General features: G+C 33.9%; 59 protein-coding genes (2 of these 59 only partly in view). 37 read left to right on the top strand and 22 right to left on the bottom strand.

Annotated features, from left to right (window positions below):
* From gpmI to NG806_RS03800, 5 genes are all read left to right on the top strand, one after another.
* Positions 1-636, top strand: the 3' end of a protein-coding gene (gpmI, locus tag NG806_RS03780) for a 2,3-bisphosphoglycerate-independent phosphoglycerate mutase (RefSeq protein WP_214825537.1). Its footprint begins 915 nt before the window's first position; only the last 636 of its 1,551 coding nucleotides appear in the window; the start codon falls outside the window, past its left edge; the stop codon is at positions 634-636.
* A gap of 152 nt (positions 637-788) precedes the next feature.
* Entirely contained in the window at positions 789-1,766 is a 978-nt protein-coding gene (locus NG806_RS03785) for an acyl-ACP desaturase (protein WP_214825536.1), read from the top strand.
* A 94-nt stretch (positions 1,767-1,860) separates the two neighbouring features.
* Positions 1,861-2,292 (top strand): BT0820 family HAD-type phosphatase, encoded by a 432-nt coding sequence (locus NG806_RS03790; RefSeq protein WP_214825534.1) that lies wholly within the window; start codon positions 1,861-1,863, stop codon positions 2,290-2,292.
* Between the two features lie 91 nt (positions 2,293-2,383).
* On the top strand, positions 2,384-3,193 hold the full coding sequence (map, locus tag NG806_RS03795; protein WP_214825533.1) for a type I methionyl aminopeptidase: 810 nt from the start codon (positions 2,384-2,386) through the stop codon (positions 3,191-3,193).
* Positions 3,193-3,960, top strand: coding sequence for a class I SAM-dependent methyltransferase (locus NG806_RS03800; RefSeq protein ID WP_261512024.1), 768 nt, complete (start codon positions 3,193-3,195; stop codon positions 3,958-3,960). Before map ends, NG806_RS03800 begins: the two co-directional genes overlap by 1 nt.
* Positions 3,961-4,013: 53 nt before the next feature.
* Here NG806_RS03800 and NG806_RS03805 read toward each other — a convergent pair whose 3' ends face one another.
* Both NG806_RS03805 and NG806_RS03810 read right to left on the bottom strand, forming a co-directional pair.
* Entirely contained in the window at positions 4,014-4,340 is a 327-nt protein-coding gene (locus NG806_RS03805; RefSeq protein ID WP_214825531.1) for a DMT family transporter, read from the bottom strand.
* Between the two features lie 138 nt (positions 4,341-4,478).
* Positions 4,479-5,042, bottom strand: a complete 564-nt coding sequence (locus NG806_RS03810) for a Crp/Fnr family transcriptional regulator (protein WP_214825530.1) — start codon at positions 5,040-5,042, stop codon at positions 4,479-4,481.
* 315 nt (positions 5,043-5,357) lie between these two features.
* On the opposite strand from NG806_RS03810, the gene NG806_RS03815 reads away from it, so the two are divergent.
* The 4 genes from NG806_RS03815 to NG806_RS03830 all read left to right on the top strand — a co-directional run bounded on the left by NG806_RS03815 (position 5,358) and on the right by NG806_RS03830 (position 8,747).
* Positions 5,358-6,374 carry a LacI family DNA-binding transcriptional regulator gene (locus tag NG806_RS03815; protein ID WP_261512025.1) on the top strand — a complete coding sequence of 339 codons (1,017 nt, stop codon included), beginning with the start codon at positions 5,358-5,360 and terminating at the stop codon, positions 6,372-6,374.
* Positions 6,375-6,405: 31 nt separating this feature from the next.
* Positions 6,406-7,302 (top strand): carbohydrate kinase family protein, encoded by an 897-nt coding sequence (locus tag NG806_RS03820; protein WP_261512026.1) that lies wholly within the window; start codon positions 6,406-6,408, stop codon positions 7,300-7,302.
* A gap of 74 nt (positions 7,303-7,376) precedes the next feature.
* Positions 7,377-8,252, top strand: a complete 876-nt coding sequence (era, locus tag NG806_RS03825) for a GTPase Era (protein WP_214825528.1) — start codon at positions 7,377-7,379, stop codon at positions 8,250-8,252.
* Between the two features lie 66 nt (positions 8,253-8,318).
* Positions 8,319-8,747: a DoxX family protein gene (locus NG806_RS03830; protein WP_214825526.1), complete on the top strand. Its 429-nt coding sequence runs from the start codon at positions 8,319-8,321 to the stop codon at positions 8,745-8,747.
* A 59-nt stretch (positions 8,748-8,806) separates the two neighbouring features.
* On the opposite strand, the gene NG806_RS03835 is transcribed toward NG806_RS03830, so the two are convergent.
* Both NG806_RS03835 and NG806_RS03840 read right to left on the bottom strand, forming a co-directional pair.
* Positions 8,807-8,968: a bacteriocin-like protein gene (locus NG806_RS03835; protein ID WP_214825524.1), complete on the bottom strand. Its 162-nt coding sequence runs from the start codon at positions 8,966-8,968 to the stop codon at positions 8,807-8,809.
* A gap of 151 nt (positions 8,969-9,119) precedes the next feature.
* Complete coding sequence (locus NG806_RS03840; protein ID WP_214825522.1) at positions 9,120-9,278, bottom strand: bacteriocin-like protein; 159 nt, start codon at positions 9,276-9,278, stop codon at positions 9,120-9,122.
* Positions 9,279-9,397: 119 nt separating this feature from the next.
* Between NG806_RS03840 and NG806_RS03845 the strand changes: the two genes are divergently transcribed.
* The 3 genes from NG806_RS03845 to NG806_RS03855 are packed head-to-tail and all read left to right on the top strand — an operon-like array spanning position 9,398 to position 12,779.
* Complete coding sequence (locus tag NG806_RS03845; RefSeq protein WP_261512028.1) at positions 9,398-11,800, top strand: alpha/beta hydrolase family protein; 2,403 nt, start codon at positions 9,398-9,400, stop codon at positions 11,798-11,800.
* Between the two features lie 59 nt (positions 11,801-11,859).
* Positions 11,860-12,234 carry a hypothetical protein gene (locus tag NG806_RS03850; RefSeq protein ID WP_261512029.1) on the top strand — a complete coding sequence of 125 codons (375 nt, stop codon included), beginning with the start codon at positions 11,860-11,862 and terminating at the stop codon, positions 12,232-12,234.
* The gene (locus NG806_RS03855) at positions 12,231-12,779 is read left to right on the top strand and encodes a hypothetical protein (RefSeq protein ID WP_261512030.1); all 549 of its coding nucleotides are present in this window, start codon (positions 12,231-12,233) and stop codon (positions 12,777-12,779) included. The genes NG806_RS03850 and NG806_RS03855 overlap by 4 nt, the downstream gene beginning before the upstream one ends.
* Before the next feature lie 102 nt (positions 12,780-12,881).
* Here NG806_RS03855 and NG806_RS03860 read toward each other — a convergent pair whose 3' ends face one another.
* Entirely contained in the window at positions 12,882-13,577 is a 696-nt protein-coding gene (locus NG806_RS03860; RefSeq protein WP_261512031.1) for an HAD family hydrolase, read from the bottom strand.
* Positions 13,578-13,653: 76 nt separating this feature from the next.
* On the opposite strand from NG806_RS03860, the gene NG806_RS03865 reads away from it, so the two are divergent.
* Complete coding sequence (locus tag NG806_RS03865) at positions 13,654-14,223, top strand: Crp/Fnr family transcriptional regulator (protein ID WP_261512032.1); 570 nt, start codon at positions 13,654-13,656, stop codon at positions 14,221-14,223.
* A gap of 28 nt (positions 14,224-14,251) precedes the next feature.
* Here NG806_RS03865 and NG806_RS03870 read toward each other — a convergent pair whose 3' ends face one another.
* The 9 genes from NG806_RS03870 to NG806_RS03910 all read right to left on the bottom strand — a co-directional run bounded on the left by NG806_RS03870 (position 14,252) and on the right by NG806_RS03910 (position 23,809).
* Positions 14,252-15,613: an MATE family efflux transporter gene (locus NG806_RS03870; protein ID WP_214825510.1), complete on the bottom strand. Its 1,362-nt coding sequence runs from the start codon at positions 15,611-15,613 to the stop codon at positions 14,252-14,254.
* A 71-nt stretch (positions 15,614-15,684) separates the two neighbouring features.
* The gene (locus NG806_RS03875) at positions 15,685-16,869 is read right to left on the bottom strand and encodes a sigma-54-dependent transcriptional regulator (protein ID WP_214825508.1); all 1,185 of its coding nucleotides are present in this window, start codon (positions 16,867-16,869) and stop codon (positions 15,685-15,687) included.
* Positions 16,870-16,925: 56 nt separating this feature from the next.
* Complete coding sequence (locus NG806_RS03880) at positions 16,926-17,585, bottom strand: YggS family pyridoxal phosphate-dependent enzyme (RefSeq protein ID WP_261512034.1); 660 nt, start codon at positions 17,583-17,585, stop codon at positions 16,926-16,928.
* Between the two features lie 126 nt (positions 17,586-17,711).
* A complete protein-coding gene (locus tag NG806_RS03885) occupies positions 17,712-18,578 on the bottom strand; it encodes a polysaccharide deacetylase family protein (protein WP_261512035.1) in 867 nt (288 codons plus the stop codon).
* Between the two features lie 127 nt (positions 18,579-18,705).
* Positions 18,706-19,434 (bottom strand): DUF72 domain-containing protein, encoded by a 729-nt coding sequence (locus NG806_RS03890; RefSeq protein WP_261512036.1) that lies wholly within the window; start codon positions 19,432-19,434, stop codon positions 18,706-18,708.
* 79 nt (positions 19,435-19,513) lie between these two features.
* A complete protein-coding gene (locus NG806_RS03895) occupies positions 19,514-22,366 on the bottom strand; it encodes a heavy metal translocating P-type ATPase (protein ID WP_261512037.1) in 2,853 nt (950 codons plus the stop codon).
* A 4-nt stretch (positions 22,367-22,370) separates the two neighbouring features.
* Positions 22,371-22,619 carry a heavy-metal-associated domain-containing protein gene (locus NG806_RS03900; RefSeq protein ID WP_214825502.1) on the bottom strand — a complete coding sequence of 83 codons (249 nt, stop codon included), beginning with the start codon at positions 22,617-22,619 and terminating at the stop codon, positions 22,371-22,373.
* 237 nt (positions 22,620-22,856) lie between these two features.
* Positions 22,857-23,417, bottom strand: coding sequence for a helix-turn-helix domain-containing protein (locus NG806_RS03905; protein ID WP_214825501.1), 561 nt, complete (start codon positions 23,415-23,417; stop codon positions 22,857-22,859).
* A complete protein-coding gene (locus NG806_RS03910; protein WP_214825500.1) occupies positions 23,414-23,809 on the bottom strand; it encodes an acyl-CoA thioesterase in 396 nt (131 codons plus the stop codon). The genes NG806_RS03905 and NG806_RS03910 overlap by 4 nt, the downstream gene beginning before the upstream one ends.
* Positions 23,810-24,395: 586 nt before the next feature.
* Here NG806_RS03910 and NG806_RS03915 point away from each other — a divergent pair.
* The gene (locus NG806_RS03915) at positions 24,396-24,767 is read left to right on the top strand and encodes an RNA recognition motif domain-containing protein (protein WP_214825498.1); all 372 of its coding nucleotides are present in this window, start codon (positions 24,396-24,398) and stop codon (positions 24,765-24,767) included.
* A gap of 113 nt (positions 24,768-24,880) precedes the next feature.
* Here the strand turns inward: NG806_RS03915 and NG806_RS03920 are convergent, their stop codons facing one another.
* The gene (locus tag NG806_RS03920; RefSeq protein WP_214825496.1) at positions 24,881-25,348 is read right to left on the bottom strand and encodes a BlaI/MecI/CopY family transcriptional regulator; all 468 of its coding nucleotides are present in this window, start codon (positions 25,346-25,348) and stop codon (positions 24,881-24,883) included.
* The gene (locus NG806_RS03925) at positions 25,345-25,959 is read right to left on the bottom strand and encodes a phosphatase PAP2 family protein (protein ID WP_261512039.1); all 615 of its coding nucleotides are present in this window, start codon (positions 25,957-25,959) and stop codon (positions 25,345-25,347) included. Before NG806_RS03925 ends, NG806_RS03920 begins: the two co-directional genes overlap by 4 nt.
* Positions 25,960-26,084: 125 nt before the next feature.
* On the opposite strand from NG806_RS03925, the gene pdhA reads away from it, so the two are divergent.
* The 7 genes from pdhA to NG806_RS03960 all read left to right on the top strand — a co-directional run bounded on the left by pdhA (position 26,085) and on the right by NG806_RS03960 (position 32,846).
* Positions 26,085-27,089: a pyruvate dehydrogenase (acetyl-transferring) E1 component subunit alpha gene (gene pdhA / locus NG806_RS03930; RefSeq protein WP_261512040.1), complete on the top strand. Its 1,005-nt coding sequence runs from the start codon at positions 26,085-26,087 to the stop codon at positions 27,087-27,089.
* 99 nt (positions 27,090-27,188) lie between these two features.
* A complete protein-coding gene (locus tag NG806_RS03935; RefSeq protein WP_261512041.1) occupies positions 27,189-28,808 on the top strand; it encodes a pyruvate dehydrogenase complex dihydrolipoamide acetyltransferase in 1,620 nt (539 codons plus the stop codon).
* Positions 28,809-28,951: 143 nt separating this feature from the next.
* Positions 28,952-29,620 (top strand): ABC transporter ATP-binding protein, encoded by a 669-nt coding sequence (locus NG806_RS03940; protein ID WP_214825488.1) that lies wholly within the window; start codon positions 28,952-28,954, stop codon positions 29,618-29,620.
* A 10-nt stretch (positions 29,621-29,630) separates the two neighbouring features.
* Positions 29,631-30,203, top strand: a complete 573-nt coding sequence (locus NG806_RS03945; protein ID WP_214825486.1) for a murein L,D-transpeptidase catalytic domain-containing protein — start codon at positions 29,631-29,633, stop codon at positions 30,201-30,203.
* A 37-nt stretch (positions 30,204-30,240) separates the two neighbouring features.
* Entirely contained in the window at positions 30,241-30,918 is a 678-nt protein-coding gene (gene radC / locus NG806_RS03950) for a RadC family protein (RefSeq protein ID WP_261512043.1), read from the top strand.
* Positions 30,915-31,835 (top strand): hypothetical protein, encoded by a 921-nt coding sequence (locus NG806_RS03955; RefSeq protein WP_261512044.1) that lies wholly within the window; start codon positions 30,915-30,917, stop codon positions 31,833-31,835. Before radC ends, NG806_RS03955 begins: the two co-directional genes overlap by 4 nt.
* 78 nt (positions 31,836-31,913) lie before the next feature.
* Complete coding sequence (locus tag NG806_RS03960; protein ID WP_261512045.1) at positions 31,914-32,846, top strand: phytanoyl-CoA dioxygenase family protein; 933 nt, start codon at positions 31,914-31,916, stop codon at positions 32,844-32,846.
* A 9-nt stretch (positions 32,847-32,855) separates the two neighbouring features.
* Here NG806_RS03960 and NG806_RS03965 read toward each other — a convergent pair whose 3' ends face one another.
* Entirely contained in the window at positions 32,856-33,644 is a 789-nt protein-coding gene (locus NG806_RS03965) for an FkbM family methyltransferase (protein ID WP_261512046.1), read from the bottom strand.
* 139 nt (positions 33,645-33,783) lie between these two features.
* On the opposite strand from NG806_RS03965, the gene NG806_RS03970 reads away from it, so the two are divergent.
* The 3 genes from NG806_RS03970 (at position 33,784) to NG806_RS03980 (ending at position 37,904) form a co-directional block, all read left to right on the top strand.
* Complete coding sequence (locus NG806_RS03970; RefSeq protein ID WP_261512047.1) at positions 33,784-34,296, top strand: DUF7935 family protein; 513 nt, start codon at positions 33,784-33,786, stop codon at positions 34,294-34,296.
* A 23-nt stretch (positions 34,297-34,319) separates the two neighbouring features.
* Positions 34,320-34,931 (top strand): inorganic pyrophosphatase, encoded by a 612-nt coding sequence (locus tag NG806_RS03975; protein ID WP_172283200.1) that lies wholly within the window; start codon positions 34,320-34,322, stop codon positions 34,929-34,931.
* Positions 34,932-35,162: 231 nt separating this feature from the next.
* The gene (locus NG806_RS03980; protein WP_214825476.1) at positions 35,163-37,904 is read left to right on the top strand and encodes a sodium-translocating pyrophosphatase; all 2,742 of its coding nucleotides are present in this window, start codon (positions 35,163-35,165) and stop codon (positions 37,902-37,904) included.
* A 58-nt stretch (positions 37,905-37,962) separates the two neighbouring features.
* Here the strand turns inward: NG806_RS03980 and NG806_RS03985 are convergent, their stop codons facing one another.
* Complete coding sequence (locus NG806_RS03985; protein ID WP_214825475.1) at positions 37,963-39,102, bottom strand: aminotransferase class I/II-fold pyridoxal phosphate-dependent enzyme; 1,140 nt, start codon at positions 39,100-39,102, stop codon at positions 37,963-37,965.
* 88 nt (positions 39,103-39,190) lie between these two features.
* Here NG806_RS03985 and NG806_RS03990 point away from each other — a divergent pair, with 88 nt between their 5' ends.
* The 4 genes from NG806_RS03990 (at position 39,191) to NG806_RS04005 (ending at position 41,662) form a co-directional block, all read left to right on the top strand.
* Positions 39,191-40,231, top strand: a complete 1,041-nt coding sequence (locus tag NG806_RS03990; RefSeq protein WP_261512049.1) for a M28 family metallopeptidase — start codon at positions 39,191-39,193, stop codon at positions 40,229-40,231.
* 112 nt (positions 40,232-40,343) lie between these two features.
* The gene (locus tag NG806_RS03995) at positions 40,344-40,787 is read left to right on the top strand and encodes a GNAT family N-acetyltransferase (protein WP_214825473.1); all 444 of its coding nucleotides are present in this window, start codon (positions 40,344-40,346) and stop codon (positions 40,785-40,787) included.
* Entirely contained in the window at positions 40,784-41,152 is a 369-nt protein-coding gene (locus tag NG806_RS04000) for a VOC family protein (RefSeq protein WP_214825472.1), read from the top strand. The genes NG806_RS03995 and NG806_RS04000 overlap by 4 nt, the downstream gene beginning before the upstream one ends.
* A 6-nt stretch (positions 41,153-41,158) precedes the next feature.
* Complete coding sequence (locus NG806_RS04005; RefSeq protein ID WP_261512050.1) at positions 41,159-41,662, top strand: endonuclease V; 504 nt, start codon at positions 41,159-41,161, stop codon at positions 41,660-41,662.
* A gap of 141 nt (positions 41,663-41,803) precedes the next feature.
* Here NG806_RS04005 and NG806_RS04010 read toward each other — a convergent pair whose 3' ends face one another.
* From NG806_RS04010 to NG806_RS04020, 3 genes are read right to left on the bottom strand one after another with little or no spacing between them, the layout of a single operon-like run.
* A complete protein-coding gene (locus tag NG806_RS04010; RefSeq protein WP_261512051.1) occupies positions 41,804-43,393 on the bottom strand; it encodes an MFS transporter in 1,590 nt (529 codons plus the stop codon).
* Positions 43,394-43,398: 5 nt separating this feature from the next.
* The gene (locus NG806_RS04015; protein ID WP_261512052.1) at positions 43,399-44,445 is read right to left on the bottom strand and encodes an HlyD family secretion protein; all 1,047 of its coding nucleotides are present in this window, start codon (positions 44,443-44,445) and stop codon (positions 43,399-43,401) included.
* Between the two features lie 9 nt (positions 44,446-44,454).
* Positions 44,455-45,774: a TolC family protein gene (locus NG806_RS04020; RefSeq protein WP_261512054.1), complete on the bottom strand. Its 1,320-nt coding sequence runs from the start codon at positions 45,772-45,774 to the stop codon at positions 44,455-44,457.
* Positions 45,775-45,942: 168 nt separating this feature from the next.
* On the opposite strand from NG806_RS04020, the gene NG806_RS04025 reads away from it, so the two are divergent.
* The 8 genes from NG806_RS04025 to NG806_RS04060 all read left to right on the top strand — a co-directional run bounded on the left by NG806_RS04025 (position 45,943) and on the right by NG806_RS04060 (position 55,618).
* Positions 45,943-46,731: a helix-turn-helix transcriptional regulator gene (locus tag NG806_RS04025; RefSeq protein WP_261512055.1), complete on the top strand. Its 789-nt coding sequence runs from the start codon at positions 45,943-45,945 to the stop codon at positions 46,729-46,731.
* A 711-nt stretch (positions 46,732-47,442) separates the two neighbouring features.
* Positions 47,443-48,342 carry a branched-chain-amino-acid transaminase gene (ilvE, locus tag NG806_RS04030; RefSeq protein ID WP_214825459.1) on the top strand — a complete coding sequence of 300 codons (900 nt, stop codon included), beginning with the start codon at positions 47,443-47,445 and terminating at the stop codon, positions 48,340-48,342.
* A complete protein-coding gene (gene ilvD, locus NG806_RS04035) occupies positions 48,335-50,017 on the top strand; it encodes a dihydroxy-acid dehydratase (protein ID WP_214825457.1) in 1,683 nt (560 codons plus the stop codon). The genes ilvE and ilvD overlap by 8 nt, the downstream gene beginning before the upstream one ends.
* 10 nt (positions 50,018-50,027) lie before the next feature.
* Positions 50,028-51,767: a biosynthetic-type acetolactate synthase large subunit gene (ilvB, locus tag NG806_RS04040; RefSeq protein ID WP_261512058.1), complete on the top strand. Its 1,740-nt coding sequence runs from the start codon at positions 50,028-50,030 to the stop codon at positions 51,765-51,767.
* 11 nt (positions 51,768-51,778) lie between these two features.
* Positions 51,779-52,315: an acetolactate synthase small subunit gene (gene ilvN, locus NG806_RS04045; protein ID WP_261512059.1), complete on the top strand. Its 537-nt coding sequence runs from the start codon at positions 51,779-51,781 to the stop codon at positions 52,313-52,315.
* Between the two features lie 86 nt (positions 52,316-52,401).
* A complete protein-coding gene (ilvC, locus tag NG806_RS04050; protein WP_214825454.1) occupies positions 52,402-53,463 on the top strand; it encodes a ketol-acid reductoisomerase in 1,062 nt (353 codons plus the stop codon).
* Positions 53,453-54,718 (top strand): threonine ammonia-lyase IlvA, encoded by a 1,266-nt coding sequence (gene ilvA / locus NG806_RS04055; protein ID WP_261512061.1) that lies wholly within the window; start codon positions 53,453-53,455, stop codon positions 54,716-54,718. The genes ilvC and ilvA overlap by 11 nt, the downstream gene beginning before the upstream one ends.
* A 480-nt stretch (positions 54,719-55,198) precedes the next feature.
* Complete coding sequence (locus NG806_RS04060; RefSeq protein WP_214825452.1) at positions 55,199-55,618, top strand: nuclear transport factor 2 family protein; 420 nt, start codon at positions 55,199-55,201, stop codon at positions 55,616-55,618.
* Between the two features lie 86 nt (positions 55,619-55,704).
* Here NG806_RS04060 and NG806_RS04065 read toward each other — a convergent pair whose 3' ends face one another.
* A complete protein-coding gene (locus NG806_RS04065) occupies positions 55,705-56,136 on the bottom strand; it encodes a VOC family protein (RefSeq protein WP_214825450.1) in 432 nt (143 codons plus the stop codon).
* Between the two features lie 175 nt (positions 56,137-56,311).
* Between NG806_RS04065 and pdxR the strand changes: the two genes are divergently transcribed.
* Positions 56,312-57,671, top strand: the 5' portion of a protein-coding gene (gene pdxR / locus NG806_RS04070) for a MocR-like pyridoxine biosynthesis transcription factor PdxR (RefSeq protein WP_261512062.1). It continues 104 nt past the right edge of the window; only the first 1,360 of its 1,464 coding nucleotides appear in the window; the start codon lies at positions 56,312-56,314; the stop codon falls past the right edge of the window.

Here is a 57,671-nt window from a genome sequence, read left to right on the forward strand (position 1 = left end):
CATGTAGTTTTTGATGAAGAAGTACTACAAGAAACAATGGGCGAAATCATTGAGAAAAATGGTAAAACTCAAATCAGGATTGCCGAAACAGAAAAATATCCACATGTGACATTTTTCTTCTCAGGAGGAAGAGAAAAAGAATTCGTCGGAGAAAGAAGATTACTTTGCCCAAGTCCGAAGGATGTTCCTACTTATGATTTGAAACCCGAAATGTCAGCATATGATATTACAAACGCAATCATTCCTGAATTGGAAAATGAAACAGCTGATTTTATCTGTCTCAATTTTGCCAATACCGATATGGTAGGTCATACCGGAGTATTTGAAGCGGCAGTAAAAGCGGCAGAAACTGTAGATAAATGTATTGAAAAAGTAGCGACAACAGCTTATGAACATGGTTATGCGGTATTTATTCTCGCGGATCATGGAAATTCTGATGTGATGGTTAATCCTGATGGAACTCCAAATACACAACATTCTACGAATTTGGTTCCTTTTATTATAATGGATAAAGACCATACATGGAATTTGAAACCAGGGAAGTCAGGGAAGTTAGGGGATGTGGCTCCAACTATTCTAAAAATAATGGGAATAGATATCCCAAAAATAATGACTGGAGATATTTTAGTGAACTAGACAAATAAAAAAATAAAAGTGTCGTTATACTGATAATGGCATTTTTTATGATATATGTCATGCATATTATGAGAGGCATATGTTATTATGCGCTAAATAATAAATAAATCATATCTTTGTATATTAAATTATAATAAATCTAAATAACGGAAATGTATCAAACGCTGGTAAGGAAAGAAGTAATGGGTATCTTGGAAAAGGAAGTAAGTTCTTTTCTGGAAAAATTTTTGACGCCAATTGAAAAAATATGGCAGCCCTCAGATTACCTTCCAGATCCATCAAGTGCAGATTTTAAATATGATTTAGAAGAAATTCAGACCTTTGCGCGCGAAATGCCTTATGATCTTTTTGTTACTCTTATTGGTGACTGTATCACAGAAGAGGCATTGCCATCTTACGAATCATGGTTAATGGGGGTAGACGGAATAAATCAGGAAGAAAAAGTAGGTTGGGCCAATTGGGTGAGATCTTGGACAGGAGAGGAAAACAGACATGGTGACTTATTGAACAAATATCTTTATTTGTGTGGTAGAGTAAACATGAGAGAAGTTGAAATCACTACCCAATATCTGATCAGTGATGGTTTTGACTTGGGGACAAGTATGGATCCTTACAGAAACTTTGTGTATACAAGCTTTCAGGAAACTGCTACTAATATTTCTCATAGAAGAGTAGGAACTTTAGCAAAGCAATCCGGAAACGGGAAATTGGCTAAAATGTGTGGTGTGATTGCCGCTGATGAAGCCAGACATGCTAAAGCATATAAACATTTTGTTGCTAAAATTCTAGAATTAGATCCTTCAGAAATGATCCTGGCATTTGAAGATATGATGCGTAAAAAAATTGTAATGCCTGCCCATTTAATGAGACAGTCAGGACAAAAAGCTGGTGAGCTTTGGGGACATTTCTCAGATGCAGCTCAAAGATGTATGGTATATACCGGTCAGGATTATATCAATATCATGAAAGAATTATTGGATGAATGGAAGATAGAACATATTAAAGGGCTTACTGAAAAAGCTGAAAAAGCTCAGGAATATCTTATGAAACTTCCTTCCAGACTGCAAAAAATTACAGATAGAGTATCCACTCCAGACTTACAATTTCAATTCAGTTGGGTGAAAAGTTAGGAAAAGAATACATAAAATTATAAAGTAAGAGTGCCGAGTGTTTTTTGGCACTCTTTTTATTTCTTATCTTTGCACTGCTAAAAACGCAAAAAAAATGTTAAACAATAAAAAAATTGCTGTAGATTTCGACGGAACAATTGTTGACGATGCCTATCCCGGAATTGGTAAGGCAAAGATCTTCGCTTTTGAAACATTAAGAAAACTTCAGTCTGAAGGCTACAGATTAATTCTTTGGACATACAGACACGGAAAAACATTAGATGAAGCGGTAGAATTCTGCAAAAAAAACGGAATAGAGTTTTATTCCGTTAATGGCAGCTTCGAAGGAGAGGTTTTTGACCCTGAAACACAATCTCGAAAAATAGATGCCGATTGGTTTATTGATGATAGAAATCTAGGCGGTTTTCCAGGTTGGGGAGAGATCTATAATATTATCAATGAAAGAATAGAATTCCGTGTTGAAGGCAAAGAAGTTTTAGCATATTCTAAACTTAAAAAAGATAAGAAAAAAGGATTATTCTGGTAAGAAAAATCTAACAATATAACAATGTAGCAGTTTACCAATTTTAATATTTGTATTGTTACATTGCTAAATTCATAAATTGTTACATTAGAACATGATTCAATTAAAAACAATAGACGAACTTCGTCTCATGAAACAGAGTGCTCAGTTGGTTTCAAAAACATTAGGAATGTTAGCGAAAGAAATCAAACCGGGAATTACTACTTTGTATTTAGATAAATTAGCGCATGATTTTATTAAAGACCATGGTGGTGAACCTGCATTCTTAGGATATGGAGGTTTTCCAAATTCATTATGTATTTCTCCAAATGAACAGGTAGTACATGGTTTTCCCAATAATGATATTATTAAAGAAGGCGACGTACTTTCTGTAGATTGTGGAGCTATTTTAAATGGCTTTGTAGGGGATCATGCCTATACATTTGAAATCGGAGAAGTAAAGCCTGAGATCAAAAAACTATTGCAGATTACCAAAGAATCTCTTTATAAAGGAATTGAACAATGTGTGAGAGGAAAGAGAATAGGAGACATTTCTCATGCAATTCAGGCTCATTGTGAAAAAGAAGGTTATGGAGTAGTAAGAGAGCTCGTAGGACATGGATTAGGAAGAAAAATGCATGAAGACCCTCAAGTACCTAACTATGGGAGACAGGGAAGTGGAAAAGTCATTAAAGATGGTTTAGCGCTTGCCATTGAACCTATGGTAAATCTGGGAACTGAAAAAGTGAAGTTCCATAATGATGGCTGGACGGTAACAACTTTAGATAATCAGCCTTCAGCACATTTTGAGCATGATGTAGCGGTAATTAATGGAAAACCTGTATTGCTTTCTACCTTCAAATATGTATATGAAGCTTTAGGTATTCAAAGTGATGAGGAAAAGCCTTTCCAAATGGATTTTTAATGAAAAAAGTAACCAAGCTTTTACTGAATACAATTCCGCGTCCGATGCTTATTACGATGAGTATCTGGGCGAGACCTCTTATCTATCAGTTTTTTAAGGGCGATGAATTTTTCGATCCTATTGATGGAAAATCATATCGTAAATTTCTTCCCTATGGCTATGGGAAGCAAAGAGAAAATGCTTTGTCCCCGGGAACCTTAAGCCTGGAAAGACACCGTCAGATGTGGCTGTATCTTCAAAATGAAACTGATTTTTTTATTAAAAATTATAAAGTTTTACATATCGCTCCAGAGCAAGAGTTTCTGAGGAAATTCAAGAGAATGAGAAATCTTGATTATATTTCTGCAGATCTTTTTTCCCCTATTGTAGATGTAAAAGCAGATATTCTTGATCTTCCTTTTGCTGACGAAAGTTTCGATATCGTTTTCTGTAACCATGTTTTGGAACATATTGAGGATGATGCCAAAGCCATAAGCGAGCTTTATAGGGTAATGCGACCTGGCGGATGGGGGATTTTTCAGGTTCCTATGAAAAATTCATTAGAGAAAACCTATGAAGATTTTTCTATTAAAGATCCTAAAGAACGTCAAAAACATTTCGGTCAGTATGATCATGTTCGTTGGTATGGAATGGATTATTTTGATAGGCTAAAAAAAGCTGGTTTTGAAATAGAACCTAATTTCTATTCGCAAAACTTCTCAGAAGAAGAAATAAGAAAATTCGGTTTAAGGCATAATGAGATCTTACCGGTTGTTTTTAAAAAATAAATAAAAAAATGTCTTCAGGTTCTGAAGACATTTTTTATGATAAGATGTATACTTTAGTGAGAAGCAGCTTTTAACCCTATGATAGAACCAATAAGGGTAGAGATGAAGAAAATTCTCCAAAAGGTTACAGGATCTTTAAAAAAGAGCATACCCATTAAAGCGGTACCTACAGCACCAATCCCCGTCCATACGGCATAAGCTGTTCCTATCGGTAATGTTTGTGTAGCTTTGATCAGTAATAACATACTGATGGTCATCGTAACCAAAAAGCCTGCAAACCAATAATACATTTCTGATCCTGTTGTTTCTTTTGCTTTTCCTAAACAAGATGCAAAAGCAACTTCAAACAATCCTGCGATAATTAAAATAATCCAGTTCATTTTTATTTTTTTTCTCCTGCAAAGTTCCGCATTTATGAGGAATAAAAATTTTACAAATGTTAAAAAATAAGTTTTTCTTCTTTTAGGCTATATTGATAATCAATAAAGATTTTTTCTAATTAGAAATCTTACAAATTATTATCTGATCTCAGCTCTGATTCTACTCAAGCTTACCTGTGTAATTCCTAAATAAGAAGCAATATGTCCCAACTGAACCCTCTTCAAAAGATTAGGTTTGTCACGCATTAAGTCTTTATAGCGCTCAGTAGATGTTTTAAATTGTCTGGAGATAATTAATTCTTCTGTTTTTACAAGCTCTCTTTCTGCAAATTTCCGTCCCCAATTGGCAATATAAATATCCTCATTGAATAGCTTTCTCAGATTTTCAGTAGCCAACTGGTAAAGTTCGCAATCCTCCAACAATTCAATGCTTTCATAGCCTGGTTTATTTTCTACGTAGCTTTTCATAGAAATTACCGTTTCACCTTCGCTACCAAACCAAAATGTAATATCATTATCTTCCGTAGAAGCGTAGGCGCGAACAATTCCTCTTTTTATAAAGTACACATAAGGAATAATCTTATTTGCTTCCATGAGGCAAAAGCACTTTGGATAAGAAACTTCTGTAATATACATTTTCAAATTTTCCTTTGAAGCTGCAGGAAGGGGAAGTATACTATCAATAATTTCGTCTATGGTCATGAGGGTAAATTGTGATGGGTCAAAATTATCTGTTTTTCATGATTAATTAAAAAATATGAGAACTAATTTTATTTTATAACTAGTAAAGAATCTGAAAAATTACCGAAAATAAGTCAAAATAGAAAGGAGATGAAATGGATTTTAGCAGAGTATTACTCAAATGAAATAGAAGTTATGTGTTTTTAATTGATTTATTTTCAGTTGTTTAAGTTGCTGATTGGTGTCCTTTTTAAGAAGTTGCGAAACTACAATAATTTTATAAAAAAATTATGCTATTTATTATACATTTTTTTATATTTTATGAAATACTTTTGTATGTCAATCAATAAAATGAAAAGAGCTTCCATAAAAGATATTGCAAGAATTGCCGGTGTTTCCGTAGCAACAGTTTCATATGTATTAAATAGAAAGGAAGGAAGCAGGATCAGTGAAGCTACAAAAATTAAGATTCTCGAAGTAGCAAAAGAAATTAATTATGCTCCAAATAAGATTGCCAGAAGTCTTAAAATGAGCAATAGTAAACTTATAGGCTTGATTGTTCCTGATATTTCAAACGATTTCTTTTCTAATATCGCAAGATGGATAGAAAATGAAGCCATGAAGTTAGGTTACACGATCCTTATTGGGAGTTCTGACGAAAATCCAGATAAATTCAGACAGCTTACAGAACTTTTTTCTGAACAGCAGGTTGATGGAATGATTGTAGTTCCAGTTGTTGGCTCAGATGATGCGATCAAAAAACTTTTGAATAATGAATACCCCGTTGTTAGTGTCGATTATTACCTTGAAAATGTTAATCTTCCTGCAGTAACACTGAATAATTTTGAAATCTCTGAAATTATAGTCGATTATCTTATTGATCATAATTTCGAGGAATTAATTTATGTAGGTTATAACACAAAATTGCCTCATTTACTTGACAGGCAACGTGGTTTTGAGCGAAAGGTTCGTGAAAGAGGTATTATAGCAAAAAAAGTTTTAGTGGATATGAAAGATGTTACACCTAAAGTTCATACCGAGCTTAAGAAGCAACTTAAAATTACTTCTAAAAAGACCGCCTTGTATTTTTTAAATAATAAAATTGGAATTGCCGGATTAAATTATCTGGTTAGAAATAAGATAAAGGTTCCTGAGGATGTTTCTGTAATTGCATTTGATGAAACAGATGCCTACACTTTATTTCCCACGGAAGTTACCTACATTAGACAGCCTTTGGAAGAAATGGCTGTTAATGCTTTAAAACTTCTTGATGATCAGATTAAAAACTTTTCCGAAAAGGGAACAAGAATAATCTGTTCTGGTGAATTGATCAAAATGAAATCTGTAAAGTAAAATTTTATAAATAATTTAAACGTTTAACCATATGATACAAGACAATCAATATGTGGTATGTTTCGGAGAAGTCCTCTGGGACCTATTTCCTCAGGGAGCAAGAGCAGGGGGAGCACCATTTAATGTTGCCTATAATGTTTATAAAATGGGAGTAAATGTTGAAGTACTCAGTAGAATAGGAAGTGATGAGCTTGGAGATAAGCTTATTGATCAGATTAAAAATTGGGGAATTACCACCGATTATATTCAGGTTGATGATCAAAAACCTACGAGTACCGTTATTGCTACTATTGATGAAGATAATGAAGCCAGCTACGAAATTATTAATGATGTAGCCTGGGATTATATAGAATTTCTACCCAAATTGGCTGAGTTAGTTTCTAATGCCGATGCATTTATTTTTGGAAGCTTAGCTGCAAGGAATGAAAAAACAAGGAAAACACTCCTTAAGCTTTTGGAGTATGCAAAACTTAAAATTTTTGATGTCAATTTCAGACCTCCATTTGTGGATGTTGACCTTATTACAGAACTTTTATATCATGCAGATATCGTGAAGATGAATAAAGCCGAGATGAGACAGATCCTCGATTTCCTTGATGTAGAATATGTGAATGAGGATCAAAGTGCGGCCTTTATTCAGGATCACTTTAAGATAAAGGAAATTGTTCTGACTAAAGGTAGTAAAGGAGCAAGGTATTTTGTAGAAAATGAAAGCTATGACTGCCCGGCAGTTCCTATCACAATTGCAGATACTGTAGGAAGTGGAGATTCTTTTCTTGCAGGTTTTATTTCTAAAAGAATTCAACTCGAAGCACCTTATAAAATAATGAAAGAGGCTATTGCTCTGGGAGCTTTTATAACTTCAAAACCGGGAGCTTGTCCTGATTATGAATATGAGGAATTTCAAAAATTCAGAGACCAGTACTAAAGATCTAAATCTTTAAAATTAATCCTAAAGACCGGTTTTCTTTTAGTAACTTTGCAATCCGTAATATAATTTTTATGCACAAATCAGGATTTGTAAATATAGTTGGAAAACCTAATGCTGGAAAATCGACCTTGCTGAACCAATTGATGGGCGAGAAGTTGGCGATCGTAACGCAGAAGGCACAAACAACACGTCACAGAATTTTTGGAATTTATAATGAAGAGGACTTACAGATCGTATTTTCTGATACACCGGGAGTATTAGACCCAAAATACGGGTTACAGGAAAAAATGATGGATTTTGTAAAGGACTCTTTACAGGATGCTGATGTCTTTTTATTCATTGTGGATGTTACAGATAAAGCTGAACCTTCAGAATTTTTAATTGAAAAGCTGAATAAAATTCCTGTTCCTGTTTTACTTTTATTAAATAAAGTAGATCAGACCAATCAGGAGGGACTTGAAAAATTGGTAGAAGAATGGCATAATAGGATTCCTAAAGCTGAAATTTTACCTATTTCTGCACTGAATGCATTTAATACAGATGTTATTCTGCCTAAGCTTAAATCGATGTTGCCGGAGAACCCACCTTATTACGATAAGGATCAATATACAGATAAGCCGGAAAGATTTTTTGTAAATGAGGCAATTCGTGAAAAAATTCTTCTGAACTATGATAAAGAAATTCCTTATTCAGTAGAAGTTGTTACCGAACAATTTAAAGAAAAGGAGGGAATCATTTTTATAGATTCTATTATTTATGTAGAAAGAGATACCCAAAAGGGAATTATTATTGGCCATAAAGGGGAAGCAATTAAAAAAGTAGGAACAGAGGCAAGGATAGATCTGGAGAAATTTTTCTCAAAAAAAATTCACCTTAATTTATTCGTAAAGGTGAAAAAAGACTGGCGTAAAAACGACCGGGATCTGAAGAATTTCGGATACAGATAAACTAAAATGTCAATAATCATCGTTGTATAGAAAGATTTTATTATCTTTAAACTAAATTTTTCATACATGAATTATAGTAACTCAAATTCTAATCCTATATTTAGAGATATTATACTGTTAATTGTGAGAGTTTTTATTGGATTTTCCATGCTTTCTCACGGATTTCCCAAGCTTCAGATGTTACTGGAAGGAGGGAAGATCGAGTTTTATGATTTCCTGGGGCTGGGTCCACAGATATCTTTAATTCTTACTATCGTAGCAGAGTTTGTATGTTCTATACTTCTGATTTTGGGATTGTTTACCAGAGTAGCTTTAGGCTTTCTCATATTTACAATGGCTATTGCTGCCTTTGTAGTTCATGGTGCAGATCCTTTTGAGAAACGAGAATTGGCTTTCATTTATTTATCTGCATATCTTCTGTTAATGTGCTTTGGAGCAGGAAGATTTTCGATAGATCATATGATTGAAAAAAGAAAAAGAGCTTCAGATTGGTAAAAAGATCTAAAAAAATATAATAAAAAAGAGCATTAATCTAATGCTCTTTTTTATTTCTGTTAAGGTCTGCAAGGAAGTGTTGATGGTATGCAATCCCAAATTGGAGAACCATTTTCATCTCTTCCCGTAACACAAGCTCTATAACCTGATTCACACAAAGGGGCATTTCCTCCATTAACAGTCTTAAGGTCTTTCTTTGATAATTTGCGTAAATTTTTCATACTTTTTTGATTTAATTTGAATCACTAATGTAATATTTATTTTATTATATCACAAGATTAGGATTAAATGCTATTTAATTGTTCTTAATTTTATAAGCTGAAAATAGATAAAGAAGGGCATTTCATTTTTGAAATGCCCTCTCTTGATTTATTAAGGCTTACATGGTAAAGATGCCCAGACACAGGTCCATTTTGGTGTGTCGTCTTCACCAATTATCATACAGGGCTTGAATCCTTGTGGACATTCCGGAGCACTGCCACCATTAATAGCTTTAAGATCTTTCATTGATAACTTTCGTAAATTTTTCATAGTACTTTGATTTAATTTGAAAAACTAAAATACTATTTAATTAAATAACCAGCACGAATAGCACGGATAATTTTTCCTTATATAACTTCAATTTACTAAATTCGTGAAAAATGTATAAAATGAAGATAAAGTTAACTATCTGCCTTTTGGCGTTTCTTAATTTCTACGAAGCTCAGGAAAATGTTACTTACCAAAAACCATCTGCAGAAATTCTTAAGCTTGCAGATTATGAAAGACCTCCAAGTGTTTTGATGAACAGTAAAAAAGATTGGGTGGTATTTACCTATCGACCGACTTATAAAACATTGGAAGATCTTGGGCAACAGGAAATGAAATTAGGTGGTTTAAGAATCAATCCTGTTACTAATATTTCAAGTTCAGTAACCTATTCAAATAATCTTAAGGTTAGAAAGATAAATGATAAAAATGAAGTTCAGGTAAAAGGGTTACCGACTAATCCTAAAATTACCAATACCTCTTTTTCTCCAGACGAAAAGAAACTGGCTTTCACGAATACGACAGGTAAAGGAGTAGAACTTTGGATTGTAGATCTTGAAACTGCAACTGCCAAAAAGATTACAGATGATAATCTTAATGCTAACCTTGGTAGTCCATATATCTGGTACAAAGATTCTCAGAATTTATTAATAAAAATACTTCCACAAAACAGACCTGCATTAATAGATTCGAGCAAAGATCTGCCAACGGGTCCTATTGTATCTACAGCTGATGGAAAAGTTTCTCAAAACAGAACCTATCAGGATCTTCTTAAAAACCCTCAGGATGAAAAGAACTTTGAAATTCTTACAGCTGCAGATATTTATAATGTAGACCTTAGCGGGAATCTCAAGAAAATAAAGGATCAGGATATGTATTCTGGTTTAAGCTTTTCACCCGACGGTAATTATTTAATGGCAACCACTATTAAAAAACCATTCTCATACATTGTCCCTTTAAATAGATTTCCAATGACGACAACTGTTTACGATGCTAAATGGAATGTAGTGAAAGTGGTAAATGAAGTTCCATTAAACGAAATCATGCCTAAAGGTTTTGCATCCGTAAGAACAGGAAAAAGAGATATGGGCTGGAGAAGCGATATGCCTGCAACCTTGGTTTATGCTGAAGCTTTGGATGGTGGGGATCAATCTAAATCAGCAGAATACAGAGACGAAGTTTTTACCTGGGAAGCACCATTTAATACCACTGCAAAATCTTTCTTTAAAACAAAACAAAGATATGAAGGTACAAGTTGGACGAACGATCATTATGCTATTGTTTCAGAAGATTGGTATGATACCAGAAATACAAAATCTTTCTTAGTTGATTTAAACAACGGTGAATCGAAAGTTATTGATGACAGAAATTATCAGGATGTTTATAGTGATCCAGGGAATTTTAATACGACAAAAAATCAATTTGGAAGAACAGTTCTCGATATGAAAGGAGGGAAAGCTTATCTTATCGGGGATGGCTTTACAAAAGATGGACAACATCCTTTTATTGATGAAATGGATATGAAAACTTTAAAAAAGAAAAGACTATATACTTCGAATTTAAAGAATGCCAAAGAGGATATAATAGATATTCTTAATCCTGCAAAAGGAGAGGTTCTTACTATTCAGCAGTCTGCAAGTCAGTATCCGAATTATTTTAAGAAAAATATTAAATCTAATAAATCAGAGCCCGTAACTAATTTTGCCAATCCTTTTGAAAGTATAAAAGATGTGTATAAAGAAGTAATTACATACAAAAGAAATGATGGGGTAACATTAACAGGAACTCTTTATTTACCGGCTAATTATGATAGAAAAGCAAAGAACGAAAAACTTCCATTGCTGATCTGGGCATATCCGACGGAATACAAAGACAAGAATACGGCAGGGCAAAATACGCAGAATCCTAATGATTTTACTTTCCCTTATTACGGGTCTTTTGTGTATTGGACAACAAAAGGATATGCAGTTCTTGATGATGCAGCTTTCCCAATCATCGGAGAGGGAAAAACTGAACCTAATGATACTTTTATTCCACAATTAGTTGCCAATGCTGAAGCAGCGATTAATGCTGTAGACCAGTTGGGTTATATTGACAGAAAGAAAGTGGCTGTTGGAGGACATTCTTATGGGGCTTTTATGACGGCAAATCTTTTAACACACTCTAAACTATTCGCTTGCGGAATTGCAAGAAGTGGTGCATATAACAGAACTTTAACGCCTTTTGGTTTCCAGAGTGAACAAAGAAATTATTGGGACGTTCCGGAAATTTACAACACGATGTCTCCATTCATGAATGCTGATAAAATGAAAACCCCATTACTTTTAATTCATGGTGATGCAGATAACAATCCAGGAACTTTTACTTTACAGACAGAAAGATATTTCCAGGCTTTAAAAAATCTTGGTGCACCTGTAAAAATGGTTCTTTTACCTAAAGAAGCTCACGGTTATGTAGCTAAAGAAAATATACTTCACCTTTTATGGGAACAAGATCAGTTCTTAGAAAAATGTTTGAAGAAATAAATTGAGAAACTCGTCCTTTTGGGCGAGTTTTTTGTTATTTTAGTTTTCAATTAATAATCATGCCTATAATTAGAAGTTCTGAACAAATAAGCAAATCTCTGGAAGATTTTTATAAAGACTTAGTACCGAAAGTAGAGGATACATTTGGTGACAATGGTACTCCTCCAATGCTTAATGTTTTGGAAGTAATAAATAAATTATTCAAAGAGACCTTAATTTATGGATTCACTTCGCACTCAACGTTGCTTTTAATGGAAGAAGACAACTCCATATCTGATTGGTTTGTCGCTATAAATGGGTATAGGAATGAATATCATGTTGAATATATAATCCCTAAAGAAAAAAGTCTGTGGGAGAATGTAAAAATAAAAGGAGAAACGACTTCACTAAAAAAATTATATGCTAAATTAGAAATAGAGACAACAGATATATGAAAAAGATACTGATAATTTTTCTTATAATGACTTCTATGGCAGGGTTATTTGGGCAAACTGAAAATATTGAAAATGGAAAATATCATACTTCAAAAGAACAATTTGAAAAAAAGTATGTAAGACAAGAATATGAAAAATATTTAAAATCTCAAATTAAAGTTGAAAAAAATAAAGTAGTAATTGATGTAGTAAAGAGTATCGAGTTTTCTGAAAATTTGGATAAAAGATTTAAATTAATTTTTGAAAATGGATTGATAGATCCGACAAAAGTAAATGGAAATTATGTTTTAAGAATTTCGAGTATTGATGAACTCATATTATTAAATCCTAATCCCCAGACAAAAAGATTTAGTTTTTGGATATTTCCCCAAAAAGGAATATCTGGGAGCGAAAATTCGGTTGAATATATGCTGAAAGGAAGGGCCAATCCTGACGAATATTATTTTGAACTTCAAAATGAGAATGCTGACGAAAATACAAGTTTTGAAAAGTTTATTGAAGGTGCTAAGTTAACTTATTTAGCATATGGAGGAGTTATTATATAAACTATTATTGTGATTCAGAATCTCATTACAAAAGATTTTTCACTTCATTATATTGCGTTCGAAATGACAATATTTTTAACTTTCATACAGAGTTTAAATGTTTTACTGAACCAAATACTTCAATACTTCATCAATACTTTCCAACTCAATAAATCTTTCATGTTTTAGCTGATGTTCATGCTGCTCATGTGCCCAGGTCGTATGAAATGGGATATGAGCTGCAAATCCACCAATTTCCAATACAGGTAAAATATCAGATTTTATTGAATTGCCTAACATCATAAAATTCTCAGGTTTACAGTCTAAATGCTTCAGAAGCTTTGTATAATCAGTATTTTGTTTATCACTCATGATCTCTATATGATGGAAATAATTCTCTAATCCTGATTTTTTAAGCTTACGCTCCTGATCCTGCAGATCACCTTTGGTTGCCATAACTAATCTGTATTTTCCTTTCAGATCTTCTAATGTTTCTGTGACTCCATCTAAAAGCTGAACAGGTTGTTGTAATAATTCGTGGCCAAGATCAATCGCTTTGTTTATTAATTGCATGGAAGCTGTTCCATTAGAGACCCTACAGATGGTTTCGATCATACAGAGCATAAAACCTTTTATCCCATAACCATAAAGATGCAGATTTTGCATTTCTGTTTTAAACAATTCCTGTGATACCGAATGCTGTGGAAGATAATCTTCAAGAATAACACAGAATTCCTTTTCAGCTTCCTGAAAATAGGGTTCATTCACCCAAAGGGTATCGTCTGCGTCAAATGCTATTGTTGTAATATGATTTTTCATTTTATTTTGTACATTTCTCTGTGCAAAAATCAGAATAAATTATATAAAAGCAAAGGACATTTGTCCTGAATGGAATATGTTAAGAACCAATGAAACTTTTTTGAGCTATTTAGAACAACTTTACAGTAAGCAGGAACGTAAAGAAGATATCGTGATCAGATCATTTTCAAAAGGCACAAGGATATTTGTACAAAATGAAAAATCCCCGAAAGTAATGCTTATTAATGATGGTGTTACCAAATGCTATTTTGAAGAAGAAAATGATAAAGAGTATATTATGGAGTTTCTTGGGAAAGGTGAAATTATTGGTGAAATAGAATTCATTAAAAATATTAATTGCCTGTGTACTATTGAAGCAGTGACGGAAGTATCTGTCTATGCGATTTCTGTTCCTTATTTCAGAACATTAGTTGAAAATGATATAGCATTAAATAATTTATTATTAAATGCCTTTGCTGAGCGTATCATTAATACTTCTGCCAGGGCATCTTATCAACAACTTCATACCACTGAACACAGCTTAGCGAAACTATTGGAATTACAATCCAAACAAGAAATTGAAATTTCAAAAGAAAACATGGCAGCTTATTTAGGAGTTACCATAAGAAGTTTAAATAGAGCTTTGAAAAGTTTAAATAAAAAATAAAAAAGCGGCCTGTAAAGACCGCTTTCTATTATATATTCTGTTTTATTTTCTTAGCCGACATATTTAAAAATCTTTTTACAAGGAAGACTGCAGAGATCGTTAATCCCAATCCTAAGGCGATCCACATTCCAAAAGCGCCCATTTCTAATGTGACACAAAAGAAATACCCGAGTGGGATTGTAATTACCCAATAGGCTATAAAAGTATAAATAGAAGGGATTTTAACGTCCTGTATACCTCTCAGCATTCCCAAAGCTGTTACCTGGATTCCATCTGATAACTGGAACAGAGCAGCGATGATCATTAGTTTTGAAGCTAATGTAATTACTTCGATCTCTTCTTTTTTAGTGAAGAATGTAGGAAGGATATTTCTACCCAAAATAAATACAACTCCACAAATACACATGAAGATAAAGGCAATTTTCAAGTTGTTTATTCCAACTTTTCTAAGTTCAACATAATTTTGCTCACCCATTTTTCTTCCGATCATTACAGTTGATGCAACACTAAATCCTACACAGAGGTTAAAGGTAAATGAAGCCATACTGAGAGCAATCTGGTGTGAGGCAATATCATGAGCAGAAATTAATCCACAGATAAAAGCAGCACCGGCAAAAGCAGTTACTTCAAAGAACATCTGTAAAGCGGTAGGTAATCCTAATCTTACCATTTTATCAAACATATTTTTAGAAAATACCTGGATCTTCAAGGAAAAATCTTTGATATAGCGTCTCGTTCTTTCTTCTTTTAGTAAAACGAAATATAAGAATACCACCATAAAAATTCTAGCAATTAAACTAGCCAATGCAGATCCTTTTACCCCCATTGGAGGGAATCCAAAAAGTCCCTTGATGAAAACGTAGTTCAAAACGATATTAATAACATTGGCAATAATGGTCGCTTTCGTAACTCCAATGGTGTAAGATAAGCCTTCAGAAACCTCTCTGAGGGTCTGAAATGCCATGAAAGGGATCATGCTTATCGCCATGATGCCTAAAAAGTCTACCGTATCAGGAACGATCTTAGCCGGTTGACCGGAATGATAGAGTAGAGGCAATCCTAATAATAAAATTCCCATTAAAATTATCCCCACGGTCATATTAATAACAAATCCGTGACTGAAAACAGAATTAATAGTTTTATGGTCATGTCTCGAGTGCGCCTCTGAAACCAAAGGTGGAATAGCAAAGGAAAATCCCAGTGCCAATACGAACATAGAGAAAAATACAGCATTCCCTAAAGACACTGAAGCTAAGGCATCTGCACCCAGTAATTTTCCAACAATAATATTATCAAATAAGTTTACAGAAACTTGTCCTACCTGCGTTAGCATTACGGGTAGTGCCAATGTAAGGCATTCTTTAGTATAGTTTTTATTTAAAAAGCTCATAGTTTTAACAAAAAAAAATTTGCAGTGTGAATACTGCAAATTTTTTATAATTTATTTAGGTTATAATTAAATTATTTTCTTACAAAATTTGCGACATCCTCTTTGGAAACAGTGCTTCCACCAAGGATAATTAATCTTTCAACAACATTTCTCAACTCTCTGATATTTCCAGTCCATGAAAGGGCTTTAAGCGCTTCAATAGCATCATCATCAAATTTTTTTACCGCTGTACCATGTTCATCGGAGATCAGTCCTGAAAAATGGTCCACTAATAATTTGATATCTTCTTTTCTATCATCCAATGGGGGAACATAAATTTCAATTACAGAAAGCCTGTGGTAAAGATCTTCTCTAAATTTTCCTTCCTCAATTTCTTTCTGCATATTTTTGTTGGTTGCTGCAAGTACCCTTACATCAACCTTAATTTCTTTATCGCTTCCTACAGGAGAAACTTTGCTTTCCTGAAGGGCTCTTAATACTTTAGCCTGGGCAATAAGACTCATATCTCCGATCTCATCAAGAAAAATAGTACCTCCCGTTGCTTGTTCAAATTTACCCTGCTTATCTTTAATAGCCCCTGTAAATGAACCTTTAACGTGTCCGAAAAGTTCTGATTCAATAAGTTCAGAAGGAATTGCAGCACAGTTTACTTCGATCATAGGTCCTCTTGCACGTTCGCTTTGATTATGGATAGCATGAGCAACCAATTCTTTTCCTGCCCCATTGGGTCCGGTAATTAAAACTCTTGCATCCGAAACAGCAACCTTTCCGATCATATCCTGAATTTTCTGTAAAGCCGGAGACTCACCAATCATTTGGTACTTTTTGTTTACCTTCCTCTTTAGTGTTTTATTTTCGGTCTGAAGATTTTTATTTTCTTTTTTTAAGGTCTCTTTAACCAAAGCATTTTTTACACTTGTAATCAACCTATTGATGTCGATTGGCTTAGAGATGAAGTCATATGCACCATCCTTTAAACAAGATACAGCAGAATCAATGTCTGCGTGTCCTGAGATCATAATAAAAGTGGTTTCAGGTTTAAGCAGTAGAGCTTGCTTTAATAGCTCAGTTCCTGAAAGTTTTGGCATTTTTATGTCTGAAATTACCAATGCGAAATCTTCTTTTTCTAAATGTTTATAGCCTTCCAAACCATCTTCGGCTACAACAAATTCGTAATTGGTAAGTTCATCTGAAAGAATACTGTGCAGTACTCCTGAGATTGCTTTTTCGTCTTCTACTATAAGGATTTTTTGCATAGTTGCAAATTTAGATTTTTTGATTGAATTATTAGCAAAAACTATACCTAAATACTTTATTTAGTATAATCTCTTCTTCCGAAAATAGCAGACCCTACTCTTACAGAATTAGCACCGCATTCAATGGCAATAGGGAAATCATCACTCATCCCCATTGATAATGTATCTAGTTTTTTCAATTGATTTAATTCGTTAAAAACTTTTTTTAATTTTAAAAATTCCTTTTTTACCTGCTCTTCATCTTCTGTGAAAGTTGCCATTCCCATTAATCCGGTTATTTCAATATTCGAAAAATCACCGTTTATGTATTTTTGAAAAATGTCTTGTGCTTCTGAAATTTCAAAGCCAAATTTACTTTCCTCAACCGCAATTTTTACTTGTAAGAGAACTTTAATTTTACGTTTATATTTAACTGCTTCTTTATTTATTTCTATTAAAAGTTTCTCAGAATCAACGCTTTGAATGGTGTCGATGAATTCTGCGATATACTTTACCTTATTGGTCTGAAGGTGCCCAATCAGATGCCATTGAATATCTTTTGGCAGGAGAGGGTATTTTTCCATCAGCTCCTGAACTTTGTTTTCTCCAAAAACTTTTTGCCCTAAGCTATAAACCTCCTGAATAGCTGATACAGGATGTGTTTTAGAAACTGCGACCAGCTGAACCTCATTAGGAAGTTGTTTTTTTATGTTATTGTAATTTTCTTTAATATCCATAATTGCAAATTTCTGAATTCTTAGAGCAAAATACTAATGATTTTGTAAAATTTTAAAAAGAGTTTTAAGAACGGTTTATCCGCGATTAAAAATTGACTATTTCTCAATTTATTAATGATAATACTCTTAATTTAAAACGTCATTGATCTTAGGATAGGAAGAGATCTTTCTAAATACAAATCGATTGCTCTTCTGTAATTTTTCAATAAACAGATCAAGTTCATTAATAGAGTCTGTATCCGCTAAATATTGATCGTGAGTTAAAAAGACCAAGTGTCTTGATGTTTTTTCGAGATCATTGAAAAATATACTGTCAACCTTTTTAAGCATTGCTTCGTGACTGCCTTTTAATACCATCTTATTAGTAGGTTTCCATTCAAGGTCCCAACCAATTACTTTATAACCTGCTTTCTTCAGGCTATTTGCAGCCAGAGTAGAGCTTTTTATATCGGTAACATTAATATTGTTCAGTCGCCATATATTTCTTCCCGGAGTTCTCGCTATTTTATCATAAAGTTTTAAACTGTCTTTTGCTCTATCAAAATCATGAACCACAGCATCAGGATTTTGATAAAAATTAGAATATTTATTATGTGCATGCGTAAAACTGTGATTAGCCAGTTCAATCAAAGGATCCTGTCTTAAAAGATCCAGATCATCCTTTTGTCTATTACTGTCATAAGAATGTTTTCCAACTAAAAAAGCTGTTGCACATACATTTCTTTTACGTAAAATTTTCAGTAGATTTTCGGTTCCTCGATTCGGACCGTCATCAAAAGTTAGATATATAACTCTTTTGTCGGTTAGATCTTCATTATCATCCAATAAGGGGACTGTTTTTGCGACGGGATGGTCTTTAGAAATCATCTTCTCAGAATCTTTCTCATCTTTTTTCTGATTACAGCTGTTAAATAAAATTGAAGTTGCACTCATCAATGCAAACATCCCAAGAAAAGTCGTATTTCGAGACTTTTCCGCAAAAAGTTTTTTCATGAAATAATTGGAGATTAATTGTTAAATATCGTTAAAATTTGTAAACTAATGTTAACAACATGTATGCCAATTTACTTTAAGTTTTGCTTTTTAATAATATTTTAATGTGCTAATTTTTAGACAGTTTTCAAAGTAAAATCTTTTTAAGATACATTGCATTTTTAATTGCCGAAACTCCCCATGTATTATTAAAAAATATAAATGTTTTATTTTGTGATATCTGTATTTTTTCTGCTAAATTATTGAGAAATTCTTCACTGTATTCAGATTTGTAAAGAACAGGTTTTCCATGTAATCTGTAATACATTACTTCATTATTGTTGATAATTACTTCTTCTGGTAAATTACCGGGAAAGCTAACACCGGAAAAAATAATATTTTTAGGTCTTAAAATATCAAAAATCTCATCACGCCACCAGGATTCATGTCTGAACTCTATGACATTTAAAAATGCTGAATCGATATTTTTTAGGATTAACTCTATATTTTCTGGAGTATTTTTAAAAGATGGTGGGAACTGATACAAAAATCCGGAAAGCTTTTCCTTCAAATTTTCATGGATATGCTGACAGAATTCTGAGATTTCTTCTTTGCAGTCCAGTAATCGTTTCTCGTGAGAAATAGTTTTTGGAATCTTAATGAAAAATCTAAACTCTTCAGGTGTTTCATCGAACCATTTAATTAGTGTTTTTGCTGTTGGCTTTCGATAGAAAGTAGAATTAATTTCAACAGCATTAAACTCTTTTGAATATAAAGTAAGAAAATCTTTAGTTGGTGTATTGTCCGGATAAAAAGAGCCTTTCCAATCATTATTGTAAAAGCCTGAACATCCAATATATAGATTTTTCTTTTTCATATTTTTTTATCTCTCGCAGATTAAGATTAGTAAATCGTTTTTTTTCGAAAACCCTGAATAATCTGCGAGAGAAAATATACTATTTAATGTCCAGATCAACAGAGTTTAATCGTAATGAATTTAAAATCACTGAAAGAGAACTGAAGCTCATCGCTGCTGCAGCAATCATGGGTGATAATAGAATTCCAAAAAATGGATACAATAATCCTGCCGCAATAGGTACTCCCAATACATTATAAATGAATGCGAAAAACAGATTTTCTTTGATGTTTTTTAATAATTTTTCACTTAGGAGTTTTGCTTTTGCAACTCCAATGATATCTCCTTTAAGTAATGTAATTTCAGCACTTTCAATAGCGACATCTGTTCCTGTTCCCATTGCAATTCCGATATCCGCTTGTGCCAAAGCAGGGGAGTCGTTGATGCCATCTCCTGTCATAGCCACAATTTTCCCCTCTTTCTGAAGTCTTTTAACCTCATTTAGTTTATCCTCAGGTAAACAGTTCGCTTTAAAATGTTTGATACCTAATTCATCTGCAACAGCTTTAGCCGTATGTTCATTATCACCTGTCATCATAATAATCTCCAAACCTTCCTTCATTAAAAGCTCAACAGCCTTCTTGGAGCTTTCTTTAATTTTATCAGTAAAGCTTATAAATCCTAGAGCGGTATTATCTTCTGCTACATAAGAAATGGTATATGCCTTTGACTGAACTTCAACCGCTTTTTGCTTTAAATGATCTGGAATAGAAATTTGATGGGAAGTCAATAGACTTTCATTTCCTACATATATAGTTTTCCCATTAATATTTCCTTTAACCCCTTTTCCGGATATATTTTCAAATTTTTCTACTTTCTCAGAGGTGAGATTCTGTTCTTTTGCTTTGTTGATAACAGCATTAGATAAAGGATGTTCTGAATTTTGATTTAAGGAGAATGCCAGTTTCAATATTTGATTTTGATCCCCATTATTTATACTTTCAATGTACTCTACAGAAGGTTTTCCTTCAGTTAAGGTTCCCGTTTTGTCTGTAATTAGAACATTTACTTTATTCATGTGTTCCAGAGCCTCTGCATTTTTGATCAATATTCCATTTTTTGCTCCCTTGCCGATACCTACCATTAAAGACATTGGAGTGGCCAGACCAAGGGCACAAGGACAGGCAACAATTAAAACAGCTACTGCATTAACGAAAGCAAATAGACTTCTTTTACCTTCAGGACCAAAGAATTGCCAGCCTACAAATGTAAGTGCAGCAATAAGAATCACTGTCGGAACAAAGATTTTAGAAACTTTATCAGTTAACTTTTGAATTGGTGCCTTACTTCGGCTTGCTTCATTCACCATTTTTATAATCTGCGAAAGCAGGGTTTCATCACCTACCTTTTCAGCTTTCATAATGAAAACCTGATTGCCATTGATGGTTCCCGAAGAAACTCTATCATCAATATTCTTCTCAACAGGAATCGGCTCTCCAGTGATCATACTTTCATCTACGATAGAATTACCTTCCGTAATCTTTCCATCTACAGGGATTTTTTCACCGGGTTTTACTTTTAGAAGATCTCCGATTTTAACCTGTGAAAGAAGTACTCTCTTTTCTTCACCATTAATCATAAGGTTGGCTTCATCAGGAGAAAGGTTCATTAATTCTCTGATGGCGTTTCCTGTTTTTTTATGGGCTGCTGCTTCCATTAATTGTCCTAAAATAACAAGCGTCAAAATCACACAGACTGCCTCGAAATAAAGTGGGATCTCATGGTTATGTCCGCGGATTTCATGAGGTATAATATCTGGAAATACCAAAGAAATAATACTGAATATAAATGCTGCGGAAACTCCCAGAGCAATTAAACTAAACATATTTAAATTCCAGGTTTTGAATGAAACCCAGCCTCTTTTCATTAAGAACCATCCCGAATAAAAAAGCACGGGAAGAGTAAGCAGCAGCTCAATAATCCCTTGAATTTGATGAGAGAAAGGGAAATTAATGAACATCCCACCCATTGAAAGAATAAATACAGGAATGGTGAACCCTAATGAAATAATAAATTTTCTTTTCAGTATGTTGTATGTTTCATCATCTTCTTCACCTTCGGTATCAGGCATCCTTACCAGATCCATTCCACAAATCGGGCAACTTCCAGGTTCATCACGGATGATTTCCGGATGCATAGGACAGCTGTACTTTGCGGTTTTCTTTTCAGGATATTTTACAAGATCCATTCCGCATACAGGACATCCCACATTACTGTCATAGGTTTTATCCCCTTCGCAATACATTGGGCAATAGTATTTTCCTGCCATATCATCCGTAACTCTTGGAGCTTCCTGGTGATGGTGAGTATGGGAATGGGATTGCTGATGTGAATGTTGTGAAACGGATTTTTTAACCAAATCTTCTGTAATCTCCTCCATATGCATATGACAAACAGGACAGTCTTCTTTTTCATCATACACTTTATCACCCTCACAAAACATCGGACAATAATATTTTCCAATACTATCTTTGAAATTTTCCGGTAGATTGGCCGAAGAGTAGGTGGGTTTATAGTTTGGATCTTTAGATTGTTTTTCCTCAATAGGAACTAAATACATCTTGCAGACGGGACATCTTTCTCCTTGTTTGAAATATACTTTATCACCCTCACATTCCATAGGACAATAATATACTGACGACGGGGAAATGCGATCTTGAGGTTTTATAAAAGTTTTCCCTTGTTGAGTAGGGTCTTCTAACTGGTAATGACCAATTTCTCCCAAAACTTTATTGAGATTACTAAGATCAATGTCTTTATCAGAAGTAATAGTTGCCAGACCTGTTTCCAGATTAATGTCAGCTTTTATTCCTTCAATAGCATTAAGCTTTTCTGAGATTTTTTTCTGACAACCTGAACAGGTCATTCCAAGTATTTTATATTGTTGTTCCATGATCTTAAATGATGTTATTGTCTTTATATTCGCTTTCCTTCAAAGCAATGATATCTTCTAATTGATAGTGACCAATCTCCTCTAACACTTTATTTAGGTTCATAAGATCAATTTCCTGATTAGAAATAATAGTAACCATTTTTGTCTCCAGGTTAATATCGGCTTCTATGCCCTCCAAAGTGTTTAGTCTTTCTGAAATTCTTCTCTTACAGCCCGAACAGCTCATTCCAAGTATTCTATATTGTCTTTCCATGATCTTAAATTATATGACAAAGTTCCAAAAAGCAAAAGGATACCTGTTATAAATTTAAGGATAATAGTTATAAAATTTGGAAAGCCGGTAAGTTGTAGTGCTCGAAAATGAGAAGTTGTAAAGAAGTGATGATACAAGATTGTATCTTTATTTTAATAAATAATTACTTAAGAAAATGGATTGTTATAATCTTATCTTATTATAAAACTAAAAGTCTCTCACCAGCATCTAAAATACCTAGACAAAATCCAAAGGTTTTCTGTTATGAACCTTTAGTTTTTTAAATTCGGTGGGAGTAAAACCCGTACTGTTTCTAAATTGTGAGGATAAATGCTGTACGCTTTTATAGCCTAACTTTCCTGCAATTTCGGTTAAGTTAAATTCATTATACAAAAGAAGCTCTTTTACCTTCTCAATTTTTTGAAGAATGAAGAACTGTTCTAATGTAATATTTTCGTTTTGTGAGAATGTTTTGGAAAGTGAACTGTAATCTTTATGAAGTTTTGAGGTGAGAAATTCTGATAATAAGAAGTTTTCATCAATATCAAGTTCACTGATCTTTATGATAATAAGGTTTTTGATCTTTTCAATTAACTGATGTGAAGAATCTTTTATTCTTTCAAAACCAGTCTTTTCTAACTGCTCTTCGATGGAAGTTAATTCTTGATCTGAAATATCAGATTCGGTTTCAACTTCACCAAGATGTATAGATTTTATATCAATCTTAAAATCATTAAAAATAGCTGACACGGCAGAAATGCACCTGCCACAAACCATATTTTTTATAAAGATTTTCATAATGGATTATTTAATCGGTCTTTTACAAATTCAACCTGCGTTTTTCCATGTGGAATAGGATTGCCATCCTCACCCAAATTAACCATCACAATTTTGTCCACCGTAATAATAGTTTGGTGAGTCATCTTATTTCTTACCTCACATTGAAGAGTGATAGATGTGGAGCCGAATGCTAAAACTTCAATACCAATTTCAACAATATCACCTTGTTTGGCTGAGCTAATGAAGTTAATTTCTGAAATAAATTTGGTAACAACTTTTGTGTTTTCTAACTGGATAATAGCATAAAGTGCTGCCTCTTCATCAATCCATTGTAATAATCTTCCTCCAAAAAGTGAATGATTAGGATTAAGATCTTCTGGTTTTACCCATTTTCTCGTATGGTAGTTCATCTTTTAATAATTTGAGATACAAATTTAACGTTAAAAAATGGCTTAATCAAAGGAAAGGGATTTAGTTATCTAAAGAGAAATATTTATTTTCTCAATCAGCTTGTTTTGTTATTTGTTTTAAAAAGTAAAACGTATAATTTTATTATTTAATCCATTGTACACATTCTTATAAAGAAAATCATAAACTTGAACAGGGTATTTTTAGAATGTAAGGTTAAATTAATTTTAAAAATGTTTAACGATAAAGCGGAATAACTGTGGTTTTAATTTGAAAATATGTATTTTTACTGTATTAATTGCTATATAAAGGTTAATTTGGTGTTAGATTTAATGTTAAAAAATATTTAATTTTTGTAAAGAAATACCCAAAATATTATTTTATAACAATTAAAAAATATTGTTTAACGATAATTTTAATGCGTACATCAAAAGTGAGTGATAAAATACTTATAAAAAGGTTTTGATTTGAAATATTAAATTGTATCTTGCGAACGTTTATATTTGGAATCAATATTTGTTCATTTAATATATGTTGCTTTTCTTTTATATACCAAATTTTTATTAATTATTATAATTTTATTTAACAATGAACATTTTTGTTTCAAACATCAATTACTCAACTAAAGAGTACGAATTACAAGATTTATTCGCAGAATTTGGAGAAGTATCTTCTGCAAAAATCATTACAGACAAAGAAACTGGTCGTTCCAGAGGTTTTGGTTTCATAGAAATGGGGGAAGAAGAAGGAAAGCAGGCTATTGAAGCTCTTAATGAGAAAGAATTCAACGGAAAAACACTTAACGTTTCTGAAGCTAAACCTAGAGAGGAGAAGCCAAGAAGAAGCTTCGATAACAACAGAAGCGGTGGTGGTTATGGAAATAACAGAGGTGGAAACGGTGGCGGTGGCTACGGCGGAGGTAACAACCGTGGTGGAAACGGCGGTGGAAATCGTTGGTAAAAAATATAAGCGGCTTTTAAGCCGCTTTTTTTATGTCTTTTATTCTCGAAGTATTCCGTTTATATATGATATAAGATGTACTTTTTAAATATAGAATACTTTCTTTTTAGAAATTAATCCTTTTTCTTCTTTTTCTTCTTATCTCTACTTTTCTTATCTTTTTTCGGATTAAGAATCTCATTGGCTATTTCCAATTTCGGCGCTTTAGCTTTTACAGGTTTCATTTCAATCTTAAGATCAAAATACTCTTGTAAGTCATCCTTAGATATTAGTTTTTCATTAAATAAAAACTGTAGAATTTCTTTTCCAGAATCATGAAAGAAATTATGTGAAAGCTCTTTTAATAAAAACTTTTTATAATTTTCATGTGGAATTGTTACTGTATACTTAAAGATCCTACCTTCTTTTTGAGTAGAAAGATAACCCTTTTCAACCAGGATCTTTAAATAAGTGGAGACCGTATTTTGATGTGGCTTTGGTTCCGGATGCTGCTCCATAACATCTTTCAAATAAAATGAATCGAGCTTCCAGAATAGCTTCATTAAGTTTTCTTCTGCAGTTGTAAGGTGATTTATTTTCATAAAATATTCTGATGTTGAAAGTGTATATTGCAATAAAGATAAAGAAAAGAAATTAGAAAAGCTATTCCTCCACCCATAAATACTTCTTTTACGGTGTGTCTTTTTAATATGACTCTTGTAATCCCTACAATAACAGCTATACCAAACCATACAATGCCCATCTTCCAATCTAACGAGTAGAATAAAGAAGCAACAAATACATTGAAAGCAGTGTGCATAGAACTTTTAATGAAGAAATTACTTACTTGTAAAGCAAAAAGAAGAATAAGTATGAACAACATTAAAAAATCAAGCGTTCCGTTTTTGATGTAATGGAAAAGGAGATAAAGGATAACGGTAATTGCAGTGAAAATATAGAAAGTTTTTCTCTGAACTCTGTTTGAAACATCCATGTTGGTGTACCTTCCTGTTTTTACATTCCAGATGAGCCAGATAATTACAGGTAATATGATGATAAGGAGTATAGGAAGAAAGTATAATATTGAGTCTTTAAGGGAGTAATCCCGTATACTTTTATAAACGAAAAATAAAAATAACGATACCAAAGGATTAAAAAATTCTGAGATAATTTTAGAGATTTTATGTATCGATGATGTTTGTTTTTCTTCCATGTTTAAATTAAAAACTCAAATATAACATTATAACCAAAAAAACAATTGGTATGTATACAATAAAAACGAAGTTTTTTTTATAATTTTGCTCAACTATTTCATAATAAATAAGCAAGAGCTAGCACATGAAAGAATTTTCTAAAGAGGTATACCTTAAGTGGTATGAAGATATGACAATGTGGAGAAGGTTTGAAGACAAATGCCGTTCTCTTTATCTAAAACAAAAGATCAGAGGTTTTTTACATTTGTACAATGGTCAGGAAGCCATTCCTGCAGGTTTTACACATGCAATGGATTTAACGAAAGATAGTATGATTACTGCTTACAGATGTCATATCCATCCAATGGCAATGGGAGTAGATCCTAAAAGAATCATGGCAGAACTTTGCGGAAAAGCAACAGGAACGTCTGGAGGTATGGGTGGTTCTATGCATATTTTCAGTAAAGAACACCGTTTCTACGGAGGTCATGGTATTGTAGGGGGACAGATTCCTTTGGGAGCTGGTATTGCTTTCGCAGATAAATATTTTGATAGAAAAGCTGTAAATGTTTGTTTCTTCGGAGATGGAGCAGCAAGACAGGGTTCATTACATGAAACATTTAACATGGCTATGAACTGGAAACTTCCTGTAGTATTTGTTGTTGAAAACAATCAATACGCAATGGGAACTTCTGTAAAAAGAACAGCAAACCACGAAGATATTTATAAATTAGGATTAGGGTATGAAATGCCTTGTCTTGCTGTAGATGCTATGGATCCTGAGAAAGTGGCTGAAGCAGCTTATGAAGCTGTAGAAAGAGCAAGAAGAGGAGATGGACCAACATTTATCGAGGCAAGAACTTACCGTTACAGAGGTCACTCTATGTCTGATGCTGAACCTTACAGATCTAAAGAAGAAGTATCAATTCATAAAAAGGATGATCCTATTGAATTGGTAAAAGAAAGAATTTTAGCAAATAATTGGGCAACTGAAGCTGAATTGGAAGCTATTGAAAATAAATCCAGAGATTTTGTTGACGAATGTGTTGAGTTTATGGAAAACTCTCCATACCCTACGCAAGAGAAGATCTATGAGTATGTTTATGCGCAGGAAAATTATCCATTCGTAAACAAACTGGAAAATAACTAATAAATAATATGAGATAATATGATAATGACAAAGAGTTAATTATCATGTTCCCTTTCATTATCAAATTATCAAATTAATTCATTATCATATTAAAAAATTATGGCAGAAGTAATTACAATGCCTCGTCTTTCCGATACGATGACGGAAGGAAAAGTGGCGAAATGGCATAAAAACGTTGGCGATAAAGTAAAAGAAGGAGATATTTTAGCTGAAATTGAAACAGATAAAGCTGTTCAGGATTTCGAATCTGAAATAGAAGGAACCCTTTTATACATTGGTGTAGAAGAAGGCGGTGCTGCAGCTGTAGATTCTGTTCTTGCAATCATTGGTAATGAAGGTGAAGATATATCTTCTTTAAAAGGGGGTAATGCTCCCGCAGCCGAAGGTTCGGAGGAGAAAAAATCTGAAGAAGAGGCTAAAACCGAAAATAAAGAAACCATTGTAGAACAAACTTCTGCTGAAGTTCCTGCTGGTGTAGAAGTTATTACAATGCCAAGACTTTCTGATACAATGACAGAAGGGAAAGTGGCTAAATGGCATAAAAACGTTGGTGATACAGTAAAAGAAGGTGACCTTCTCGCTGAGATCGAAACCGATAAAGCGGTTCAGGATTTTGAATCTGAATTTAACGGAGTTTTATTGAAGCAGGGTGTTGAGGAAAACGGAGCTGCTCCAGTAGATTCAGTACTAGCAATTATTGGTCCTGAAGGAACAGATGTTTCAGGAGTTGGAGCTGCAAAACCTGCAACTCAGACTTCAGAAAAACCTGCTGAACAAAAACCAGAAGCTAAGTCTGAAGAAAAACCTGAAACAGAAGCAGTAAGTTCTTCATCTACAGACAGAGTTGCAATTTCTCCTTTAGCTAAGAAAATAGCACAGGAAAAAGGTGTTGATATTCATGGTGTTCAGGGTTCCGGAGAAAACGGAAGAATTGTAAAAAAAGATATTGAAAATTATCAGCCTTCTCAGGCAAAACCAAATACTTCTGCTCCAGCGGCAAGTTCAGCGGCAGCTCAAGTAGCATTAAGTTTTGTTCAGGGAGAAGATACAGAAACTCCAAATTCTCAGGTAAGAAATATTATTGCAAAACGTCTTGCTGAAAGTAAATTCTCTGCTCCACACTATTATCTGATGGTGGAGATCAACATGGATAAAGCAATTGAGGCCAGAAAAGAAATCAATTCTTTACCAGATACTAAAATTTCTTTCAACGATATGATTATTAAAGCAACTGCTGTTGCATTAAGAAAACATCCACAGGTAAATTCAAGTTGGGCAGGAGATAAGATCATTCACAGAGGAAATATTAATGTTGGAGTAGCTGTTGCAATTCCTGACGGATTGGTTGTTCCTGTTCTTAAGAATACCGATCAGATGAATTACACTCAGATTTCGGCTGCTGTAAAAGATATGGCTTCAAGAGCTAAATCTAAAGGTTTAAAAGCAAACGAAATGGAAGGTTCTACATTCTCGATCTCTAATCTAGGAATGTTCGGAATTGAAACATTTACAAGTATCATTAACCAGCCAAACTCAGCAATTCTTTCTGTAGGTGCAATCATTGAAAAACCAATTGTGAAAAATGGTGAGATCGTTGTTGGAAATATCATGAAGCTTTCATTAGCATGTGATCACAGAGTAGTAGATGGTGCTACGGGTGCCCAATTCTTACAAACTTTAAAAACATATCTGGAAAGTCCTTTAACTTTATTACTGTAATCAGTCCAGTTTGTATTATATCAAAAACCTCTCATTTCGAGAGGTTTTTTGTTTTTAAAACTTTAACGCTGAGAGGATTTCTCCTGATTAAAAAATTGTATTAACATCATTAGAATTTTATTTATATTCACTATTTTTGAACCATGATTATAGCAAGAAATATCCATAAGTCTTATGGGAATTTAGAAGTATTAAAAGGTGTTGATATTCATATCAAAACGGGAGAAGTTGTTTCTATCGTAGGAGAGTCCGGAGCAGGGAAATCTACACTTCTACAAATTTTAGGAACTTTGGATTCGCCTACCAACTCAAAGAATTACGACACGGAAATTACTTTGGCTGGAGAATCATTTATCAATATGAATGATAAACAGCTTTCTAAGTTCAGAAACCAGAATATTGGTTTTGTATTTCAATTTCACCAGTTACTTCCTGAATTTACAGCTTTGGAAAATGTTTTGCTTCCCACCAAAATTGCAGGAGCCAATGAAAAAGAAGCTTTGGAAAAAGCTTACGCTTTATTTGAAGACCTAAGAATAGAGCAAAGGCTACATCATAAACCTAATCAGTTATCTGGTGGGGAGGCACAGAGGGTAGCGGTTGCCAGGGCGCTTATTAACTCACCTAAAACTATTTTTGCTGATGAGCCAACCGGTAACCTTGATTCAAAAAATGCAGATGACTTGCATCGTTTATTTTTTGATTTAAGAGATAAATATAATCAGACATTTGTGATTGTAACCCATAATCCGAATCTTGCTGAAATTACAGATAGAAAACTGGTCATGAAAGACGGAATGATTATCGAATAATGTAGTTTTAATGATGAGAAAAATTATTGTTCTTTTTGTGTTATTGTCTTTTACTTTTGGTTTTAAATCACAAAGCATATCAAATTTGCCAGAATCCAGAATTACAGAGATTAGAACATTTTTAAAAGGAAAGAACTATAATCAGGATCTTGCTGTATTTATCAATTTTAGAGTCTATTCGGGGAAGTACCGTTATTTTATTTACGATCTGAAAAATAATAAAATATTACAACAGGCTATTGTAGCTCATGGTTCAGGTTCAGTGATAAAGAATTCTGATGCACTCAATTTCAGCAATGTTGAAGGTTCCTATCAGTCATCATTAGGTAAATTTGAGATCAAAGAAAGTTATTCCGGAAGATTTGGAAAGTCTTATCGGTTAAATGGTCTGGACATTACCAATAATAATGCTATGGAAAGGGCTATCGTTCTTCATTCTTATAGTTGTATTCCTGATAATGAATCACAAAATCCAGCTTGTTTAAGTTTAGGCTGTCCTATGCTTTCATTTAATGCCTTGAAACAAACTGCCCGATATATTGATTCATCGAAACAGCCTGTTATTTTGTACGCTTTCTATTAAAAATTCGTACTTTGTACTTTTAATTTAAACTTCAGTTATGTCCATTAAGTTTCTTGCAGAGGATGATAGACCCAGAGAAAAATTTTTACAAAAAGGTAAAGATTCACTCTCTGATTCAGAACTCTTAGCAATTGTTATGGGAAGCGGAAGCAGAGATGAAACTGCTTTAGAACTTGCTAGAAAGATCTTATCTACAGTAAATAATAACTGGCATGACTTGAGTTTACTATCTATTAAAGATTTAATGAAATTTAAGGGTGTTGGTGAAGTAAAAGCGCTATCAATTGCCACCTCTCTTGAAATAGGACGTAGAAGGGGCAGACAGGAAATTTCTGAGAAACCAATAATTTCAAACAGTCATGATGCCTATGTTATTTTTAAAAATCATTTGTCTGATTTAAGAATCGAAGAATTTTGGGCTATTTTTCTCAATCAAAGCAATAAGGTGGTTCAGATTTCTCAATTAACGCAAGGGGGAATCAGCCAATCTATTGTTGATGTGAGGATTTTATTTAAAACAGCTTTGGATAATTTTTCTACAGGAATTGTTATTGCCCACAATCATCCTTCTGGAAGTTTAAAACCAAGTAGAGAAGACCTGGATGTTACTAAAAAAATAAAAGACGCAGGGAAATTCCTCAATATTCAGTTATTGGATCATTTAATTATTACGCAAAACGCATATTTTAGTTTCTCGGACGAAGGATTAGTATGATTAAGAGATTAAAATATAGTGAAATAGATTTTGTAAAGTATGCACAATGTTTGGAAAATTCTGAGCAAAGGAAATACTCGGCTTCGAAAGTTTTTTTAGATGTTTCTTCCAATAACCGTTGGGAATTACTGGTTTATAATGATTATGAAGCAGTAATGCCAATTCCATATGTGAAAAAATATGGACTAAAGATTGTCCATAACCCAATGTTATGTCAGCAGTTAGGTATCTTTTCAAAGAAAGAAGATATATCAATTAATGAAGCCTTTTATGGATACCTGAATAAAAATTATCTTGTTAGAGTTTATAAATTTAACGATTGTAATCAATTTCATTCCCAAATAGAATTAAGAAAAAACTTTCTAATTCTTCCGGATTCTTATGAAAATGTATACTCTAAATATTCACCTAAAAGAAAAAGGAAATTAAGGCTAGATAAAGATGTCTTAAATGTATCTAAAATAAAGATGGTAAGCTTTAATGAAGCTAAAGGCTTTATAGAGGCTAATATGTTGGGATTAGATAAAGAAGGGGATCTGAGTGGATTTTTAAGGATTTTCGAAATGTTTTATCACTTGGGACATCTTCAATTTTCTGCTTTTTATTATAATAATAGTATTATCAATGTTATAGCTATTTACGAAGATAAATATACTGTAGCTTTATTAGGAACATTTAATGATAAAAAATATGTGAAGATTTCTGGAGCTTCTGTGCTTATAGATAATGTTATTAAAGATTTTATAGAAACTAAAATATTCGATTTTGAAGGGGGGGAACTTCCTAATATAGAGGAGTTCTTCAGAGGTTTTCGTCCCGAATTTAGACCTTATGGTATTATCGAGAGTTCTGTAAAAAAACTTGTGAAAGATTTAATTGCACTCATTATTAAAGGAAAATTCTTTAACTTAAAATAGTAAACCTAATCATTGTTTAGATTGGTTCTAAATATTATTTATAACTTTACAAAGTTATTTTAACACCATATCTTATTTATGTTTAAACAGATTCGAAACTATAAATTACCATATGCAATCTATAATTTTTTCAATAAGAAAAAGTTGAAACACAATATTCCGTTGTATAAGAAATATGGTGTTAATAAAAGTTATTTTTCAAGTATTTCAAGTAAAGATTTTTCCCATCTTCCAGCAAGTGAAAGAGGGATAGATCATGAAAAATTGATAAATACCAATTTTTATAAAAAATTATCACAAGAAAATAAAGAAAGTACTATTCACTACAATAATAATGGATATCTTATCTTAAAAAATTATTTAAGCACAGAAATAGTTGATCAAATTAATGATGAAATAGAAAAATTAATGACCGAAGGAACCTTGAAGTTTCGTTATGGTGGAAAATTAATGTTTGCAATTCATCATTCTGATATTATCAGAATGATTGGTAATGATAAAGATTTTCTTGACTTTCTTTCAGTTTTACTTGATGGGGAAGCAAAGCTTTTTCAAAGTATTAATTTTATTAATGGGAGTCAGCAAAAAACACATTCTGACAGTATTCATATGACTACTTATCCTCTGGGAGGCCTTTTAGGAGTGTGGATTGCACTGGAAGATATCGATGAGAATAATGGGGCACTTCATTATATTCCAGGAAGCCATAAACTGCCATATTTTTTAAATTCAGATTATGATAATGAAGGAAATGCTTTTAAAATTGGCAAACAAAGTTATAAGGCTTATGAAGAGTTTTTAGAAAATAAAGTAAAAGAGCTTGGTCTGAAGAAAGAAATTTTCAGAGCAAAAAAAGGCGATCTTTTGATATGGCATGCTAATATTTTGCATGGGGGAGAACCACATTTGGACAAAGAGAGAACAAGGAAAAGTCTTGTTTATCATTACTTTGACGAAAATAGTGTATGCTATCATGAAGTAACTCAGAGACCAGCATTATTTGAGTTGTAATTCTAACTATTAGCTTAATGATTTATTGACAAATAATACATCTTTTCTCTGATTTTTTATAGAAAAGTTATAGGGTTCTATGTCGTTATTTAAACTCTTAGCATCATAAGGTGGGTGTATTTCGATTACAATATTTTCTACCTTCTGCAGCCATGAATTATTTTTACCAAGTAATTCGATCTCTGCTCCTTCAATATCAATTTTAAGCAAGTCAATCTTTTCAATATCATAGCTTTTCATGATACTTCCCATAGACAAAGCCTTTGTAAGAATACCTTGTTCAGATACTTTTTGATTGTATGAAAGTTCATCTCCTCCGAACTTTAATGTTCCATCTTCAAAATGAGCAGCAGCATTTAAGCACACAATATTTGTAAATGATTTTGTATTGGTTTTTAGGATTTCAAAATTCTCCTGAGATGCCTCAACAGAATATATTTTTGAATTAGGATATTTTAATGAAAGGTACATCGATGTCATCCCAATATGTGCTCCGAGATCAACAATGATTTTAGGGTCATTGACTAAAAATTGAAGGTGTTCTTTGTAAGTTTCTTTCCAGAATATCTCATAAAAAATATCAATATCTCCCTTGAAGGTTCTTAGATAAGTGTCAAATCTTTTGTTTCCATTTTTAAAATTGTAAGCAAAAATTTCATTATTACTGAAATCCAAACTACTTTTTTTGAATTTTGAACTATATCTTTTTGAATTAACAATAAATGCAAGAAACGTTTTCAGGTTTCCACTCATATTTTTATTAAAAAGTACCTTAGAAATATAGTTTTTTAAAGACATTGTAAGTAGTGTGATAGTTGATAACGCAAATTAAGAGTATTTATATTTATCTAACTATTTTTTAAATAAAAATTGAAAAATAAAAGGGCTAAACTTGCATACAGAACAGTAAATTATTAGTAATTTTGCACATCGAATTATGACAAGTTTTTCAGAATATCTACCGTATGCTTTTGCATTAATTATTGCAATTCCTTTTTTGGTTTTGCTAAGACAATTCGTACACACTTATATTACCCTTAAAAATCAGGAGATAAAGCTTCTTTCTGTAAAATCAAATTCCGAAAATAAGACTCATTCATATGAAAGGATGACACTTTTTCTGGAAAGGATAAAGCCTTCTAATATTATTCAGAAGTTTGATAAGAATTTAGCGGTTCATGAGTTTGTATTTCTTACTGAAAAAACAATCAACGAAGAATTCGAGTATAATTCTTCTCAACAGCTTTATTTGACAAAAAATTCGTGGAAAAATATAGTCGATTGTAAGAGTGCAATTATTGATCTTCTTCATAAGACGTATGAAGATTTAAATAATAATCCCGATCTGAACGAATTTAAGACCGTTTTTATTATGAATTATATGAATGATGAAGACTATATTGCAGCTACAATAGAAGACTTAAGGAGAGAAATTTTAATATTAGCATAACTTAAAAAAATAAAATATATATAATGATTCCAAATTTTAAAGCACATCCGTGGCATGGGATTTCTGCAGGGGAAGATGCGCCAAATGTTGTAAATGTATTTGTGGAAATCGTTCCTTCAGATACTATTAAGTATGAAGTTGACAAGGAAACTGGATATTTAAAAGTAGACCGTCCTCAGAAATTTTCAAATATTATTCCTGCTCTATATGGTTTTGTTCCAAGAACATATTGCCATAATGAAGTAATGAAGTTAGCTGTTGAGAGTGGAGCAGATGATGTAACAATGGGAGATCATGACCCATTAGATATTTGTGTATTAAGTTCACACAATATTCATTCAGGAGGAATGCTTATGGAAGCTATTCCAATCGGTGGTTTCAAAATGATTGATGGTGGTGAGGCTGATGATAAAATTGTAGCGGTAATGGTAGGTGACCACGCTTTTGGACATTTCAGAGATATCGCTGAATTACCTGAAGCTGAAGTAAGAAGACTGATGCATTATTTCTTAACATACAAAAACTTACCGGATGAGCCTGCTAAATGTAGAATTCAGGAGGTGTATGGGGTTGAACATGCTAGAAAAGTAATTAAAGCGTCTCAAAAAGATTACGCGGAAAAATTCGGCGGATAATAATTTCTTTCGATAAATAAATAAAGGCAGTTGAGTTTTCAGCTGCCTTTTTTCTTTGCAATAAGGGGAGTTTAAAATGAATAATTTTCATTTTACAGAGTATAATTCATTGTTTGGTGATGATTTTATTTATAATAATATGATTAATTAGGGTTGATTTTACAAAGCATTTGGAAATTTTGTTATATTTATAAAACTAATTACAATTTTTTAATATAAAAATAATAAACTATGAATTTGTTCTATTTGGTTCCGGTTTTTGGTGTTATCGCTCTACTATATACTTTTATACAAAGTAATTGGGTGCAAAAACAGAATGCCGGAAATGAAAAAATGAAAATTATCAGCGGACACATTGCTGACGGTGCTATGGCCTTCTTAAAGGCAGAGTACAAGATCTTAACTTATTTTGTAGTAGTTGTAGCTATTTTATTAGCGATAATGGGGATGAGTAATTCCAATTCACATTGGAGTATTGGGGTAGCCTTTGCTGTAGGCGCTGTCTTTTCTGCTACTGCGGGTTTTATAGGAATGAAGATAGCTACAAAAGCCAATGTAAGAACTGCAGAAGCTGCAAGAACGTCATTATCTAAGGCGTTAAAAGTTTCATTTACAGGAGGTTCTGTGATGGGGATGGGTGTTGCTGGTTTGGCTGTTTTAGGTTTGGGAGCTTTATTTTTAATCATTAAACAGATCTTTGCACCAGATGCAACTGTTGATTCCCATGAAATGGAGAAAACAATAGAGATTCTTACGGGGTTTTCTTTAGGGGCAGAATCTATAGCTTTATTTGCAAGAGTTGGTGGTGGTATTTACACCAAGGCTGCCGATGTTGGTGCTGACTTAGTGGGAAAAGTAGAAGCGGGAATTCCTGAAGATGACCCAAGAAACCCAGCTACGATTGCTGATAACGTGGGGGATAATGTTGGTGATGTTGCGGGGATGGGAGCTGATTTATTTGGTTCATATGTTGCAACGGTATTGGCTACAATGGTATTAGGAAGAGAAACAATTTCGGTTGACTCTTTTGGAGGCTTCGCGCCTATTCTTCTTCCAATGCTTATAGCTGGAACAGGAATCATTTTTTCCATGATAGGAACTTTATTTGTGAGAATCAACGATAACGATGGGGCTTCAACCTCTAGTGTACAAAATGCTTTGAATTTAGGAAACTGGGGAAGTATTGTAATTACTGCAATAGCCTCTTATTTTCTAGTTACCTATATATTACCTGAAACCATGGTATTAAGAGGACACGAGTTTACTAAAATGGGTGTTTTCGGGGCCATCATGGTTGGATTGGTTGTTGGTACGCTGATGAGTATCATTACTGAATTTTATACGGCAATAGGGAAAAGACCTGTTTCCAGTATTGTACGACAATCTTCTACAGGGCATGCAACCAATATAATTGGAGGTCTTGCTGTAGGAATGGAATCTACTTTGCTTCCGATTATTGTTTTGGCGGGAGGTATTTACGGATCTTATTTATGCGCAGGTCTTTATGGAGTTGCTATTGCAGCAGCCGGAATGATGGCAACTACTGCAATGCAGTTAGCCATTGATGCTTTTGGGCCCATTGCTGATAATGCAGGTGGAATTGCTGAAATGAGTGAGCTTCCAAAAGAAGTGCGTGAAAAAACAGATATTCTTGATGCTGTAGGAAATACTACCGCTGCTACAGGAAAAGGATTTGCTATTGCTTCTGCTGCCTTAACTGCCTTAGCTTTATTTGCTGCATTCGTAGGAATTGCAGGAATTGATGGAATAGATATCTACAGAGCTGATGTTTTAGCTGGTTTGTTTGTGGGCGGAATGATTCCTTTTATCTTTTCATCTTTGGCAATTACGGCTGTTGGACAGGCAGCAATGGCTATGGTTGAAGAAGTAAGAAGACAGTTCCGTGAGATCCCTGGAATTCTGGAAGGTACTGCGGAACCAGAATATGAAAAATGTGTTGCTATATCTACAGATGCATCAATCAGAAAAATGATGCTTCCGGGTGCTATTGCTATAATATCTCCATTATTGGTAGGATTTATCTTCGGACCTGAAGTTTTAGGAGGATTTCTGGCTGGAGCTACGGTATGTGGAGTTTTAATGGGAATGTTTCAGAACAATGCTGGTGGAGCTTGGGATAATGCAAAAAAATCATTTGAAAAGGGAGTAGAAATTAACGGACAAACTTATTATAAGGGTTCCGAACCTCATAAAGCATCTGTAACTGGTGATACTGTTGGAGATCCATTTAAAGATACTTCAGGGCCATCGATGAATATCTTGATTAAATTAATGTCTATTGTATCATTGGTCATTGCTCCAACATTGGCAACACTGCATAAAGACAAAATTGAAGCTGAAAGAAAGGCAACAATTGAAACTCTTTTAGGTAAAGTCGGAGCACATTCAGGTATACAAAACATCGGTTCTGCATCTGCTACAGCTGCTGTAGTATCAAACGAGATTAAAGGGCATTTAAATGAAAATGGAGATTTCGTATATGAAACAGGAAATATTCAGGACATAAAGCTTAGCAATGGAAATACTATTTCGATTGGAGAAAACAGCCGTTTGTTTGAAATGTATAATAACATTAAAAATAAAAACCAATCTGTTTTAGATCCTAACAATTGGTATACTGTTGAGAATCTGTATTTCGAGAGTGGTTCTAGTGATTTTAAAGCTGGTTCTGAAGCGCAGCTGAATACTCTGGCGGAATTGCTGAATGCCTTTCCTAATCTAAAAATAAAACTAGGAGGTTATACGGATAATACAGGAAATGAAGATAGTAATAAAAGGTTATCCAATCTGAGAGCACAGACGGCTAAATTGAAGCTATTGGAAATGGGAATCTCTTCAGATAGAGTGGAAGCGGAAGGATATGGCTCTCAATATCCTGTTTGTGAAGCAAATGATACTGATGAATGTAAAGCAAAAAACAGAAGGATTGATGTGAGGGTTCTTTCTCTTTAATTCAAAATAATATTTTTATAAAAGCACCACAATATGTGGTGCTTTTTTTATTGATATCTTATAAGTTCTTTCTTAAATGTTCCATTGCCTGAATGATCACTTCATCTTTTTTAATGAAGCTAAATCTAAGGTAATCAGAGTTTTGTCTCGAGTTGTAAAATGCTGAAAGAGGAAGGCATGCCACTTTTTTTTCAATGGTTAACCATCTTGAGAATTCTACATCGGACATGGTTGAAGAAACTTTTCTGAAATTAACGATCTGAAAAACGCTACCCTCAGATTTATGCTCAACTTCTAATGGAGTGTTCTTAACCAGTTCATTAAAAAGATCCCTTTTTCCCTGTATTAGAATTCTATTTTCGGATGGGTCAAATACTTCTAAATACTTTGCTATGGCATATTGGGCTGGTGCATTGGCACTATAAGAAATATATTGTTGATGACATCTGAATTTAGAGGTTAAATCAGGAGTTGCCAACATGTAGCTGACTTTCCATCCGGAGGTATGAAACATTTTACCAAATGAAAAAATGCAAAATGTTCTTTTCATCAGCTCCGGATGAATAAAAGAACTGTAATGCTCTTTATCATCGTAACAATAGGTGTCATAAATTTCTTCGGAAATTAAATATATTTCCTGATGTTTGATCATATCATATAGTTGATCCCATTCAGTTTGAGACCATATTTTTCCTGTTGGATTCTGCGGAGAATTAACAATAATCGCCTTAGTTTTTTCAGATAAACAATTTTGAAGTTTATCCCAATTTATCGTGAAATCATTGTCAAGATCATAATAAACAGGAATGCCGCCATTAAGGACTACTGATGGGCCATAAGTGTAATAAGAAGGTTGGATGATAATAACTTCATCCCCTTGATTTAAAATGCATTGTAGGGAGGTATGTAAAGCAAAAGTTGCACATGGTACGATCGTGATCTCTTCTTTTTTTAAATGAATAGAGTTTTTACGGTTAAAATTAAACTTTATGATGGATTCTATAAGTAAAGGATTACCGGCAAGTGGCTCATATTGATGATAATTAAGCTCTGCAGATTCTTTAAGATAGTATCTTAATCGGGGATCAATATCAAAATCAGGAAGCCCTAATGACAAGTCAAAACTGTTGTTTTTTGAGGCCAATTCAGACATATCCGTAAAAAATGAATAATGATTAAATCCGAAAATATTTTCCATTTATTGTGCATTTAAATCAAATATAAGGAAAAATGCAATTTGTTATAGATTAAATAAATTTTGTTACTTTTAAGAAAATTATATTATAATGAAAAAGATACTTATTCCTCTTTTTACTGTTGTGATACTATCAAGTTGTGAAACGGCTAAGGTTACTACTAATGGGCAACCTTCTTCAAAAGTATTATCAAAATCTGAAAAAGCATTTCAGTCTGCATATCATGAAATTAAGATTGATGATCTAAAGAAAAATCTATATGTAATTGCTTCAGATGAAATGGAGGGCAGAGATACAGGAAGCCCGGGACAGAAAAAAGCGGGAGAGTATATGGTTAATTTTTATAAAGAGCATGGAATTTCTTTTCCTAAAACCTTAGGGTCTTATTATCAGAAAGTTCCGGCTTCTTTCATGCAACAAAGAGGAGGAAGGAATCTTCCGGATTCAGAGAATATCCTAGCGTTTATTGAAGGTTCAGAAAAGCCCGAAGAAATTGTGGTTATTTCCGGACATTATGACCATGTAGGTACAAAAAATGGAGTCGTATATAATGGAGCAGATGATGATGGTAGTGGAACCGTAGCTGTTATGGAAATTGCTAAAGCTTTTCAAAGTGCTAAAAAAGCAGGTAATGGTCCTAAAAGATCAATTTTATTTCTACATGTAACCGGGGAGGAGCATGGATTATTTGGCTCGGAGTATTATACAGATAACCCTGTTTTTCCACTTGCTCATACAGTCGTAGATCTTAATATTGATATGATTGGAAGAGATGATCCGGAAAACAGAGGAAAAAATTATGTCTATGTTATAGGTTCAGAGATGTTAAGCTCACAACTGAAAGTGATCAACGAGGCTGCTAATAAAAAAACCAGTAATCTGGAACTAAACTACAAATATGATGATCCTAATGATCCGGATAGATTGTATTACAGATCAGATCATTATAATTTTGCAAAGAACAATATACCAGTAGCCTTTTTCTTTGACGGAATCCATGAAGATTACCATAAACCAACTGATGATGTAGAAAAGATTGATTTTAGCTTGCTACAGAAAAGAGCTCAATTGGTATTTGCTACTGCTTGGGAAATTGCAAATAGAACAGAAAGAATTGCGGTTGATAAATAATAAATTGTTATTATATAAGTTTAAAATATTTGCATCGTTTACTTTAAATATTCATGTGTAAATATTTATAATATAATTGATTATATATTTTAATTAAAGTATTGAATTAATAATGAATATTAGAGAAGCAAAGAAAAGTGATATTCAGGAAATGCAGGTAATTAGAAACTCTGTTAAAGAAAATATCCTGTCTGATCCTAATCTTGTTTCGGATAATGATTACAAAGAATTTCTATTTGAAAGAGGTAAAGGCTGGGTCTGCGAAATTGGTAATCAGATGGTAGGCTTTTCAATCGTTGATCTGAAAGAAAATAATATTTGGGCATTATTTGTTCATCCCAATTTTGAGAACATGGGAATCGGACGGGAACTTCAAAATATTATGCTGGACTGGTATTTTGAACAAACCGATAAAAGTGTCTGGTTAGGTACTGCATTTAAAACTAGAGCAGAAGGGTTTTATGAAAAATTTGGCTGGCAAAATATAGGAATGCATGGAACTAAGGAAACTAAATTTGAAATGACTTATAATAACTGGAAAAAAGAAAAACAATGAAATCACCCGTAAAATCTATTCGCCCATTTGTCGGGGCTAAAAATTTTGCTGTCAGTAGAGCATTTTATACCGATCTGGGATTTGAAGAAATTGTTTTAGAAACCAAGTTATCTCTGTTCAAAAAAGGGGATATTGCTTTTTACCTTCAGGACGCCTATGTAAAAGACTGGATTGATAATACCATGATCTTTGTTGAAGTTGACAATGTGGAAGACTACTGGAAAGAACTGGTATTTCTAAATCTAACAGAAAAATATACAGATGCAAAGCTGGTGCCTATCAGGACTATGGATTGGGGAAAAGAGTGTTTCGTGCATGATCCCTCTGGTATTTTATGGCATTTTGGAGAATTTTTCACTCAGTAATTGAATATGATTTACGCTTTTGATACGTATTACTATGAAGAATATGCCAATACAATTTGCCTTGCATTTAAAGATTGGGAAGATGCTGAAGAAACGACAATTTACAGTGAAAAAACAAATATTACGTCTGACTATGAAAGTGGAGCTTTCTACAAAAGGGAACTTCCATGCATATTGAGTCTATTGTCACAAATAGATCTTAAAGAAGGAGATATTCTTTTGGTGGATGGTTATGTAACTTTAAATGATGAAGGAAAAATAGGGCTAGGTGGTTATTTACACCAAACCTTAGAAGAAAAATATCCTGTAGTTGGAATTGCAAAAAATGAGTTTTCAACTCCAGATTCTCAAAGGAGAAAAATCTATAGGGGTGAGAGTAAGACACCATTATTTCTTACATCAAAAGGAATGGATGTGGATCTTTTAAAAACCAAAATAGAACAAATGCATGGATCGTACAGAATACCAACATTACTTAAAAAATTAGATCAATTAACAAGGATTGAATAATCTAATCTATTTCTAAGAAATCGGTGATTGTAATTATTCATCTGATTTTTTATGATATCAGCATATTACAAAAGAATAGGAAACAGAAATAAAGTTCTGCTTCCTATTCTTTATTTAGATAAACAATTGATTGCTAAATGATTAATATGGAATGCTGCCTTTTCGCAGTTTGAGAACAATATTTTGTATTCCCGGTAGAAATATTAAAATAACGATTACAACCAGTAATCCAACCAGCATCACATCATAATAATCTTTCGTTGAATGTATCAATATCTGTTCTTTTATAAAGTAGTTCAGATAGGCATTTGAAGCTCCTTTTGAAGTGTATATATCATTACCTGCATTCAAATAGGCCTGTTGTATATTTTGTAAAGTGAGTGATAGCTGAGGATTGATTTCTGTTATTGATTCTCGGACTTTATCGTTTGCTTCAGATCTGGTGTATAATTGCGTGTAATTGTTTACAGCCATACTGGTGCTAAATCCTAAGAACCGTGCAAATATACCAACCATGGAAGCATTGAAAGCAACTTTAGGGGGTGCAGAGGAAGCCATAAAAGACACAATGGGAACAAATAATACCCCCGTAGAAACTCCATAGATAAACAACGGAAGAATAAAATCTTTAGTTTCACCTGTTGAAGATACAAAATGTAGCATGTAAAAATAATAACAAGCCATAATGATAAACCCTGTTATAATAATCCTTATTAAGGAAACTCCCATTAAGATAAAACGGGCTGTAACAAACATACTTACGGCTGTACCCAGGATTACAGCTAGCCAAATAGGGATGATATGAAGCGGATCGGTTCCCAGTACGACCTCTATATACCCGTATGTAAGTCCGGTTGTTCCCTTAAATATGTAAAAAACAAAAAGTAATAATAAGCCTATTATAAAGTTTTTAGCTTTAAAAATCTGTAAATTAATTATTGGATGTCTCAACCTTTTTTCTCTGGCAATGAAAAGAAATAACAGAATAATAAAGAATATGGTCAAAAGAACAATAAGCGTACTATCAAACCAATTGAGTTGCTGACCATATATCAAAATATATCCAGCAACAGAAGAAAAAGTAAGATAGTATAAATATCCGATCCAGTCCACTTTGTAGAGGGGCATCTTTTTATGAAACCTTGCTTTTGAATTCATTGTTATTAAAATCACAAATAACAAAGCAACCAGCATCACGATCAGTCCGAAAAATAACCAGTTAAAGTCTGATACATCAAGTAGAACACTACTATAAATTGCATAAACGGGCACTGCTATTTGTATGGCTCCATAGAAAATACTATAACCTATTACTCTTGCTCTTGTAGACTGCAAACGGGAGAATACCATATTGAGGACGATGCTGCAAATGAGGGCACAGGCAATTCCCTGAACGAGTCCGCAGATCAGAAAAACACCCCAGTTTTTAGAATAAAAGCATATTAATGAACTCACTGAATTTACAGTAAGTCCTATAATCAGATACTTTCGGGGGGCAAAATATTTGGTGATACGAAAATCCAGAGCTAAAAATGTTACAGCTGATGCATAGGTTAGTACCATGGCATATTGTACATCAGAAGGTTGAACTCCGTAATAACCTGCCATGCTCATGGGTCTTCCATATAAGGCAAAATTGAAGAGTGAAGTCATCAATACTGCAAAAATTACGCTTCTGGCCAGCCATTCGGGTATCCAACTTTTAAATATAGGTATGTTGTGGGCTTGCATTGGATCTAATCTTTATTGATGTACACATTAGCATTCATTCCTGCTGACAGGTTAGCAAGTTTTTCTTTACTTTCTGTAAGTTTAATTCTCACCGGAATTCGTTGTATAACTTTGACAAAATTTCCTGTTGCATTATCTGGTGGCAGAAGCGAATAGCGTGAGCCTGTTGTAGGAGAAAGAGATTCTATGGTGCCTGAGAATGTTTCATCAGGAAAGGCGTCTACTTCTATATTTACTTTTTGCCCAATCCTGAATGTTTTGATTTGAGTCTCTTTAAAATTGGCTGTCACCCATTTCTCCTGTGATTTGTTTACAAGAAAAGCCAGAGTTTGTCCAGGCTGGATCAATTGCCCCTCCTGAATGGTTTTTTTGCCTATCTTACCGTCAAATGGTGCGATGATCACCGTATATCTTATATCAAGATCCTGTCTTTCTATTGATGCTTCTTTTACTTTTATTTCCGCATTGATGGCTAAACGCTGTGCTTTAATATCATTAAGTTTTGATTCTGCTGCACGAAGTGCTGCAAGTGTTTCATCATAGTCGGATCTATTAGTGAGTAACGAGGTATGCACATTGTCAAATTTTTGTAGGGTAGTTGATTCATCAGCCAGAAGGTTCTTATAGCGGTCGTACTCTTTTTGCTGCTGATCCAGTTTGGCTTTAATTCCCAGAATATGGGCTTTGATGACATCTATATTTCTACTCTGGGTTTCTTCACTTGCGCTTAAGATTGGAAGTTTGGCTTGGGATGTAGCTAATTCGGCTAAAGCTGTTTCTTTTTTTAAATCATATTCATCCCGCTCAATAAGCACAAGAGTATCTCCTTTATGAACCTCCTGATTGTCCTGATAATAAATCTTGCTGATATATCCACCCACTTTCACATTTACAGGTGATAAATAAGCTTCTATCTGTGCATCATTGGTTTGTTCACACCAATATCCTTTCCAAAAGTGAAGCACTGTCCAAATGATAATTGCAATTAATAATAATATTCCTAACCATTGTGTTGCTGCCACTACAATGTGATCTGTTTTATTTTTATTCATAATTTTATTTTAAAGTATTCCTGTGATAATCAATAGTTTTATATGACTTAGTCTTAAATTTACCTGTGCAGATGTAAGATTGAATTTTGCCTGTAGTAAAATATTTTCAGCATCTAAAAGATCTGTCAGAAGAGACTGCTGATTGAGATAACTATTTCGTATTACCCTTACACTTTCTGTACTTTGCCTGATGGTAAGTTCTGCTGTTTGTACGCTTTCGCTGGCTTGCTGTCTTTCGAGAAAAGCTTCTTTGACTTTAATTGATATTTCATCCCGCTTCATATCATTTTTCTCAATTTCCTGCTTATTCAAATTATATGCGTGAGCTACAGAATGTTTACTCTTGTAAAGATTATCAATAGAGTAGGTCATTTTTAATCCTATTTGTCCAAACCCCCAGATATCATTGGAATATGGATAGAATGAAATTTGGGGGTAGGTATAGTTATATTTGGAGTATAAAGAAACTTTGGGTAATAGGTTTGCTTTTACCTGTTTAATATTAAGCTCACTTAATGTAAGATTACTGTTAACGATCTTAAGATCAGGTGAATTGTTGAGTGCCGCCGCAAGATAATCTTCATAGTTTGATCCTTGTAGATCGCTAGGTTCTAAAATATCTTCTGAAGAAATTTCCAATGGTTCTGCGCTTCCTCTTCCCATCAGGATGTTGATGCGTTGTTTGGTAAGATCAATTTTCTTTTTTACATCAGAATAACTAAGCTCCAATTGTGACAGTTTAACAGAAATCCTTAATACATCACTTTTCAGTACAATACCATTTCGATTAAGACTTTCGATGGTAGAAAGCTGCTTTTTTTCTGTTGAAATCTCTGTTGAAATCAAGGATTCAAATTCCTGGAATTTGTATAGATCATAGTAAGAAGCGGCAATCATGTATTTAACATTATCTTTCTGTAGTTCAAACTCATACTGTTTACGTGTTTTCTCTTCTTTTTTGATTTCAATATTTCTTTTTTCCTTTCCTCCGTTATAAAGATTATAGTCTATATTGTAGCCCAATCCGTAGCCATAATCTTTTATTGGAACACTTTGAGGTGAAGAAAACAATCCGTTTTCATAAAGAAGAAACTTAGAGTTGATACGAAAGTCTCCTACCACTGATAATTCCGGTAACAATTTATCCTTTGCTTCTAAAATACCAATTTCACTTTCTTCATTACTCAGGCTGGCAAGCTTCAGCTGTTTATTTTGTGACTCGGATATATTCCAGATTTCATTCAGCGTTAATGTAGGTGGGTTGTACTGTGTTTGTGCCTTTATACCTACTGAAATTACAAGGTATAGAAGTATGATATATCTTTTCATTTTTAAGATTACAATTTTATACAGGCAAAATTATTGCGTAATAAAATGAGTCTTTTTATAATATTAGCCTTATTTTTGTTTATTCTGGCCAAAGAGTTTTAGCTCATCCTTTATTGATAGGTTATTATCAAGGATCGCGGTTTTGTAATTATTAAGCAATTCATACCCATGAATAACATAAAAGAAGTAAGAGAAAAAGTTGATGCCCATCCTGTATCGATATTGGTAATCAGGCAGCAGTGGGAGCAGAGGCTTCCTATGCACAGACACCAGAAAGGGCAGCTATTATTGGTTATTGGTGGGATGGCAAAATTAAGGACCAAAGAAAAGGATCTTTATATTCCACTCAATCACTATATCTGGATGCCGAAAATGTATTCGCATAATTTGATGTTCAATTCTAAAGATCTTGATATCATCAATATTTATTTTCCGGAAGAAGAAAAGTTCAAGCACCCATTTTATGATGATCTGGGGATATATCCGGTTAGTAATTTACTTTCTGAGCTTTTAAATTTTGGACAACATTGGAATGGTGATTTCTTTCCCGATTCGTGGGAATATGAGTTTCTACTGACAATGAAACATCTGCTTCCTAAAGAGAATTTAAAAAAATTTACGATACAGCTCCCCACCACCAATGATGAGCGTCTCACTGAGATAATTAAATTTATTAAGAACAATCTGGAAAATCCACTGACATTAGAAGAGGTAGCTCATCAATTTGGGTTTAGTGTAAGAAGTCTGACACGCGCTTTTACTGGCAAACTTGGAATTTCGTTCATTCAGTATGTAAAAATGTTGCGGATTATCCGTGCAATGGAACTGCTTAAAGACACCAATTTGACTATGAGTGAGATTGCTTATGAAATCGGTTATTCTAACATCTCTGCATTTAGCAATACATTTCAACAATTAACGAATATGAGGCCTACAGAGTTTAAATCCATGCTCTAAACGATAATAAACAATCTAACTTAGAATGATATTTCAGGCCTTTACTGATTGTAAATACGGTTAAGCATTTTGCTTTTTATTGAGATTTAATTAAAAAAAAGATAAAATATTTTTTTAATTGAAAAAAGTTTATACATTTGTCAGATCAAAAAATAGAAATGAATAGAACATTCAACAATATTATTACTATCGTTATTGTCATTATCGGATTCCGGTGATGAGCGATGGTATTGTTGAAACTCTATAAAAATATTAGAAAGCCATCCTCATCCGGATGGCTTTTTTTATGCCCAAATTTTAAAATTAATCTAAAAACAGAAATATGTATTACAACGAAAAAATGACAGTCAACAGCATTGGACAATTTGTGAAATCTTCCTTTGAATGTTCAAATACAAAAGGATTGCCGATTTTATAATTGCAGATATGAAGTCTTTCTATAATTCTGCTATTGTAGAATTAGCTAGTTTAAATATTTGATTATTAGTGTTTTATATTTGTTTTTTCATTATTTGAATATTGTAGTTTTAAATAAAATATGAAAGATAGAAAATATACAAGCCTTAGTTTTGAATCAAAATTAGAAAGAACTTCATGTATTGCTTTTGGAATCGGGATAGGTTAAATAAATTTTGCTGATCAATATTTAGCCTCAACCGATAAGAATAGCTTTTTTTATGTCTAAACTTAAAAATAATTTAAAAAATAAATATGTATTACAACGAGAAAACGATGCTTTATTATGACGGAAAGTTCCAGGAAGCTTCTACAGCTTCAACGGGTCTTTACGGACAATCACTTCATTATGGATATGCTGTATTTGAGGGAATTAAATCTTATAAGACAAAGAACGGGACGAAAATTTTTAAAGCAAAAGAACATTATGATCGTTTGAAAAGATCAGCTGAACTGATGATGATCCCTTTCGAATATTCCACTGAGGAGATGATTGATTTGACGTATAAGCTTTTAGAAATGAATAATTTAAGTAATGCATACATCAGACCGTTAATAATCTGCTCCCCTAACATGAGCTTATCAAAAGGAAACAAAAGTTCTTTAGTGATAGAAGCCTGGAGCTGGGATAATGGATATTTATCCGATCACGCAAGAATTATGACTTCATCTTTTGAACGCCCTAATCCTAAGGCTTTTAAAATAGAAGCGAAAGCAAGCGGACATTATGTAAATTCTATTCTTGCTTCTCAGGAAGCTAAAGATAAGGGATTTGATGAAGCTATGCTTTTAGATGGAAATGGGAACGTAGCTGAAAGTTCAGGGGCAAATATTTTTTACGAGAAAGATTCAAAATTATATACTCCGGCAAAAGGAAGTATTCTGCCGGGGATCACGAGATCTACGGTATTTGAGATATGCGATCAGTTAGGGATATATTATGAGGAGAAATTCTTTAAACCTGAAGAAATGGAAGGAGCAGATGCCGGATTCTTCTGTGGAACTGCGGCGGAAGTAGTGGCACTAGAGTCCTTGAATAATATTCCATTTCAATTAAAATGGGAAAATAGTGTGTCTGCAATGATTCAAAAGGCGTACAGGCACTTGGTTCTTGATGAAGATTATACCTATTTAAAACAGGAACAGTATGTGTGAAACGCTTAATAAATATTCCAGAGTTCTTACCCAGGATCCTACACAACCGGCTACTCAGGCTATGTTTTATGGTATAGGTTTTAAAAAGGAAGATTTTGAAAAAGCTCAGATAGGAGTAGCAAGTATGGGTTATGATGGTAACACCTGTAATATGCATCTAAACGGACTTGCTGAGCTGGTTAAAAAGGGAGTCAACGAACAAAACCTTGTAGGATTGATGTTCCATACCATTGGAATCAGTGACGGAATGACGAATGGTACAGATGGAATGCGTTATTCTCTTGTAAGCAGGGATATCATCGCTGATAGTATTGAAACAGTATGTGCAGGACAATATTATGACGGATTGATCACCGTGCCCGGATGTGATAAAAATATGCCGGGATCTCTGATGGCAATGGCAAGATTAAACAGACCGTCTATTATGGTGTATGGCGGAAGTATAGAAGCCGGACATTATAAAGGGAATGATCTTAACATTGTTTCTGCCTTTGAAGCCCTGGGAAATAAAATAGCAGGAAAACTTTCTGACGAAGATTACGACGGAATTATCAAAAATTCCTGTCCTAGTGCTGGTGCCTGTGGCGGAATGTACACTGCCAATACAATGGCTTCTGCTATTGAAGCATTAGGGATGAGCCTCCCTTATTCATCTTCTTATCCGGCATTAAGTAAGGAGAAAAAAGAAGAATGTGAGTTTGCGGGACATTATGTAAGAATATTATTGGAAAAAGATATCAAACCTTCAGATATCATGACTCCTAAAGCCTTCGAAAATGCATTAAGGATCATTATGGTTCTGGGGGGAAGTACCAATGCCGTTCTCCATTTTATTGCCATAGCAAAAAGTATCGGACATAATTTAGGCCTTGATGATTTTCAGAAAATAAGTGATACGACGCCCTTATTAGCCGATTTGAAACCGAGTGGAAAATATCTGATGAAAGACCTTCATCAGGTAGGCGGAGTACCGGCAGTAATGAAATATCTCTTGGACCTTGGTCTTCTTCATGGAGACTGTCTTACGGTAACCGGAAAAACGATCGCTGAAAACCTTAGAAATGTCACATCGATTATTGAACGTGAGCAGGATATTATACGTGATATCAATAATCCTATCAAAAAAACTGGTCATATCCGGATCATGTACGGCAACCTTGCTGAAAGAGGATGTGTTGCTAAAATTACCGGAAAGGAAGGGGATTTCTTTAAGGGAAAAGCAAGGGTTTTTGATGGTGAGAAAGAATTTATCAAAGGTATTGAAGATAAAATAATACAGGAAGGTGATGTGATCGTCATCAAGAATGAAGGTCCGAAAGGAGCGCCCGGAATGCCGGAAATGCTAAAACCAACTTCTGCATTAATGGGTTCTGGATTAGGAAAGAACGTAGCCTTAATTACTGATGGACGCTTTTCAGGAGGAACGCATGGTTTTGTAGTAGGGCATATTACTCCTGAAGCCTTTGAAGGCGGTTTAATTGGTTTGGTAAAAGATAATGATATCATCGAGCTTGATGCCGTGAAAAATACCATTAACCTTGTGATATCAGACAAAGAATTACAGGAAAGAAAATCCAGTTTTAAACAACCGGATTATAAAGTAAAAACAGGTGTTCTATACAAGTATGCAAAACTGGTATCAGATGCTTCTCAAGGATGTATAACAGACTTTTAAATCAAATATAATGGAATCAACATTCAGTGCATTACAGAAAGAAAGGTCTTCCCATACGGGAAGAAAATTGAAGGGAGCAGAAGTAATTTTAGAAATTCTTAAAGCTGAAAAGGTACATACGGTCTTTGGGTATCCTGGAGGTGCCGTCATTCCAATTTATGATGCTCTTTATGATTACAAAGATGATTTACAACATATTCTGGTTAGACATGAGCAAGGAGCTATTCATGCTGCACAAGGGTTTTCAAGATCTTCTAAAAATATCGGAGTTGCTATTGCTACAAGTGGACCCGGAGCAACCAATCTGGTGACAGGGCTTGCAGATGCGATGATCGACAGTACTCCAGTTGTTTGTATTACGGGACAGGTTTATGCTTCTCTTTTAGGGTCTGATGCTTTTCAGGAAGTAGATGTGATCAATGTAACAGCCCCTGTTACGAAATGGAATTGCCAGGTAACTGATGCTGAGGATATTCCAAAGGTACTGGCTAAGGCATTTTATATTGCAAGATCTGGCCGTCCAGGTCCGGTATTGGTTGATATTACTAAAAATGCCCAGCTTCAGGAAATAGATTTTCAGGGATATGAGATCTGTAATTCTATACGGTCTTACCATCCAAAACCAAGAATTAAAACTGAATATATAGAACAGGCCGCTTTACTGATTAATACCGCTAAAAGACCATTCTTATTATTTGGGCAGGGTGTAATTATTGGCCAGGCGGAGGAAGAACTTAAAGAATTAATTGAGAAAACAGGAATTCCCGCAGCTTCTACAGCTTTAGGTTTAGGAGCGATTTCAACAGAACATCCTTTGTATGTAGGAATGTTGGGGATGCACGGTCATTATGCTCCCAATAAATTAACCAATGATTGTGATGTCATCATTGCGGTAGGAATGCGTTTTGACGACCGCGTTACCGGAAAACTGGATCAATATGCAAAACAGGCAAAAGTGGTTCATCTTGATATTGATCTTGCAGAAATTGATAAAAATGTAAAAGCTGATGTTCCTGTTTTAGGAAACTGTAAAGAAACTCTTCCTTTATTAACTCAGATTCTTGATGAGAATTCCCACGATGAATGGCTGAATCAGTTTAAAGAACTTAGAAATGAGGAAAATGAAGAAGTCGTAAAAAAGGAGCTGAATCCAACAACAGAGGAGCTTACGATGGGTGAGGTGTTAAAATATCTGAATCAGTTGACCGATGGAGAATATATTATCTGCACAGATGTAGGCCAGCATCAAATGATCTCTTGCCGTTACGCAGAATTTAAGACATCCAAAAGAAATGTTACTTCCGGTGGATTAGGGACAATGGGATTTGGTCTGCCAGCTGCAGTAGGTGCAAAAATGGCCAATCCGGATAAACATGTGATCTGTATTGCCGGTGATGGAGGCTTTCAGATGAATATTCAGGAGCTCGGTACTATTGCACAATTTGGAATAGGCGTAAAAATGATCATTCTTAACAATTCTTTTCTAGGCATGGTGCGTCAGTGGCAGGAGCTTTTTCACGACAAGAGGTATTCATTCGTAGATATTACAAGTCCTGATTTCTCTGCTGTTGCAGAAGCTTATGGTATTAAAGGAAAGCAGGTAAAAGAAAGAGCTTTTTTAAAATCATCATTAGAAGAAATGCTTAATACCGACGGAGCTTATCTGCTAGAAATAAAAGTAGGAAAAGAAAACAATGTTTTTCCTATGGTTCCACAGGGCTGCAGTGTAAGTGAGATCCGTTTAAAATAAAAACAAATGAAATGAATAAACAGGAATATACAATAAGTGTTTTCACCGAAAATCAGGTTGGGTTGCTTACCAAAATAGCAATGGTTTTTTCCAGAAGAGGAATCAATATCGAAAGCTTAAATGTTTCTCCAACAGAGATTGAAGGGATCTCAAGATTTACCATTGTGGTAGAAGTTTCGCAAGAGACTGTAAGAAAAGTGTCGAGACAGATTCAGAAGCTGGTTGAAGTCATTAAAGTGTACTATAATACCAATGATGAAATTGTATGGCAGGAACTGGCTCTTTTCAAAATAGAAACGAATGTGGTCTCTGAGAAGTTTTATGTTGAAAGGATATTAAGACAATACGGAGCTACCATTGTAAGTGTAAGAAATGATTATACGGTTTTCACCATTGTAGGGCATCACGAAGAGATAGATCGTTTTCTTGAAATTTTAGAGCCACACGGTCTTATAGAATTTATCAGAAGCGGAAGGGTAGCGGTCATCAAATCAAATGAGGGTTTTCACAAAAAGCTTAGTGCCCTTGAAAAAATGGCCTATCAGTAAAAAATAAATAAAATAAAAACAAACACAAATTAAAATATATAAATGATCTGAAAAGGTCTAAAAAAATAACAATTAAATATAAAATTATGGCAGTAATTAAATTTGCAGGAGTAGAGGAAAATGTAGTAACAAGAGAAGAATTTCCAATTGAAAAAGCTCAGGAAGTATTAAGAGATGAAACGGTAGCGGTTTTAGGATATGGTATTCAGGGACCTGGTCAGGCTCTAAACCTTCAGGATAATGGGATCAATGTAATTGTTGGGCAGCGTAAAAATTCTAAAAGCTGGGATAAAGCTGTACAAGATGGATTTATTCCTGGAGAAACTTTATTTGAATTGGAAGAAGCGGCTCAGAGAGGAACGATTCTTTGCTACCTTTTGAGTGATGCGGCACAGATCGAATTTTGGCCAACTTTGGAAAAACATCTTACCCCTGGAAAGACTTTATATTTCTCTCACGGATTTGGAATTACCTACAATCATCAGACACAAATTGTTCCACCTAAAGATGTAGATGTGGTTTTGGTAGCACCGAAAGGTTCTGGAACATCTCTAAGAAGACTTTTTGTGGAAGGTAAAGGACTAAACAGCAGTTATGCAATCCATCAGGATTCAACCGGTAAAGCAAAAGATAAAGTAACAGCGTTGGGTATTGCTGTGGGTAGCGGATATCTGTTTGAAACCAATTTTAAAAAAGAAGTATACAGTGATCTTGTAGGAGAGAGAGGTTCCCTGATGGGAGCTATACAGGGATTATTTGCTGCACAGTTTGAGGTATTAAGAGCCCAAGGACATTCCCCTTCAGAAGCATTTAATGAAACTGTGGAAGAATTAACCCAATCTTTAATGCCGTTAGTTGCTGAAAATGGAATGGATTGGATGTATGCCAACTGCTCTACAACAGCACAAAGAGGAGCTTTAGATTGGTGGAAGAAGTTTTATGATGCTACAAAACCTGTATTTGAAGAACTGTATCAGAGTGTGAAAGAAGGAAATGAATCACAAAAGTCTATCTCAAGCAACAGCAAGGAAAACTACAGAGAAGGTCTGAATAAAGAACTTGAAGAGTTAAGAAACAGCGAATTATGGCAGGCAGGTAAAGTCGTAAGGTCTTTACGTCCTGATAGAGAACTCGAATATGAAAAGTAAAACCATCAGTTTCCCTTCACTGCATGCCATAAAAGAGGCCCGGAAAACACTAGAGAATATTGTTAATACAACGCCTCTGCAGAAAAGTTTCAGGCTTTCAAAACAAATTGAAGCTGATATTTTTCTGAAAAGAGAAGATATGCAGCCAGTCCGTTCCTATAAGATAAGAGGAGCTTACAATAAAATCTATAGCCTTTATAAAGATCATAAAGTTGGAAATGGAATTGTTTGTGCCAGTGCAGGAAATCATGCTCAGGGTGTTGCTTTCGCTTGTCGGAAACTGAAAATTGAGGGAACTATTTTCATGCCTGTTACCACTCCAAAACAAAAACTGGAACAGGTAGCTATGTTTGGAGAAAAATATGTCGATATCAAATTGATCGGTGATACTTTTGATGATTCCAAAAAAGCCGCAATAGAGTATAGTGAAAGTTCTAAAGTTGAATTTATACATCCTTTTGATGATGTTGAGATCATTGAAGGGCAAGCTACTTTGGCGATGGAGATTCTGGAACAGGCAGAACATAAGATCGATTTTGTATTTGTCCCTTTAGGAGGAGGTGGGCTGGCTGCTGGAGTAGTTACTGTTTTTTCAGTTCTATCACCTGAAACCAAAATTATTGTTGTAGAACCGAAAGGGGCAGCTTCGATGAAAGCTTCTTTAGATGCCGGAGTGAATACCGAACTTATGCATATTGATAAATTTGTGGATGGAGCTGCTGTTCAGAAAGTAGGAGACCTCAATTTTGAGATATGTAAAGATTATATTCATGACTGTATTGCAGTTGATGAGGGGAAAGTTTGCGAAACTTTATTAGAACTTTATAATAAAGACGCCATGGTATTGGAGCCTGCCGGTGCTTTAGCAATAGCAGCATTGGATCTTTATAAAGAAGAAATAAAAGATAAAAATGTGGTTTGCATTGTAAGCGGAAGCAACAATGATATAACAAGGACTGAAGAAATTAAGGAACGGGCGATGCTTTACAAAGGCTTGAAACATTACTTTATTGTAAAATTTCCACAGCGTCCGGGAGCTCTTAAAGAATTTGTTTTAAGTGTTTTAGGGAAGTCAGATGATATTACATTTTTTGAATATACCAAAAGGAACTCACGGGAAACAGCTTCAGCAATTGTAGGTATCGAAGTACCTTCGTTTTCTGATTTTGAAGAATTATTGAACAGAATGAAGAAAGCGGGGTATTATGAATCCTACCTCAATGATTCTCCTAATATGATGAATATTTTAATCTAAATTATCTATTTAAGTCACTTTTATAAGTGGCTTAAATTTTTTATTGTATATAAGTGTTTTGTTATTAAATAGTTAAGGGTATTAATGCAGTTAATTATCATAAAATAGTGATAAACTGATAAAAGTCATTAGTTTCTTATTTTTATTCAGTCTAAATAAATATAAATTTGTCTTAACAAAAAATAAGAAAAAACGAAGAAGACCTGTATCCTTTTAAGTATTGCTGTACTGAAAAGATCGTTAAAAAATAAACACAACTAATCATATCCATATCAATTTTTGTTTTTTTAAACCGGTGGGGCCATATCCCATCGGTTTTCTTTATTAATACTTTCAGTATATTCAGAAAGCTAGACGGAATTCTGGGCTGGTCATTATTTTATAGTTGGTATAGATCGATACAATGGGAACATCCTAATTTTGTTGTCTAAAATGATTAATAATTTACTGTAAAGTAAATAGGTGTAAAAAATAAAATATATGAATTCATTAGCTGAAAACGAACAGACAGCCGCCATATTAAATGGATTTTTCCAAAGTGTTTCTGAGAAGGATACTGAAAAAGCAGGATCTTTTTTTGCTGACCAAGTGGAATGGTATATTCCTAAATCAGATCTATTACCCTGGACGGGAGCATTAACAACAAAATCAGAGGTGATAGCAGCACTTCAACTTCTTTTAGATTCTCATATAGATGGCGAAGAACAATTTGAACTTGATCATCTTTTTATCGATGGAAACGAAGCTGCAGTGTTTGGGAAAGCATCCCGGGTCGCAAAGAAGACGGGTAAAAGATTCACTGCTTTTATATGTCAGAGGTTTAGTATTGAAAATGGCAAAATCACAAAGCTTTTAATGCTTGAAGATACCCGTGAAATTGAAAAAGCATTTGTAAGTTAGTAAGAACCCTAAAAGCAGATATAAACAAAGCTCTCGTATTGAGAGCTTTGCTGCGTTAAATAAAAATTAAATAACCTGTGATGTAGTTATTTTTTTGTGAATACTTCCTTACCGAAAATACTAATGAAATTTCCATCCGGATCTTGAATGATCGTACTGGTGAGTCCTTCCTCATTAAGCTGTATTTCTTTAAATACAAAATTTACATTTTGTTTTTCCAGCCACAAACCAGCTTCATGTAAATCATCAACATACAGAATCAAAGCTTTATTTCCTATAGGTTTAAGGTGGCCCGGAGGGGTAGCAAATAATTCTTCAATTCGATAAGAATCAGCAGATTGTAATAACTCCAGACGGATTCCCATTCCTTCCATAAAAGCACCTTTTGCCTTTACAGCAGGAAAATCAACTTCTTCTATTAACTGAAATCCTAATATATGATGGTACCATTTTATGGATTGACTTAAGTCTGAAACACTTACTGCCAAACCAAACAGGTTAAATTGTACGTTTTCCATTTATAATTTAATAATAATTTTAATTGTTACATCTCTATCACAAAATTACTGGTAGAATGAGGTGTTTAAGTGCTCCAGTTTCAAGAAATAGGATAGTCCAGTTTTACTACAATTTGTCTGGATGTTAAGATTTTGAATTACATTTGTGTATCAACTCATATCTATATTAAATAGGATGTTACCTTACAAATCGTTAATTAAGCTGGACAGAGGAGGGTCGGTGCCACTGTATGTTCAAGTATGTAATCAATTTATATCACTGATTACAAATGGTACGCTGCAACCATCAGACAGTCTTCCGAGTTCACGGATACTTGCAGATCTTATCGGGATCAATAGAAATACGGTAAAGCTGGCCTATGAAGAACTTATCAGCCAGGGTTGGGCAGAGTCTGTTGAAAGAAAAGGAATATTTGTTCTTTCTAATCTGCCAACGTCTTCTAAGATCATAACCTCTGAACATAGTGAGAATAATAATCTTAGTGAAGCTTTTTATTGGAATAATCCATTTAAAACCCCTTCTTCAGGAAAGGATTTTCAGAAAATAGATCTTGCGATCGATGGTGGCTTTCCCGATGTACGGTTAGCTCCTGTAGATCAGCTTATGAGAGAATATAGAAGTCTTTCCAGAAAATTCTATGGTAAAAATTTTCTGAAATATGGAAGTTCAAAGGGATCCGAACATCTTCGCGATTCTATCTGTCATTATTTATCCAGCACCCGGGGGTTAAATGTTTCTAAAGAAAACCTTGTCATCACAAAAGGAAGCCAAATGGGGATTTATCTTGCAGGTAAACTGTTAATAGGGCCATCTGATATTATTGCTGTGGGCTCGTCCAATTATCCTTTTGCAGATCAGACGTTCCAATATTTAGGAGGTAAGCTTCTCAGAATTCCTATTGATGAACAGGGAATGGATATTGATCATCTGGAAACCGTTTTAAACCACACTGCGATAAAAGCAGTTTATATTATACCTCATCATCATTTTCCAACCACTGTAACGACAAGTATGGAGCGCAGAATGAAGTTATTGCATCTTGCTAAAAAGTATCGTTTTGCCATTATTGAGGATGATTATGATTTTGACTTTCATTACGATAATAAACCATACGTACCTCTGGCGAGTATAGATCATTATCACAATGTTATTTATATAGGATCTATTTCGAAAACATTTGCGCCGGCACTACGAATTGGATTTATGGTGGGACCTTCAGCTTTCATTGATGCAGCATCATCAACCAGGGAATTTATAGATAAGCAGGGTGACACATTACTGGAAAATGCATTTGCAATGATGTTCGATAGCGGAGAAATGGAAAGACATTTTAGAAAATCTTTAAAAATATATAAACAACGCCGCAATCTTTTTTGTGAAATACTAGCTTCAGATTTTAAAGAACTGATTGATTTTAAAACTCCAGAAGGAGGATTGGCTGTGTGGGCTGACTTTAATAAGAAAATTAATTTAACGGAAGTTGCCGGGAAAGCATTGAAAAAAGGACTGTATATCGAATATGGGGATTTTTATA

The sequence above is a fragment of the Chryseobacterium paludis genome (assembly GCF_025403485.1).
GTDB classification, from domain to species: domain Bacteria; phylum Bacteroidota; class Bacteroidia; order Flavobacteriales; family Weeksellaceae; genus Chryseobacterium; species Chryseobacterium paludis.

What these genes read in the sequence shown, in the direction of transcription:
- NG806_RS03785 (WP_214825536.1), top strand. Translation starts at nt 789, where the DNA reads ATGTATCAAACGCTGGTAAGGAAAGAAGTAATGGGTATCTTGGAAAAG.
- NG806_RS03790 (WP_214825534.1), top strand. Translation starts at nt 1,861, where the DNA reads ATGTTAAACAATAAAAAAATTGCTGTAGATTTCGACGGAACAATTGTT.
- map (WP_214825533.1), top strand. Translation starts at nt 2,384, where the DNA reads ATGATTCAATTAAAAACAATAGACGAACTTCGTCTCATGAAACAGAGT.
- NG806_RS03800 (WP_261512024.1), top strand. Translation starts at nt 3,193, where the DNA reads ATGAAAAAAGTAACCAAGCTTTTACTGAATACAATTCCGCGTCCGATG.
- NG806_RS03805 (WP_214825531.1), bottom strand. Translation starts at nt 4,340, where the DNA reads ATGAACTGGATTATTTTAATTATCGCAGGATTGTTTGAAGTTGCTTTT.
- NG806_RS03810 (WP_214825530.1), bottom strand. Translation starts at nt 5,042, where the DNA reads ATGACCATAGACGAAATTATTGATAGTATACTTCCCCTTCCTGCAGCT.
- NG806_RS03815 (WP_261512025.1), top strand. Translation starts at nt 5,358, where the DNA reads ATGTCAATCAATAAAATGAAAAGAGCTTCCATAAAAGATATTGCAAGA.
- NG806_RS03820 (WP_261512026.1), top strand. Translation starts at nt 6,406, where the DNA reads ATGATACAAGACAATCAATATGTGGTATGTTTCGGAGAAGTCCTCTGG.
- era (WP_214825528.1), top strand. Translation starts at nt 7,377, where the DNA reads ATGCACAAATCAGGATTTGTAAATATAGTTGGAAAACCTAATGCTGGA.
- NG806_RS03830 (WP_214825526.1), top strand. Translation starts at nt 8,319, where the DNA reads ATGAATTATAGTAACTCAAATTCTAATCCTATATTTAGAGATATTATA.
- NG806_RS03835 (WP_214825524.1), bottom strand. Translation starts at nt 8,968, where the DNA reads ATGAAAAATTTACGCAAATTATCAAAGAAAGACCTTAAGACTGTTAAT.
- NG806_RS03840 (WP_214825522.1), bottom strand. Translation starts at nt 9,278, where the DNA reads ATGAAAAATTTACGAAAGTTATCAATGAAAGATCTTAAAGCTATTAAT.
- NG806_RS03845 (WP_261512028.1), top strand. Translation starts at nt 9,398, where the DNA reads ATGAAGATAAAGTTAACTATCTGCCTTTTGGCGTTTCTTAATTTCTAC.
- NG806_RS03850 (WP_261512029.1), top strand. Translation starts at nt 11,860, where the DNA reads ATGCCTATAATTAGAAGTTCTGAACAAATAAGCAAATCTCTGGAAGAT.
- NG806_RS03855 (WP_261512030.1), top strand. Translation starts at nt 12,231, where the DNA reads ATGAAAAAGATACTGATAATTTTTCTTATAATGACTTCTATGGCAGGG.
- NG806_RS03860 (WP_261512031.1), bottom strand. Translation starts at nt 13,577, where the DNA reads ATGAAAAATCATATTACAACAATAGCATTTGACGCAGACGATACCCTT.
- NG806_RS03865 (WP_261512032.1), top strand. Translation starts at nt 13,654, where the DNA reads ATGTTAAGAACCAATGAAACTTTTTTGAGCTATTTAGAACAACTTTAC.
- NG806_RS03870 (WP_214825510.1), bottom strand. Translation starts at nt 15,613, where the DNA reads ATGAGCTTTTTAAATAAAAACTATACTAAAGAATGCCTTACATTGGCA.
- NG806_RS03875 (WP_214825508.1), bottom strand. Translation starts at nt 16,869, where the DNA reads ATGCAAAAAATCCTTATAGTAGAAGACGAAAAAGCAATCTCAGGAGTA.
- NG806_RS03880 (WP_261512034.1), bottom strand. Translation starts at nt 17,585, where the DNA reads ATGGATATTAAAGAAAATTACAATAACATAAAAAAACAACTTCCTAAT.
- NG806_RS03885 (WP_261512035.1), bottom strand. Translation starts at nt 18,578, where the DNA reads ATGAAAAAACTTTTTGCGGAAAAGTCTCGAAATACGACTTTTCTTGGG.
- NG806_RS03890 (WP_261512036.1), bottom strand. Translation starts at nt 19,434, where the DNA reads ATGAAAAAGAAAAATCTATATATTGGATGTTCAGGCTTTTACAATAAT.
- NG806_RS03895 (WP_261512037.1), bottom strand. Translation starts at nt 22,366, where the DNA reads ATGGAACAACAATATAAAATACTTGGAATGACCTGTTCAGGTTGTCAG.
- NG806_RS03900 (WP_214825502.1), bottom strand. Translation starts at nt 22,619, where the DNA reads ATGGAAAGACAATATAGAATACTTGGAATGAGCTGTTCGGGCTGTAAG.
- NG806_RS03905 (WP_214825501.1), bottom strand. Translation starts at nt 23,417, where the DNA reads ATGAAAATCTTTATAAAAAATATGGTTTGTGGCAGGTGCATTTCTGCC.
- NG806_RS03910 (WP_214825500.1), bottom strand. Translation starts at nt 23,809, where the DNA reads ATGAACTACCATACGAGAAAATGGGTAAAACCAGAAGATCTTAATCCT.
- NG806_RS03915 (WP_214825498.1), top strand. Translation starts at nt 24,396, where the DNA reads ATGAACATTTTTGTTTCAAACATCAATTACTCAACTAAAGAGTACGAA.
- NG806_RS03920 (WP_214825496.1), bottom strand. Translation starts at nt 25,348, where the DNA reads ATGAAAATAAATCACCTTACAACTGCAGAAGAAAACTTAATGAAGCTA.
- NG806_RS03925 (WP_261512039.1), bottom strand. Translation starts at nt 25,959, where the DNA reads ATGGAAGAAAAACAAACATCATCGATACATAAAATCTCTAAAATTATC.
- pdhA (WP_261512040.1), top strand. Translation starts at nt 26,085, where the DNA reads ATGAAAGAATTTTCTAAAGAGGTATACCTTAAGTGGTATGAAGATATG.
- NG806_RS03935 (WP_261512041.1), top strand. Translation starts at nt 27,189, where the DNA reads ATGGCAGAAGTAATTACAATGCCTCGTCTTTCCGATACGATGACGGAA.
- NG806_RS03940 (WP_214825488.1), top strand. Translation starts at nt 28,952, where the DNA reads ATGATTATAGCAAGAAATATCCATAAGTCTTATGGGAATTTAGAAGTA.
- NG806_RS03945 (WP_214825486.1), top strand. Translation starts at nt 29,631, where the DNA reads ATGATGAGAAAAATTATTGTTCTTTTTGTGTTATTGTCTTTTACTTTT.
- radC (WP_261512043.1), top strand. Translation starts at nt 30,241, where the DNA reads ATGTCCATTAAGTTTCTTGCAGAGGATGATAGACCCAGAGAAAAATTT.
- NG806_RS03955 (WP_261512044.1), top strand. Translation starts at nt 30,915, where the DNA reads ATGATTAAGAGATTAAAATATAGTGAAATAGATTTTGTAAAGTATGCA.
- NG806_RS03960 (WP_261512045.1), top strand. Translation starts at nt 31,914, where the DNA reads ATGTTTAAACAGATTCGAAACTATAAATTACCATATGCAATCTATAAT.
- NG806_RS03965 (WP_261512046.1), bottom strand. Translation starts at nt 33,644, where the DNA reads ATGTCTTTAAAAAACTATATTTCTAAGGTACTTTTTAATAAAAATATG.
- NG806_RS03970 (WP_261512047.1), top strand. Translation starts at nt 33,784, where the DNA reads ATGACAAGTTTTTCAGAATATCTACCGTATGCTTTTGCATTAATTATT.
- NG806_RS03975 (WP_172283200.1), top strand. Translation starts at nt 34,320, where the DNA reads ATGATTCCAAATTTTAAAGCACATCCGTGGCATGGGATTTCTGCAGGG.
- NG806_RS03980 (WP_214825476.1), top strand. Translation starts at nt 35,163, where the DNA reads ATGAATTTGTTCTATTTGGTTCCGGTTTTTGGTGTTATCGCTCTACTA.
- NG806_RS03985 (WP_214825475.1), bottom strand. Translation starts at nt 39,102, where the DNA reads ATGGAAAATATTTTCGGATTTAATCATTATTCATTTTTTACGGATATG.
- NG806_RS03990 (WP_261512049.1), top strand. Translation starts at nt 39,191, where the DNA reads ATGAAAAAGATACTTATTCCTCTTTTTACTGTTGTGATACTATCAAGT.
- NG806_RS03995 (WP_214825473.1), top strand. Translation starts at nt 40,344, where the DNA reads ATGAATATTAGAGAAGCAAAGAAAAGTGATATTCAGGAAATGCAGGTA.
- NG806_RS04000 (WP_214825472.1), top strand. Translation starts at nt 40,784, where the DNA reads ATGAAATCACCCGTAAAATCTATTCGCCCATTTGTCGGGGCTAAAAAT.
- NG806_RS04005 (WP_261512050.1), top strand. Translation starts at nt 41,159, where the DNA reads ATGATTTACGCTTTTGATACGTATTACTATGAAGAATATGCCAATACA.
- NG806_RS04010 (WP_261512051.1), bottom strand. Translation starts at nt 43,393, where the DNA reads ATGCAAGCCCACAACATACCTATATTTAAAAGTTGGATACCCGAATGG.
- NG806_RS04015 (WP_261512052.1), bottom strand. Translation starts at nt 44,445, where the DNA reads ATGAATAAAAATAAAACAGATCACATTGTAGTGGCAGCAACACAATGG.
- NG806_RS04020 (WP_261512054.1), bottom strand. Translation starts at nt 45,774, where the DNA reads ATGAAAAGATATATCATACTTCTATACCTTGTAATTTCAGTAGGTATA.
- NG806_RS04025 (WP_261512055.1), top strand. Translation starts at nt 45,943, where the DNA reads ATGAATAACATAAAAGAAGTAAGAGAAAAAGTTGATGCCCATCCTGTA.
- ilvE (WP_214825459.1), top strand. Translation starts at nt 47,443, where the DNA reads ATGTATTACAACGAGAAAACGATGCTTTATTATGACGGAAAGTTCCAG.
- ilvD (WP_214825457.1), top strand. Translation starts at nt 48,335, where the DNA reads ATGTGTGAAACGCTTAATAAATATTCCAGAGTTCTTACCCAGGATCCT.
- ilvB (WP_261512058.1), top strand. Translation starts at nt 50,028, where the DNA reads ATGGAATCAACATTCAGTGCATTACAGAAAGAAAGGTCTTCCCATACG.
- ilvN (WP_261512059.1), top strand. Translation starts at nt 51,779, where the DNA reads ATGAATAAACAGGAATATACAATAAGTGTTTTCACCGAAAATCAGGTT.
- ilvC (WP_214825454.1), top strand. Translation starts at nt 52,402, where the DNA reads ATGGCAGTAATTAAATTTGCAGGAGTAGAGGAAAATGTAGTAACAAGA.
- ilvA (WP_261512061.1), top strand. Translation starts at nt 53,453, where the DNA reads ATGAAAAGTAAAACCATCAGTTTCCCTTCACTGCATGCCATAAAAGAG.
- NG806_RS04060 (WP_214825452.1), top strand. Translation starts at nt 55,199, where the DNA reads ATGAATTCATTAGCTGAAAACGAACAGACAGCCGCCATATTAAATGGA.
- NG806_RS04065 (WP_214825450.1), bottom strand. Translation starts at nt 56,136, where the DNA reads ATGGAAAACGTACAATTTAACCTGTTTGGTTTGGCAGTAAGTGTTTCA.